We start from the raw sequence: 42,244 nt of genomic DNA, 5'->3' as shown, positions 1-42,244 counted from the left end.
CCGGGGCTTCGTCGTGACTGGGGCGGCCGGCCTGCGGGCCGGCGCGCTCACTGCTGGGTCTTGAAGTACTTGTCGTAGATCTCGTCGTAGGTGCCGTCGTCCTTGAGCGTGGCCAGGGCGTCGTTGAAGCGCTCGGCGAGGTCCTCGTCACGCTGGCGGAAGGCGATGCCGAAACCTTCGCCGAAGTACTCCTTCGGTTCGCTGATCATCTCGCCCACGGTCTCGTAGTCGCCTTCTTCGCTGTCGAGCAGCGTCGACTTGCCGATCGGGAAGTCGAGGAAGGCGATATCGACGCGGCCGGCATCCATGTCCAGCACCAGATCGTCGGCGGTGGTATAGCGGCTGATGTCGGCCACGTCGCCGTAGTTGTCGGTCACGTAGTTGTCCTGCAGCGTGCCGCGCTGGACGCCGATGGTCTTGCCTTCCAGCGACTGCGGATAGATGGTTTCGATACCGCTGTCGGTGGCGGCGAACCAGGCCGACGGCGGCTGGATGTAGGGATCGGAGAAGAGAACGGTCTCGCGGCGCTCGTCGTTGATGGTCATCGACGACATGATGGCGTCGTACTTGCGCGCCATCAGCCCCGGGATGATGCCGTCCCACGCCTGTACGACCCACTCGCACTCGGCGTTGATCTGCTCGCAGAGCGCGTTGCCGAGATCGATGTCGAAACCGGTCAGATCGCCTTCCGGGGTGCGGTACTCCATCGGCTCGTAGGGAACGTCGACCCCAATGCGCAGTTGCTCGGTATCCTGCGCCTGGGCGGCGCCGGCAATCAGGGCGGCGCCGAGAAGGCCGGTAGTCAGCAGATTTTTCATGGATCGCATCTCTCTCAAACGTTGGAAATGTTGTTGTGGGATGATTTCGAGCTTCGAGCTTCGAGCTTCGAGCCGCGGTCAGCGTCGTCGCGAATCTGACCGGTGCCGACCGGGCTGTGCGACGACACGAGCATAACGAATGCTTACACGATTGAATATCGCCGCTTCACCCGGCTTTCGCCAGCCACCCCGTGCCATCACGGCGCCAGCAGGTAGCCGCTGCGGTGGCTCTGGTGACCGGCAACGTCGGCCACGATCATCCCCGCCGTCGCCATCCGACGGTGGCTTCTGGCGTAGAACATGCCTTTCTGCGTCGCTCGCACCGGCTCGACCCGGTCACTCAGCGGATCGATGATCTCGGCGATCAGCGTCCCGGGTTCGACCACGACGCCCGGCGCGAGGTGGAACACCAGCAGCCCGCCGATGGGCGCGTGGAGAAAATCCATCGCCGCGAGTTCGGTCGCCGGGTAGGGCAGTTCGGGCAGCGCCGGTGCCGTGCCGGCGATCAGTCCGAGATAGGTCATCCAGTCGAGGATCGCCTGGCCGTCGCGCTCGGCGAGTTCCCGCGAGACGTCCTGCTGGCCGCGCAGCTCGAGCGTGATCGACTGCGCTCCTTCGTCGATCGGGAAGCGCTCGCCGAAGCGCTGACGCAGCCCCTCCCACACCAGCGTGAAGCACTCGTCGAAGGACTGACCGCCCGAATCGGTGGCGAGCATGCTCGCTTTCGAGCCGAAATAGCGCGCCAGCGGCTCGAAAGCGGGCCACGCCGCGGGGGTGGTGTAGAGATGCTCGACGGCGTTGAAATCGCAGTGCAGGTCGAGCACGAAGTCCGCGTCGCAGGCCAGGCGCATCAGCGTGAGCTGCAGTGACGCCAGGCTGGTGGTCGGCGTGATTGCTGCCAGCGCCGCGGCAAAGCGCGCCCGAATGCAGCGGCGATTGGCGGCAACGTCGCCGTCGAGCTCGCTCTCCAATCCTTCTGCGACCGTCTCGAGCACGCTGACGTAGCGCCGGTTGAAGTTGGTCAGGCTCTCGAAGTCGTAGCGGCCCAGCGGCGTGTCCATCAGCTGCTGGTCGAGCCCGATCGGGTTGGCGACCGGCACCACCGTGACGCGGCAGGCGAGCCGGCCTTCGCGCTCGAGTTCGGTCAGGCGCTGCTTGAGCGTCCAGGCGACCATCATCCCCGGCAGCTCGTCGGCGTGAAGCGAGCCCTGGACGTAGACGTGACGCTCGGCGTCCGGCGGGCCGAAGTGGAAGCTCTCGACATAGCGCTGGGTACCCGGTACCGGGGCGATCAGAGGGTGCTGCTGGTGTTCCACGGCGCTTCCTCGGGTGAACGGTTGGGACAGGGACCGGCCAGCCTTGGCGGCCGGTCTTGGCGGCTGATGACAGGGGGCCGCCGAGGCGACGAACGCCGGCGGGAAGGCGCGTTAGCGGTACTCGGCGCAGTCGGCGTCGCTCGGTCGCACCGAAAGGTCATAGTCGAAGTACTCCTCCATAAGCGCATCGAAGGTGCCGTCGGCATAGACCTCGCAGATCGCCGCGTTGAACTGCTCGGCCAGATCCTCGTCGCGCTGACGAAAGGCGATCGCCGCGCCTTCGCCAAAGATCGATGTGGGTGTCTTGATGGTATCGCCGAGCTGCTTGTAGGGGCTGTCGTCGTCGCGGAAGTCGATCCCCTCGACCGCCAGCGGGAAGTCCTCGAAGGTGAGATCCAGCCGGCCGGCCTGCAGGTCGTTGACCACGTCCTGCGACGAGCCGTAGCGCTGGATGTCGAGCACGTCGCTGTACTTCTCGGTGACGTAGACGTCGCGAATGGTGCCGCGCTGAACGCCAACGGTGAGCCCGTCGAGGGATTCGCGATCACTGATGTCGATGTCCCGATCGCGCGCGGTGATCCAGACGCTCGGCGTGTTGTAGTAGGGCAGCGAGAAGAGCACCTGGCGCTCGCGCTCCGGCGTGATCGCCATCGACGACAGAATGGCGTCGTACTTGCGCGCCAGCAGTCCCGGAATGATGCCGTCCCAGCCCTGCTCGACCCAGCTGCATTCGAGCTCGGCGCGCTGGCAGAGCTCGTTGCCCAGATCGATCTCGAAGCCGCTGAGTTCGCCGTCGGCGCCGCGAACGACGAACGGCTCGTAGGGAACGTCGATACCGAAACGCACGTCCTCCTGCGCCGAGACCGGGGCGGAAACGAGAACGCCGCCAAGCAGGGCGCCGGCCAGCATGGCGCTGTTAAGCATGGCGCTGTTGAGCAGGGCACCGGTGGGTCGAAGGGAAGTCGGTCGCTGGTTCATTGTCGTTTTCCTTTTGCGGTGTCGAGCCGCCGGAGCGGCGAGGTCATGTCGAGGCGAGCGCTCAGCTTTCCCGCGGGCGCAGATGCGCCAGCAGGCGGCGTTCGAGCTGCCGGAACGCGAACATGATGGTGAAGGTCAGGCAGAGATAGACCAGCGCGACGAAGATGAACGCCTGAAAGGGGGCGTAGAAGCGGGCGTAGACGTAGTACGCCGCACCGGTGAGATCCATGATCGTCACCACGCTCGCCACGGCGCTGGCGTGAAGCATGAAGATCACCTCGTTGCCGTAGGCCGGCAGCGCCCGCCGAAACGCGCTTGGCAGCACGATGCGCCGCAGCATCAGGCGTTTCGACATGCCGTAGGCGCGGGCCGCCTCGATCTCGCCTTTGGCGGTGTTCTTGATCGCCCCGTGGAAGATCTCGGTGGTATAGGCCGCGGTATTGAGCGTGAACGCCATCAGCGCAGGGTAGAAAGCGTCGCGGAAGATCGGCCAGAACATCGACTCCTGGATGCCTTCGAAGAAGACCACGCCGTAGTAGACCAGATAGAGCTGGATCAGCAGCGGCGTGCCGCGAAAGACGTACGTATAGGCGTAGATCGGCAGCTTGATCCAGCGCCGCTTCGAGCCGCGGCCGATCGCCAGCGGTACGGCGAGCAGGAGGCCGATCACCAGCGAGAGAAAGACCAGCTGGACCGTGGTCGTCAGGCCGTTCCAGTAGAACTCCAGCGTATTGGCGGTAAAGATCGCGTTGCCGGAGAGCAGATCCGTCCACCAGAGGTTGAGTGATTCCATCAATCGGCCTCCCCGAATCCGGCATTGTAGCGTTGGGTCAGCCGGGAAAAGATCCACTCGGACAGCGTGGCGATCAGCAGGTAGGTGATCGCCACCGGCACCATGAACAAGAAGGGCTCGTGGGTCGCCTTGGTCGCTTCGGCGGCAACCCGAACCATGTCGGTGAGACCGATGATCGACACCAGTGCCGTGGTCTTGAGCAGCACCATCCAGTTGTTGCCGATGCCCGGCAGGGCGTGGCGCATCATCAGCGGGAAACGCACGCGGCGAAACGCCAGCCAGTCGCTCATGCCGTAGGCGCGAGCGGCCTCCATCTGGCCCTCCTCGACGGCCTGGAAGGCGCCACGAAAGGTTTCGCCCATGTAGGCCCCGAAGATCAGGCCGATGGTGACGACACCGGCCACGAACGCGTTGACGTTGATGAAGATATCGATATCGAAGGCGTCGTAGAGCTGATCGGTGAGCATGTTGATACCGATCTGGCCGCCGTAGAAGAGCAGCATCATCAGCACCAGATCCGGCACGCCGCGAATCAGCGTGGTGTAGAGCGTACCGATGCCGTGGACGAACCGGTTGCGCGAGAGCTTGGCGCTGGCGGTGAGCAGGCCGAGAAAGAGCGCCACGATCAGCGACAGCACCGCCAGTTCGAACGTGACCCAGGCGCCCTCGAGCAGCCGTGGGCCGTAACCTTGCAGGTCGATCATGTCATTGGCTCCGAGTCGCGCGGCTCAATGCTTGGGTGCCAGGAACTGACGAAGGCGCTCGGAGCGCGGGTCGTCGAGCACCTGCGCCGGCGGGCCGGACTCCTCGATCACGCCCTGGTGCAGATAGATCACCTGGCTCGAGACGTCCCGCGCGAAGGCGATCTCGTGCGTGACCAGGATCATCGTGCGTCCCTCGTCCGCCAGCCCGCGCATGACCTTGAGCACGTCGCCGACCAGCTCCGGGTCGAGTGCCGAGGTGGGCTCGTCGAAGAGCATCACTTCCGGGTCCATCGCCAGGGCGCGAGCGATCGCGCCACGCTGCTGCTGACCGCCGGACATCTGGGTGGGGAGTAGTCGGCGCGGTCGAGCAGGCCGACCCGATCGAGCAGTGAGCGTGCTTCGTCGATCGCCTGCTTCTTGGGCTTGCCGAGCACGTGGACCGGCGCCTCGATCACGTTCTCCAGCAGCGTCATGTGGGTCCAGAGATTGAAGTTCTGGAACACCATCGAGAGTCGGGCGCGCATGCGCTCGACCTGCTTCCAGTCCATTGGCTCGCGGCCGCGCTTGGTGTTGCGAAAATGGATCGGCTCGTCGTGGACGATCAGTTCGCCTTCGTCGGGCTGTTCGAGCAGATTCATGCAGCGCAGAAACGTGCTCTTGCCCGAGCCGGAGGCGCCGATCAGTGTGATGACGTCGCCCTGATGCGCCTCGAGAGAGAGCCCCTTGAGCACTTCGTGCGTGCCGAAGCGCTTCTTGATGCCTCGCGCTTGGAGCGGGGTTGAGGTCGTGGCCATGAGTGTCCACCGAGTGGGGTTGGCTGGCGAAAAGCGGCGCTCGATCGTCGGTGAAAGTCGCAATGAGAATAACGACGACGATGAGCGCGGCTGTCCGGCGAAAAATCCGGCGATTCTAGCAGTTTCGTCGCTAGGTTCCAGACGACCGGGCTCGGCGTGAGAGTGACCGGGTCCGCTCGAGCGGCGGACGAGGACGGTACTGGGGGACCATGGAGGACTCCTCGCGGTTGTTGTCGTTATATCGGATGCGTTGCCGTCGAGCTGCGATTTCGATTCAAGTCGTTGTTCTGTGGCGATATTTCGATTTCCTTGCGCTCTCTTCGGGGCGCTTCGCCGGCTCAGCGAGCCACTGAGGCGGGCGGCTCGCAACGGCGCACCAGCAGTGCAGCACGCGCGCCGAGTTCGACGCGGGCGTTGGGGAACACCACGGCGAGCGGCGCATCGTCGACCACGAAATCCTCACCGCCCGGCGCCTCGGTCAGCCGTTCGCCGGGGGCGAACTCGGTGAAGTTGGCGACGTCGTCGGCGAAGGTGAAGCGAAATGCCTCGACGTCTCGAACGAGTTCGACGGCGACGCGGTAGAAGGGCAGCGCCGCGTAGGGCGTCTCGACCTCGGCCAGCCCCTGCGCGAGTCGCGCGAGCAGCTCGCGCATGCCGGCGAGCGCCGCCAGGTCGTTGTCGCCGAAGGGACGGACCCGACCGAGCTCCAGCGTGTAGGCCTCCACGCCGTGGTAGTGGCGCGAATAGTGCGAAAAGGTCCAGCTGTGCTGGTGCTGCAGCAGTACCGCCTGCATGTCGGCCTCGGCGAGCAGCGGCCACGTCGACGGCGTGGCAGCGTCGGTGTAGGGCACCACGGCGAAGCGCGGGTAGCGGCTCTCGCGGATCGCGGTGTGCAGATCCAGATGCAGGGGGTGCTCTTGATGCGCCGCGACGAAGTCATCCACCGCCTGCATCAGTTCGCGGGCGCGGTCGGGCTCGTCGCCGCGGGCGTCGAGATCGCGGCGGAAGAGTCGATTCAGGTTGGTCTCGATAAAGCGCGTGCCGGCGCGGATGGCGGGCACGTTGCCGAGGATCATCAGCAGTGGCGCGCCGAGCGTCAGTCGGCCGGCCTCGAGGGCGGCGAGCAGCTCGCCGACGAGCTCGATCGGGGCGGTCTCGTTGCCGTGAATGCCCGCGGAGATCACCACCGGGCGCGCGTCGGGCCGCGGCGAGGCCGGCGTGAGCTCGAGCACGCCGTGACCGCGAAAGCGGTAGCGGCCGCCGGGCACGGTGCCCTGGCGGGAGGATGCCTTGGCATCGTCGGCAAGCGTCTGCGTCAGCCAGTCATCGAGCATGTCGGCTCCTAGGTCGGGAAGGCGGGCCAGCAAAGTTCGCCGTCGAGCATTGCCCGGCCCCTGCAAGACGACAACCCGCAGTGTGCCGCGTTTGAAAACCGGCGGCGCGAACCTGAAAGCGGCGAGCGTCGAATGCCGGTCGCCTGCCAGCTGTCGTCTCGCGCCAGCGGATGCGGCCTCACAGGCCGCGGGTGCCGGTGTGGATCGTGTAGACCGAGCGGCTGGCGGTCATCAGCAGCCGGTTTCGCTTCTCGCCGACGAAGCAGAGATTGGCACACACCTCCGGCAGCAGGATTCGACCGATACGATCGCCGTCGGGGGCGAAGACCGAGACACCGTCATGGCCCTTGCCGCCGGAAACGCTCGACCAGAGGTTGCCGTCGACGTCGAGTTTGATGCCGTCATAGGTCTCGTCGTGGCTCGAGACGACGATCTCGCGGTTCTCCAGTCGGCGACCGTTGTCGGAGAGCGTGAAGCGCGAGATCGTGGCGGGTTCGTCCGGGCGATGCGACGGTGCGGTGTCGCTGGCATAGAGCGTGCGAGCGTCGGCGGCGAGTGCCACCCCGTTGGGTTTGACCAGCTCGTCGGTCACCCGTACTGGCTCCTCCAGGGTGTCGTCGACGTAGTAGATGGCGGGCGGGAGCTCGAGATCGCGCTTTTCGCCCTCATAGTCGGCGTGGGCACCGTAGCCGGGGTCGGTGAAGAGAATACCGTCGTCGGCCAGCACGACCAGATCGTTGGGGGCGTTGAGTCGTTTGCCCTGATAGTGGCTTGCCAGCACCGTCAGGCTGCCGTCCCACTCGTAGCGCACCACGCGAGCCGGGGAGTGCTCGCAGGCGACCAGCCGACCGTGGTGATCGAAGGCGTTGCCGTTGGAGTGCCCCACCCCCTCACGCAGCACGCTCACTTCACCGGTCACCTCGTCCCAGCGCATCTGGCGCGCGTTGGGAATATCGCTGAAGACCGCGTAGCGGCCGACGGCGTTGTAGGCCGGGCCTTCGACCCAGAGCCCTTCGGACCAGTGACGTTCGAGCGGCGAATTGAAGACGTAGTACGCATCGAAGCGATCATCGAGCACCTGCCAGGCATCGTCGGGATAGCGGCTGGGGACCTTGTCGCTGGGCTTGGCGAAAGCCCGAGAGGAGAGCGCGAGGGCGGCGCCCGCGGCGGCGGCGCTCAGAAACTGTCGGCGGTGTAGCGTCATGAGGGTCTCCCGTTCGAACGAGTGTAATGGCCGGCGAGCCATCGTCTTTCACGCATCGCCAGGGCTTGGCTGGCGAACAGCGCCCCCGCTCACTATAGCCCCTCGGTGAGTTTGGCCACCGCCGTCGAACCAAGGTCGAGGGCGCTTGGCCCACAGGGGAAGGCACGCACGGGATATCGACAGGGAAAACATGAGCGCCGCCGTCGACGAGAGCCATTCGGCGGCGGCGCTATGCCCGGGGCATGACCGGCGCGAGGGCTAGGGCGTGCCGACGGCGTCGGGGGTGTCGGTATCGGCGGGGAACGAGCAGTGGGAAGGACGCTGCTCGACTCGGATCAGCTCGTCGACGGGAAAATCGAGTTCGCGGGCGCGCTCGACCAGCGACTGGTAGGTGGCAGGCGCAAGTGTCGGCGTCCGCGACAGGATCCACAGGTAGTCCCGGTCGGGCCCGGCCACCAGCGCGTGGCGGTAGTCGTCGTCGAGTTCGAGCACGTTGTAGCCGGCGTAGAACGGGCCGAAGAAGCTCACCTTGAGGTGGCCGACGTCGTCGTCGCCGACGAAACTCGCGCGACCCTCGGCCTGCTCCCACGCCTGCGTCTCGGGGTCGAAGCCGCTATTGATCACGCGGATGCCGCCATCTTCCCGGCGGCTGTAGTCGGCGCGCACGCACTCCAGCCCCTCTTCGAAGCCGTGGTCGAGTCGCGCGATCTCGTACCACTGGCCGAGGTAGTGGTCGAGGCGAAAGTCGCCGACCGGCTGGGTGCCTTCCGGCACGCCGGTGCAGCCGGCCAGAAAGGTGAAGGGCGCAAGCCAGGTCAGTCGCGGGTAGCGGGGCAGGCGGGTGGGCAACAGCATGAGGGTCCATCCTTGACGAAACTGCCCGGTAAGACCGCGGCGATGAGAAAAAGTTGCATTCGTCACCGCCGCGGCCCCGGGGAGGCTCACTCGATCGGCGGCGTGGGACGGATCAGGATCTCGTTGACGTCGACGTGCGCCGGCTGTTCGAGCGCATAGATCACCGCGTTGGCGATGTCCTCGTCCTTCATCGATTGCGCCGGCGGCTCGTCGAAGAACGGCGTGTCGACCATGCCGGGCTCGATCAGCGTCACCCGCATGCCGGAGCCTCTGAGCTCCTCGCGCAGGTTGTAGCCGATGCCGGTGACGGCCCACTTGGTCGCGCCGTACATCGAACCGGGAATGGTCGCGCGGCCCGCGGCGGAGCCGGTCAGCAGGATGTGGCCGCGACTGTCGCGCAGCGCCGGCAGCGCCGCCTGCACGGAGAGCCCCAACCCGTAGACGTTGGTGAGGATCATCTGCTGCCAGACGTCGGCATCGGCACCGCTGAAGCCGCCCGGCGTGCCGCCCATGCCGGCGTTGGCGAAGAGCGCGTCCAGCCGGCCGAAACGCGAAAGCGTCTGCTCGACCATGCGCTTTTGATCGTCTTGCGAGGTGACGTCGCATTCGATGGCGAGCGCAGTGTCTTCGCCGAGCTCGGTGACCAGGGCATCGAGCTTCTCCAGCGAACGCGCTGCCAGTGCCACGCGATAGCCCGCCTTCGCCGCGTGGCGGGCGGTGGCGGCGCCGATGCCGCTGGAGGCTCCGGTGATCAGAACGACCTTGGATTGAGATTGGGACATCGTCGACTCCTTTCGACGCGGGATTCGTGCCGCGTGACGTCGGTAAAAAGATCGGGGGCGCGTACCGATGTGGCCGTCGCCCCCGCTGCGTCAATGACGCGTATCGGCCTGTACCGCTCAGCTCGCTTCGCGGGCTTCCATCTCTTCGCGATAGGTCGTCGCCAGCGCCTTCTTGGTGTCGTCGTCAAGCGCCCGCCCGGCGGCCTGGAACATCTCGTGCTCTTCTTCGTCGAGGTGGTGCGTCACCGTGTCCTGCAGTTTCTTGGCGGTGGCGACCCAGCTCGGCGAGCTGTAATCGGTGGCTTCCAGCGTCTCCAGCAGCTCGTCGATCTCGTGGTGCTCGGCGACACTGTGGCGCGCTTTCTCCTGCGTCGTGTCGATCTCCATCATCGGCACGTAGAGCGCCCGTTCCTCGGCGGCGGCGTGATTCTCGAGCTCCGCCTTGACGCGCTGGAAGAGCTCATCGCGGCCGTCGCTGTCGCCGTGGGTCTTGACCAGCAGGTCCAGCAGGCGGCGCTGCTTGTCGTGGCTTTCGCGCAGGGCTTCGAACAGGGTCATGGTCATCCTCGTCATGTGGCGCACGTCCGGAGCGGCGTGGCCTTGGTTGGAGAGATCGATCCGCCATCCCGACTCGGACGAGCGCGTCATGCCCCCGCATCGGGTGATCGATTCACGGTCGTGGTGCCATCGGCACGGTGACGTTGCCGACAAGAAGAAAGATTAGGCGATAGCGCGAAGCGCCGCGACCCAGGTGATTGTGCGCTTGGGTCGACCACCCCTCTTAGGTCGCATATCGCCGAACCGTCAGGCTGTGGTGTCATGGCGTCAATAATATTATTGATAATTCAGGAGGCGGCATGCACCACGACGATTCACGAGACGCCAATGCCCCGGCGGGGCCAGAGGACGACGCGCCCAAGACCGGGCTCAACCAGGGGCTGGCGAACTACGGCGACGAGGGCTTCTCGCTGTTTCTGCGCAAGGCGTTCATCAAGGGCGCGGGCTACAGCGACGACGCGCTGAATCGCACCATCGTGGGTATCGTCAATACCGGTAGCGGCTACAACCCGTGTCACGGCAATGCGCCGCAGCTGATCGAGGCGGTCAAGCGCGGCGTGATGCTGGAAGGGGGGCTGCCGATCGACTTTCCCACCATCTCCGTCGCCGAGAGCTTCTCCACGCCGACCAGCATGTACCTGCGCAATCTCATGGCGATGGATACCGAAGAGATGATCCGCGCCCAGCCGATGGATTCGGTAGTGCTGATCGGCGGCTGCGACAAGACCGTGCCGGCGCAGCTGATGGGCGCGGCCTCGGCCAATCTGCCGATGATCGAGCTGGTCACCGGGGCGATGCTCACCAGCGGCCATCGCGGCGTGCGCGTCGGCGCCTGTACCGACTGCCGGCGCTACTGGGGCATGTACCGCGGTCAGGAGATCGACGACGCCGAGATCGAGGAGGTCAACGCCAAGCTGGTGGGCAGCGTGGGCACCTGCTCGGTGATGGGGACCGCCAGCACCATGGCGTGTCTCAGCGAGGCGCTGGGGATCGCGCTACCGGGCAGCGCCTCGCCGCCGGCGGTGACCGCGGACCGGCTGCGCATCGCCGAGTGGAGCGGCCGTCAGGCGGTGATCAACGCTCGCGCCCGAGTGACGCCGGATCGCATCCTCACCGAAAAGGCGTTCGAGAACGCGCTACGGGTGCTGCTGGCGATCGGCGGCTCCACCAACGGCATCATCCACCTCACCGCCATCGCCGGGCGCATGGGTCTGGACATCGATCTGGAAGCCTTCGACCGCATGGGTCGCGAGACGCCGGTGCTGGTCGATCTCAAACCCTCCGGGCAGCACTACATGGAGGACCTGCACCGGGCCGGCGGGCTGATGACGGTGCTGCGTGAGTTGAAGCCGCTACTGCACCTCGATGCCCTGACCGTCAGCGGGCGCACCCTCGGCGAGGAGATCGATGCGGTGCCGGCGTTCGAGCAGAAGGTGGTGCATCGCTTCGACGACCCGCTCTACCCGAGCGGCGGCATCGCCTTTCTGCGCGGCAATCTCGCCCCGGGCGGGGCGATCATCAAGCAGTCCGCCGCCGATCCGGCGCTGATGGAGCACGAGGCGCGCGCGGTGGTGTTCGAAAGCGCCGAGGACATGGCGGCGCGAATCGACGACCCCGAGCTCGACGTCAACGTCGACGACATTCTGGTGCTCAAGCGAATCGGCCCGGTCGGCGCGCCGGGGATGCCGGAGGCGGGCTACATGCCGATCCCGCGCAAGCTGGCGCGACAGGGCGTCCGCGACATGGTGCGGATCTCCGACGGGCGCATGAGCGGCACCGCCGCCGGCACCATCGTGCTCCACGTCACGCCGGAGTCGGCGCTGGGCGGGCCGCTGGCGCTGGTGGAGAACGGCGACCGCATCCGCCTGAGCGTCAGCGAGCGATCCCTGGAGCTGTTGGTCGACGACGCCGAACTCGAGCGCCGCCGGCAGGGGTGGAAGCCGCTGCCCATCGTCGCCGAGCGCGGCTATCGCAAGCTCTTCTTCGAGCAGATCACCCAGGCGGACAAGGGCTGCGACTTCGAATTCCTGCGTCCGCCCCGCATGCGCGGACAAGTCCCGCGTTGACCGATGGGGGCGCCGAGCCGGGGGCGCCTAGCCGCGAGGTGAACGTCAGCCGCCCTCGCGCTGCCGGTAGAGGCGCAGATAGCGCTCCTTGGAGGGCTGCAGGTGCCGATGGCAGAGCCGGGAGAACGCCTCGCGATCCTCGCGCTCGAGGGCGTCGATCATGCCGCGGTGCTCGTCCCGGGCCAGCTCGATGCTCTCGCGGTCGGTGGTGCCGATGAAGCGAATGGCGTGCGCTTTCTGGGCGAAGTCGTTGATCGTCTCGGAGAGGTAGGGATTGCCGCAGGCGGCGAACAGCGTGCGGTGGAAGTCGATGTTGTGGCGAAACACCGCCCGCCAGTCGCTGCGTTCGATGGCCTCGCTGTGGGCGTGCTGGATGCGATTCAGCGCCTCGAGCAGGGAAGAGGGCGCCGGTAGCGGGATCTGTGCTGCGGCACTGCCTTCCAAGAGCTCGCGCATGGCGTAGATCGCCTCGACCTCGTCGGGTGTGTAGGCGCGCACGAAGGCGCCGCGATTCTTGATGCGCTCGACCAGCCCCGCGTTCTCGAGCTGGAAGAGTGCCTGTCGCACGATGTGGCGCTTGCCGTCGAAGCGGCGCATCAGATCCTCCTCGACCAGCCGCTCCCGAGGGTGAAGGCGGCTGAGCACGATCTCCTCCTCGATCGCCGAGACGATGGCCGGCACGGTGATGCCGTCGGCGTTCGGGGCGTCGTCGGTGCCGGTCGTTTCGCGATCGATGACGGTCTGGGAGGCGTCGCGGTTGGGCATGAGGTCTCCTCGAATGATGCCGGTGATGAGGGTTGTCGAGCGGTGTCCGAAGGCGGCCAAAGCGCTTGCGGTCTTCATGATCTCGTCGCGGTCTTCATGAGTTCATTGCGGTCTTCATGAGTTCGGCGCGGTCGCCACGAGCGCTCACGCAAGCATCATCAGAGCCTGCGCGAGTCGTCGTGTAAACGACGACGATCGCGTTCGCTCGCCTACCCGTTTTACCCCGGATGCGCGGCAAGGCAAGACTTTCGTTCGAGAGTCGCCGGGCGGCGATGCTGCTTTAGTCGCGATTGTCGTCAATATTATTGACAATTTAATCGACAAATCCATACGTTGCCATGGCAAGGCAACGACAACGGTCTCCATCGACGAGGTACCCGTCATGCACGCCAACACGCTTTCGAACGCCATCACGACGTCCCATCTCGCCCGCCGGGCCAGCCTATCCAGCGCCGTTCTACGCCTGGGCGGCACCCGTCTCGGCGGCGCGCTCGCACTCGGCGCCCTGGCACTGGCCGTCGCCCCGCTGTCCCAGGCCCAGGAGTATGCCGGCGGCGACGAGATCACGGTGCTGCAGGGCTTCAAGCCCGGCGGCGGTAGCGACGCCCTGGCGCAGATCGTACAGCCAAGGCTTGCCGAGATACTCGGCGTCAACATCGTCAACGAGTACATGCCGGGAGCGACCGGCGCGGTGGCGTGGACGCGTCTGGCCAAGCAGTCGCCGGACGACGGCAGCGTCGTCAGCATCACCAACACGCCGATGCTGATGACCAACTACATCATGAACGACGCCATCAGCTACACCACCGAGGAGATGACGCCGATCGCCAACGTGGTCACCGATCCCGGCATCGTGGTGGTCAGCGCCGACAGTCCCTTCGAGACGATCGAGGACCTGATGGACGCCGCGGAGGAGAATCCGGGCACCGTCACCATCGGCAACTCCGGCGTCGGCGGCGACGATTTCTTCACTACCATCCTGCTCGAGCAGGCGACGGGGCTGTCGTTCAAGCGCGTCCCGTTCCAGGGCGACGGCCCCTCCGCCACGGCGGCGATGGGCGGCAAGATCGACGCCAGCTTCAACAACGTCGGCAACGTCTTCGGTCAGGTCGACTCGAGCAACCTGCGGGCGCTGGCCGTGTTCTCGGGCGAGCGGCTGTCGAGCCTGCCGGACGTTCCCACCATGAAAGAGAAGGGCGTCGACGTCGTCGCCGGCTCCTCGCGGGGCTACAGCGCGCCGGCGGACATCCCCGACGAGGTGCGGGAGCAGCTGATCGCGGCGTTCGAGACGCTGGCGGACGACCCGGACTTCCAGTCCCAGGCCGAGCAGCGGGCGATGAATCTCGACGTGGTCACCGGTGACGATTACGGCGAGATGATCGCCGACATGGAAGCCGAGTACCGCGAGATCTGGGAGACGGTCAAGGACGACGTCGCCCAGTAGATCGCCTTCACGCACCGCCTGCCGACCCGGAGAACGCCATGAACGTCAGCCGCCTGCTGCTGGGACTTTTCGGAATCATCGTGGCCGCCACGTTCTACGTCGCGGCCAGTGACTATCCGCGAGCCGCGGCCGAAATGCCGGTCATCTACGCGGTGGCGGTGGCGCTCTTGTCGCTGGCCATGGTGCTCGACGAGGCGGTCTTCAAGCGCCGTCGCCTGGCGGCGCGGCAGGCAATGAGTGCGTCTGCCGAGCCGCCGACCCGCGACGCCTCGCCGCAGACCACGACGGCGGACGACGAAGACGCCGCTGCGCCCGTCGGTGGCAAGCGCTGGCTGGCGGTGGTGGCGATCTTCGCGCTGGCCGTGGCCTACGTGATGTCGCTGGAAACGCTGGGCTACGTGGTGGGAACGGCGCTGTTCATGGCGCTGTCGCTGGCGGTTCTGGGGACCGTGCGCTGGCCGTTCGCCGTCATCGGCAGTGTCGTGCTGATCGCGGTGATCTGCGTGGTCTTCGTGTGGTTTCTGGGACTGCCGATTCCTCTGTTGCCGGCCTTCGTCTGAACGCCCCTGGCGTATGACACGAACCCGCTAGCGTCTCGACGAAAGGAGAGTCAACGCGCATGGATTCCTCTCTGGTGATGATCGGGCTGACCAACGTCCTGAGCGTCAACAATATCGCCTGCATCCTGGGCGGCACGGCGCTGGGCCTGTTCGTCGGCGCCATGCCGGGGCTCTCGGCCACCATGGCGCTGGCGCTACTGCTGCCGCTGACGTTCAGTTTCGACCCGGCGACGGGCTTGAGCATGCTCGCCGCGCTCTACGTCGGCGCCTCCTACGGCGGCTCCATCGCCGCCATCCTGTTGCGCACGCCGGGGACGCCCTCGGCGGCGGCCACCGTGCTCGACGGCTTTCCGCTCTCGCAGCAGGGCAAGGCGGGGCACGCCCTCGGGGTGTCGCTGTTCGCCTCGTTCTTCGGCGGGCTGATGAGCGGTATCGCGCTGCTCACGGCGGCCCCGCTGCTGGGCACGCTGGTGCTGGAGTTCGGCCCGGTCGAGCTCTTCGCCATCGCCGTGCTGGGGATCACCATCATCGGCTCGCTGGCGCAGGGCTCGGTGATCAGCGGTCTGCTCTCCGGCGGGCTGGGGCTTCTGATCAGTACGGTAGGGATGGATCTGACCACCGGCACGCCGCGCATGACCTTCGACCAGATCAATCTCTTCGCGGGGATCGATTTCACGGTGGCGCTGATCGGGCTCTTCTCGGTGCCGCAGGCGCTGACGCTGATCGAGAACTCTCACCAGGGCAACAAGGTCGCCAGCCGCATCACCGACCGACTGGTGCCGCAGTGGAAGACGATCAAGCGCCTGATGCCCAACATTCTGCGCTCCAGCGGTATCGGCATCGTTGTGGGGCTGATCCCCGGCACCGGCGGGGATACCGCGAGCTGGTTCGCCTACAACGAGGCCAAGCGCTTCGCCAAGGACAAAAGCGGCTTCGGCAAGGGCGAGATCGCCGGCGTCGCCGCGCCGGAGGCGGCCAACAACGCGGTCGTCGGCGGGGCGCTGATCCCCACCATTGCGCTGGGCATTCCCGGCAGCTCGTCGACCGCGATTCTGCTCGGCGCGCTGATGGTCCAGGGCATTCTGCCCGGGCCCAACCTGCTCACCGACTACGGCGACGTCACCTACACCCTGATCTGGGCAGTCATCTTCGCCAACATCGCGCTGCTGGTGGTGGGGTTGGCGTTCACCAAGATGAGCGTCTCGGTGACCAAGGTGCCCGACGGCTTCATCGCCTGCGCGATTCTCGCGCTCTGCATCATCGGCTCGTTCGCCATCAACAACAGCCTGTTCGACGTCGGGCTGATGCTCGGCTTCGGGCTCTTCGGCTACTGGCTCAGCAAGGCCGGCGTCTCGCCGGCGCCCATGGTCATTGGCCTGATCCTCGGGCCGGTGATGGAGATCAGCTTTCAGCAGTCGATGCTGATCGGCAACGACAGCTTCGGCGTCTTTCTCGAAAGCCCCATCGCCACGGTGCTGCTGATCATGGCGCTGCTGTCGATCCTGCAGGCCACGCCGCTGTTCCGCTGGCTGCGCCGACCGTTCAAGCGCCGCCTCGAAAAGCCCTGAGTCTCGCCTGAGCCTGGCGATGCCCGGCTCGATCCCCGGCATCTCGACCCATCGCCGGCCCGATCCATCGCCGGCCCGATTGACCGATAGGAGTGTGACATGACCCGAATCACCGACGTTCAGGCCCGAACCGTCAGCATTGCGCTGGACGACCCCACCAGCTTTTCCAACCGCCAGGTGCTCAAGCGCGACTACTCGCTGGTGCGGGTCACCGGTGACGACGGCATCAGCGGCATCGGCTTCTGCTACGCCGGCAGCAACGCCGGCGAGGTGGTGACCCGGGCGGTGCGCGATCTGCTCAAGCCCGTGCTGCTCGGCCAGGACACCCACCGCGTCGAGGGGCTGTGGCAGGAGATGTATCAGGAAGGCTTGCTCCACGGGCGCACCGGCTCGGTGATGCGTGCGCTGAGCATCCTCGACGTCGCGCTGTGGGAGCGCAACGCTCGCGCCGCCAACCTACCGCTGCATCGCTTTCTCGGCGCCACCGACGAAGAGAGCGTGGCGGCGTATGCCAGCGGTGGCTACTACCTCGACGGCAAGACGCCCCAGAAGCTCGCCGACGAGATGACAGGCTACGTCGATCAGGGCTTCAAGGCGGTGAAGATGAAGGTCGGCCGCGAGGATCTCGCCGGCGAGGAGGCACGGCTGGCTGCGGTGCGCGAGGCGATCGGCCCCGATGTGCTGCTGATGATGGACGCCAACAACGCCTGGCGCGATCTGCCCACGGCGCTGGCGTTCATGCGCATGGCCGAGCCCTATTCGCCCTACTGGATCGAGGAGCCGTTCAGCCCGGACGATATCGACAATCACCGCCGGCTGGCCGAGCGCACGCCGATTCCCGTCGCCACCGGCGAGATCGAGGCGGGGCGCTGGCGCTTCAAGGAGTTGCTCGACAAGGAAGCGGCGATGATTCTGCAGACGGACGCCGCGGTCTGCGGCGGGATCACCGAGTTCCGCCGTATCGCGGCCACGGCGGCGAGCTACGGCGTCGATATCTGTCCGCACTGGTTTCACGACCTCCACGTGCATCTGGTCGGCTCCACGCCCAACGCGCCCTACGTCGAGTTCTTCGCCGACGACAAGGTGCTCAATTTTCGCAAGCTGATCGATACGCAGTTGAGCTTTCGCGACGGACGTCTGATGCTGCCACAGACGCCGGGGCTGGGCTTCGGCTTCGACGAGGCGGCGCTGGATCGCTACGCCACCGGCCCCTGGGGCTGATCACCGCCGGGTTCGCGTCGACAGACGCACCGTGCAAGGCCTCTGTAGGGGCGACTCGTACACTCTGGAGATCACCATGTCCGCCAAGGCTCCCTGTGGCACCGTTCTCTCGCCGGTCATCACCCCCTTCGACGACGCGCTCGCCCCGGACGCCGAGCGCTTCGTCGCCCACTGTCGCTGGCTGCTCGGCAACGACGTGGGGCTGGCGATCTTCGGCACCAACTCCGAGGCCAACTCGCTGTCGCTGGCCGAGCGACAGTTCCTGCTCGAGCGGCTGGTCGAGGCGGACGTCGACCCGAGCCGGCTGATGCCGGGCACCGGCTGCTGCTCGATTCCCGAAAGCGTCGCGCTGACGCGTCACGCCGTCGAGCAGGGCGTCGGCGGGGTGCTGATGCTGCCGCCGTTCTACTACAAGGGGGTCTCGGAAGAGGGCGTCTTTCGCTACTACGCCGAGGTGATCGAGCGGGTCGGCGACGACCGGCTCAAGCTCTATCTCTATCACATCCCGCCGGTGGCCCAGGTGCCGCTCGGCCTGGATCTGATCGAGCGGCTGATCGCGCGCTATCCCGGCGTGGTGGCAGGGATCAAGGACAGCGGCGGCGACTGGGAGAACACCCAGGCGGTGATTTCGGCGTTCGCCAGCGACGACTTTCACGTCTACGCCGGCAGCGAGCGATTTCTGCTGCCGACGCTGCGCGCTGGCGGTGCGGGCTGCATCAGCGCGACGGCCAACGTCAACGCCCCGGCGATCGCGGCACTCGGTGCCGACTGGCAAGGCAGCGAGGCGGATGCGCGCCAGCGGGCGCTCGACGAGGTTCGTGACATCTTCGAGAGCGTACCCATGATTCCGGCGCTGAAGGCCGCCACCGCGCACTTTGCCGGCGCGCCACAGTGGGCGCGGCTGCGTCCGCCGCTGGTCGAGCTGGACGAGACCCAGCGCCGGACGCTGCTCGGCGCGCTGGCGCGCGTCGGTTTCGATATGCCCGGACTCGGGGCATAGTCGTTGACGACCCGGCGTGAGCGGGCGAGCGCCGGGCCCTGCCCATCGAGTTTCGACCATCGAGGAGTCGATTTGAATCATCCATCCCCAGCCATGGCGCGCCGACTGGCGCGGATTCGCAACTTCGCGGACCTGGAGTGGGCGGGGCGGCGCAGCCTGCCGCGGCCGATTCACGGCTACGTTGCCAACGTCGCCGAAGACGGCCGCACCCACGCCGCCAATCGGGCGGCCTTCGACGACTACGGCTTCGTGCCGCGCACGCTGCGCGACGTCTCTGGCATCTCGCTTGCGACCGAACTGCTGGGCCGACGCTATGCGGCGCCGTTCGGCATCGCGCCGATGGGCATCAGCGCGCTGTCGGGCTATCGCGGCGACATGGCGCTGGCAAAGGCGGCGTCAGCGGCGGACGTGGCGATGATCATGAGCGGCTCGTCGCTGGTGCCGATGGAGGAGGTCGCGACCGTCCCCGGCAGCGACTGGTTCCAGGCCTACCTGCCGGGGGATCGCGAGGGGATCGAGGCGCTGCTCGAACGCGTCGAGCGCGCCGGCTTCCAGCATCTGGTCATCACCGTCGACTACGCGGTGCCGCCCAACCCGGACAACAATCGCCGCAGCGGCTTCTCGTCGCCGATTCGCCCCAGTCTGCGTCTCGCCGTCGACGGCCTGCTGCGCCCGCGCTGGCTCTATCACACCTTCTACAAGACGCTGCGCCATCACGGCATTCCGCACTTCGAGAACAACTTCGCCCAGCGCGGTATCCCTGTCATCTCGCGTCACGTCAATCGCGACTTCTCCGGGCGGATGCACCTGGACTGGGACTATCTGGCGCTGGTACGCGAGCGCTGGCAGGGCAAGCTGATCGTCAAGGGCATTCTGCACCCCGACGACGCCAGACACGCCCAGGCGCTCGGCGCCGATGCGCTGATCGTCTCCAACCACGGCGGCCGCCAGCTCGACGGCACCATCGCCTCGCTGCGGGCGCTGCCGGCCATCGTCGAGGCGGTCGGGGCGCTGCCGGTGATGGTCGACAGCGGCTTTCGCCGCGGCACCGACGTGCTCAAGGCGCTCGCCCTCGGCGCGCGCTTCGTGTTCTTCGGCCGGCCCTTCAACTACGCCCTCGCGTATGCCGGTCAGGCCGGCGTCGCCCACGCCATCGATCTGATGACCGCGGAAATCGCCCGCGACATGGCACTGCTGGGTATCACTCATCCCTCCCAGATGACCACCGAACTGCTTCGCCCGCTGCGCCCGTGACCCAGCGGCGAGGGCTAAACCGCTGACGTTAAATTAGAATTAACTGTTGTTCGAATGTCTCGAGCACGTATCGTAGGTTGGCTTCGATACCGTAACGGTCGAGCGGGTATGAATGAATATGACCGCGCAGCTCTGCGCTATTTGCCCTATCGGTTTGCGGGAAACCTGCAAAGCTGACGCTATGAACTCTTCCGCGTCGCGGAGCCTTCATTTCTCATCAGGCAGTGGAACTCTCTTCCTATGGCGGTGGTTCATTCGATGTCCAGACGCTGTGCATCCCTGCGACAAGGTCGCAATGGATGCTGAGAACGCTGATCGTCACATTGCTGTTGAGCCTCTCGCTGCCGTTCACGACGGCGGTGCAGGCCGACGACGCGAACGTCGTGGTCATCGCCAATCCCGCCATCGCCCAGACATCGATCCCTCTCGAGACGCTGCGTGCCGTCTTTGCCATGCGTCAGCGTTCGCTGGCGGGCGGCCAGGCGCTGCACGTCTTCGTGCTCGACGACGACGCACCGCTTCACGAAACGTTTTCCAAACGCATCCTCGGCGTCTATCCGCATCAGCTGAGGCTAGCCTGGGAGCGGGCCGTCTTCTCGGGCACGGGGCAGGCGCCCAATCAGGTCGCAAGCGAAGCGGCGATGATCGACGCCGTGGCATCCACGCCGGGCGGGATCGGTTACGCCCGGCAATTCAACGTCACCGATCGAATCCGGGTACTCGCCGTTGACTAGCCACATTCGAATCACCTCGACGGCGCTGGCGATGGTGTTCGCCACGGCCGGTGCGATCGTCGCCGACACCGCCCGCGCGCAGGACAGCGACGATCGCGGCACGCTGCAGCTGCACGGTTTCATGAGCCAGGCGCTGGTGGTGACCGATCGCAACGCCTTTTTCGGCTCCAGCGACGACGGCCTGGGCAGCCTCGAGTACACCGAGATCGGACTCAACGCCTCGATGCGACTCGGCGACCGGTTTCTGGTGGCCGGTCAGGCGCTCAGCCGCGTCGCCGGCAACTACGGCGATGCCTGGGAGCCCACGCTCGACTACGGCATCGTCGACTACCAGGCGCTGACGAGCGAGGCGCTGGTGCTGGGCGTGCAGGTCGGGCGCTTCAAGAACCCGTTCGGCTTCTACAACCAGACGCGCGACGTGCCCTCGACTCGCCCCGGCGTCCTGCTGCCGCAGTCGATCTACTACGATCGCAGCCGCTCGCTGGGCATGGCGTCCGACGGCGTGAGCCTCTACGGCGAACGCCATCTGGCCAACGGCACGCTCTACTGGCAGGGCGGCATCGGCGTGCCGCAGATCGGCGAGGACGCGGAGATATCGCTCTCCGCTCGTCGCCCCGATCTCGATGCCAAGCTCTCTACCGTCGGCCAACTGCTCTATGCTCATGATGGAGGACGGATCAATGCCGCGCTGAGTACGGCCAGGGTTCGCGCCGACTATCGCTCTCGTGTCACGCCGTCGAGCGAGGGTGAGTTCCTGTTTCAGCCCGTCATCGTGTCGTTGCAGTACAACGCCGAGCGCTGGAGCGTGACGTCGGAGTACGAATACCAGACCCGAGAGCTCAGCGGCTTCGGCGATTCGCGCGCCAATCGTTCGACCGACGGCGAGAGCTTCTATGTTCAGTACCAGTATCGTTTCAACTCGCGGTGGCAGTGGCTGCTGCGCTACGACTACACCCTCAGCGATCGTCGTGATCGAAACGGTCGCCTCTATGCCGCGACGGGGCAGGGACCGAGCTATTCGCGTTTCGCCAAGGACGCCACCACCGGTCTGCAGTGGCAGATCAATCCTCACTGGAGCCTTCAGGCCGAGTGGCACTACGTCGATGGCACGGCGTGGCTGCCGCGTCAGGACAACCCGGACGACGACAAGACCGAGCGCTACTGGAATCTGCTGCTGTTTCAAACCGCCTACAGCTTCTGATTCATGACGGCGCGCGAGAAGCCCTACCGGCTCAGCCTGAAGTGGCGCGCCTTTGCGCTGACCAGTCTGGTACTGCTGGCGCTCGCCGCCTCCATCGCCTGGATCAGCTACGCCAATCTGATGAATCAGTTCGAGGCCCGCCAGCGTGCCGCGCAGCAGGATCAGCGTCAGCTGATGGCCAGCGCGCTGGACAGCTCCGCCAGCGAACTCGGTCAGCTCGCCGCCATCATCGCCGCTTCGGAAAGCCTGGAGGAGGCGCTTCGCCTGGATGAGCCGGACGCCGTCGCGCAGGCGCTGCGGACCCAGTGGCCCACGCTGCAGCTCAATGCCGGCATCGAAGAGATGCTGATCTTCGACGTCGACGGTCGACGTCTCGCGCGCTACGGCGGCGAGCAGATCGAGCCCGGTCACGCCGGCTGGCAGCGCTGGGTGAGGAGCATCATCGAACGCGAGCGCCCGGATGCGCGCACGGTCTGTCTCCAGAGCTGCCGGCAGTACGTCGCGGTGCCGATTCTGGTCGCCGGCGGCAATGCCGGGGTGCTCGTCGCCTCCCGCTCGCTGGTCGACGTGCTGGACTACTTCCAGCGAAGCTCGGGTAACGACATCGCGCTCTTGACCCGCGCGCCGCGCGATGGGGCGGTGGACGACGACGCGACGCCAGCGGTCGACGCCGACGGGGTCAGCCGGACACTGGCCGCCTGGAACGCGCGCGCGCTGGCGCTGACGCACCAGGGGAACGTGCTGCCGCTTCTCGCCCGGATCGCCGAGCGCCAGCCGCTCGAGGCGCTGGTCGATTCGCCGGGGCGCGTCGAGTACGGCGGGCGCGATTTCGAGGTCATCGCCATGCCGCTCGAGGGCAATCGCCGCGAGAACCTGAATCGGCAGGGCTTCTTCGTCGCCATCGAAGACGTGACGCTGCAGCTCGGTGCCATCGAGCGCACCACGCGCATGATGCTGCTGGCGAGCCTGATCGGCTGGCTCGTCGCGGAGATGTTCCTGCTGTTCATCCTCTGGCGACCGGTACGGCGCATTCGACTGCTGAGCCGCTATCTCCCCGGCCTTGCCAGCGGCGACTTCGAACGGTTCCGCGAGCGGATCGCCCGGCGCTCGCGCCAGCCCGCGCGGGACGAAATCGATGTGCTCGCGGATACCACCGTCGAACTCTCCTATCAGCTCGAGGCGCTGGAGAGCGAGGTCACCGCCCGCGGCCAGATGCTCGAACGCCAGGTCAGCGAACTCGAGCGCGAGCGCGATCTGGTCAGCGCGCTGATGGACTCCGCCGAGGCGCTGGTGGTCGTCCACGACGCCGAGGATCGCATTCTGCTCGCCAACCATCATGCGCTGCGCATGATCGGCATCAACGAACGCAGTCTTCAGGGGGAGTCGTTCCAGCAGCGCTTTCTGTCGCTGGAGACGACCGACCCGGCATCACCCACCTTCGACGGACAGCAGGAGAGCGACCTGCTCACCGGCGACGGCCAGCGTCGCGCCATCGCCTGGTACCACTCGGGGCTGAAGGCGTGGTCTCACGACTCGCCGGCCATCGTTTCGGTCGGGCTCGACATCACCGAGCGCAAGACGGCGGAGATGCGTCTGGCCTGGCTTGCTCACCGCGACCCGCTCACCGAGCTCTACAACCGGCGCTACTTCGAAGAGACGCTGGCCGCGGCGGTGGTCGAGGGCGCGCACGGGGCGATGCTCTATCTCGATCTCGATCGGTTCCGGGAGGTCAACGAACTCGGCGGCCACCAGGCGGGCGATCAACTGCTGATGCGGGTCGCCGAGGTGTTCCGTCGCCAGCTCGGGCACGTCGGTACCGTCGCGCGTCTCGGCGGCGACGAGTTCGCGGTGCTGATGGAGCGGGCGGAGGCGGACCAGGCGCTCGTGATGGCACACAAGATCATCGAGGCGCTGACCTCGGTCACGCTCGAGGTGGAAGGGCAGTGCCACCGCGCCATGGCGAGCATCGGCATCGCGCTCTACCCCGATCACGGCGCGACCCCCAAGGAGCTGATGGCGAGCGCGGACTTCGCCATGTACCGCGCCAAGGCCAACCCCGAACAGCGCTGGCATCTGCTGACCTCGCGCGCCGACCGGCACGCGCTGCAGGAGCGCATCCTCTGGGAAGAGAAGATCCGCCGGGCGCTCGCCGAGGACGGCTTCCAGCTCTGGCAGCAGCCGATCATGCGGCTGGCGGACCACGCCGTGACGCATCACGAAGTCCTGCTGCGGCTGCCGGACCCGGTCACCGGGGAGATCGCCTCGCCCGGGTGGTTCATTTCGATCGCCGAGAGCAGCGGGCAGATCGTCGCGCTGGATCGCTGGGTGCTGAGTCAGACGCTGCGTCACATGCGTCAGGCGGGGAGCGACGCCCGGTTTGCGGTCAACCTCTCCGGCCAGTCGCTGCGCGATGGCAAGCTCATCGAGTTCCTGCGGGGCGAGCTCGATACCAACGGCATCGACCCGCGGCGTCTGATCGTCGAGGTGACGGAGACCGCGGCCGTCACCGATTTTTCAACGGCGCGCTATATCCTGCAGGGCCTGCGCAGCCTGGGCTGTCGCGTGGCGCTCGATGACTTCGGGGTCGGCTTCAGCAGTTTCTACTACCTCGACCAGCTGCCGGCGGACTACATCAAGATCGACGGCTCGTTCATTCAGGATCTGCCCGAGAATCGTCGCAGCCAGATGATCGTCAAGGCGATCGTCGAGATCGCCCGCGGGCTCGGCAAGTCCACCGTGGCGGAGTTCGTCGATCGTGCCGAGATCGTGGAGATGCTGCGGGCCTATGGCGTCAACTATGCACAGGGATACTGGATCGGGCGACCGGCGCCGATCAACGCGACGCTGTAGACAGCGCTCCCCCACTCGACGGCCCTCGGCGACACTCACGTGCATCGACGGCCGTGGTCGACGAGATGTCACCGACGGTTCATCACCCGCGGTTCACTATCGACGCTCGATCATTCACGAATCACGATCGACGATCGATCACTCATGACTCACTAACAACGATCGATCACTCACGACCCTTTACCCACGATTCAAGACCAGCGGTTCATTACCCACGACGCATCACTATCAACAACAATCGTCGATGACGACCCAGGGAACGACAATGCCCATTCATGAGAGGTTCTGGGACCATTTCGAATTCGTGCTGGCGCTGACGCCGGCGCAGAAACGCGAGGTCTATGCGCTTCGCTACAACGTCTATACCGGCGAGTTCGGCCACCAGATGCCCGGTGCGCCGGCGCAGGCCCTCGAGTTCGATGCCTTCGATGCCTGCGCGCTGCACTGCCTGGTGCGGGATCGACACACCGGCGAGACGGTCGCCTGCATTCGTGTCGTCTCACCGGGGAGTGCCGAGGCCGGGCTTGCCACGCTGCCGGTCGAAACGCACGCCGAGGGCTATTTCTCCCATGCCGATCTCATCCCCACCAAGCTGCCCCGCGAGACCATCTGCGAGGTATCCCGCGCAGCGATTCTGGGGCGATACCGCAAGCGCCTCGGCGGCGAACGCGTCGAGGCGGACGGGTGCGGCGAACCGGGCGCGATCCCGCACGCGGAGGCGATCCGAGTCGCCTCGCTGCTCGGCGGTGCGGTCTATTGCGCCTCGACCGTGATGATCGAACTCGTCGAGCGCCGCCACGCCTTCGCCCTGATGGAGCCTCGGCTCGCGCGGCTTCTCGGCCGCTTCGGGCTGCGTTTCGAGCGCGTGGGCGAGCTTCAGCCCTTCAACGGCGTGCGCGCGGCGTACTACATCGATCAGCACCGGGCACGCGAGACCCTCAAACCCTCACTGCAGGGCTTCTATCAGCGAATCGCGGATACCCTCAGCGCGCAGTTCGCCGCATCGAACCGACACGCGACTGCCACGCGGCCCGATTTCGCCTGAGGCCGCTTCATCGGCCCGAGGCTCATGGGCGAGGGTTGAGGGCGCGGGGTGGGTGGCGATGAACCGGCGGCGATAGGGCGAGCGGACGATGTCCTCTCCTCACGGGAGTGCCGTTATCGGCCGTCTTGGCGTTGCCGCCTCGATGGGCATGACTCAAGCCGGCGCCGCCAGGCGCCGGCTCTGGCTCAGCGGCTCGGCGTCTCCAGCGCCTCGACGATGGCCCGGCCGAGGGTGTCCGTGGTGCCCTGGCCCTTGAGATCCGGCGTCAGGATCGAGGCGTCGTTCGACGCGAGTACCGATTCGATCGCCGTGACCATCGCCGCGCCCGCCTCGTTGTAGCCCAGGTGCTCGAGCATCATCGCACCGCACCAGATCTGGCCGATGGGGTTGGCGATCCCCTTGCCGGCGATGTCCGGGGCGCTGCCGTGGACCGGTTCGAACAGGCTGGGGAACTTGCCCTCGGGGTTGATGTTGGCCGACGGCGCCACGCCGATGGTGCCGGTACACGCCGGACCCAGGTCGGAAAGAATGTCGCCGAAGAGATTGCTGGCGACGACGACGTCGAACCAGTCCGGGTGCAGCACGAAGTTGGCGGTGAGAATGTCGATATGGAACTGATCGACGCTGACCTCGGGGTAGTGCTTGGCCATCGCTTTCACCCGCTCGTCCCAGTACGGCATGGTGATGGAGATGCCGTTGGACTTGGTCGCCGAGGTGAGCTTTTGGCGCGGCCGGGTCTGAGCGAGGTCGAAGGCATACTTCAGCACGCGATCGACCCCGGTGCGGGTCATCACCGTCTCCTGCATCACGGTTTCCCGCTCAGTACCCTCGAAGATCTTGCCGCCGATGCTCGAGTACTCGCCCTCGGTGTTCTCGCGTACCACGTAGAAGTCGATGTCGCCGGGCTCACGGTCGGCCAACGGGCTCTTGATGCCCGGCATCAGCCGGCAGGGGCGCAGATTGACGTACTGATCGAAGTGGCGGCGGAACTGCAGTAGCGACCCCCAGAGCGAGACGTGATCCGGCACTTTCTCCGGCCAGCCCACCGCCCCGTAAAAGATCGCGTCGAACCGGGAGAGCGTCTCGAACCAATCGTCCGGCAGCATCTTGCCGTGCTCGAGATAATAGTCGCAGCTGCCGAACTCGAAGGTCTCGAATTCGAGCGAGATGTCGAAACGCTTGGCGGCGGCCTCGAGCGCGCGCAGACCTTCGGGAACGACTTCGGTGCCGATGCCGTCGCCGGCGATGACGGCGATTCTGTGGGTGGTGTTCTGTGCCATGGTTGGCTTACCTCATGAAGTCGAGCAGTGTGGCTGGAAGACCGCATCCGGTGCTTCCTCGGGAAGAGAGTGGCCGCAGTGCAGGGCGTCGCCCTGAACGCCGGCAAGGGAAACCGCCCGCCACTCGGCGAGCGCGTCGAAGCAACGTTCGCTCGTGCCGGATTCCCCTCCCTCAAGCCGGCCAGCGGGACGCCGACGCCGATAGCGAAGTCGCGAAATCCATCGAACATACGCAGGCTCCCGCGCCGAGGTCGGTCGTCTCAGTGTAGTGCCTGACCCGTCGAGGATAATCCGGGTAATATCGAACCGACTGTTGCGCCAGAGTGGAGAATTCAATGACGGCGATGGACGATCTGGCGTTCTTTCAGCATATCGCTCAGGCCGGCAGCCTCACCGGTGCTGCCCGCGAACTCGGGCTATCGCTGTCGGCCGTGAGCAAGCGACTGCAGCAGCTCGAGGCGCGGCTGGGGGTTTCCCTGGCGGCACGGACGACGCGGCGCCTGGCGCTGACCGCCGAAGGCGAGCACTACCTGCAACGGGGCGCGCTGATCCTCGACGAGCTGGGCGACCTGGAGAACGCCTTGCGCGATCAGGGCCGTGCGCTCACGGGGCGGCTGCGAATCAACGCCACGTTCGGCTTCGGCCGGCGTCACGTCGCGCCGCTGATCTCGCGCTTTGCCGACCGTCATCCGCAGCTGGAGCTGCTGCTGGAGCTGACCAGCTTTCCGGTGGGGCTCGACGCGCAGGGGTTCGACGTCAACATTCGCGTCGGCGACCCGCCGGATGCGCGTTGGATCGCCAAACGACTGCTCGCCAACCGGCGCATCCTCTGCGCGGCACCGGCCTATCTCGCGGCGGCGCCGGCACTCGAGCAGCTGGAGGATCTGGCGGATCATCGCTGCCTGATCGTGCGCGAGAACGATACCGACTATTCGCTGTGGCGGTTCGAGGCGACCGACGCCCCGTCAGTTCAGCGTAACGTCCGGGTCCAGGGCCGACTGGCCAGTAACGACGCCGAAGCGATGACGCGTATGGCGCTGGACGGACACGGCGTGCTGCTGCGCTCCTGGTGGGACGTTCACGATCACCTGGCGAGTGGCGATCTGGTCAGGCTGCTGCCGCAGTGGCAGGGCGTCCGGGCAGACTTCCATCTGCTCTACAGCGAGCGGGCGCGCAACAGTGCCCGGGTGCGTCATTTCGTCGATTTCATGGTGACGGAGATGGCCGGGCGGGTGCCCGAACTGCCCGATACCCAAATTTCGGACAAAAAAATGCCCACTAGGGGATAGTGGGCAAGTAAGGGATCATTCAAGGGAACACTGACTCAGAGTCGTCGCCGAGCGGTTAGTTCCCCGTGACGGCAAAAAAATGCCGGTCATTTTGTAACAAAATTTTGTTAATTCGCCGGGCTCGCCGGACGGCTCGTGACGTCAGAGCGACAGCGCCTCGCGCACCGCCGGCCAGGCGGGCTCGCCGTCCCGCGTCGTCACGCCTTCCAGCATCGCTTCGATGCGCTCGGGGTGTGCCGCAATCCAGTCGCTCGCGACCTGATCGAATGCGCGCTCTTCCTGGCCGTACTGCTGAATCATCCAGCTCTGCTCTTCGGCGGAGAAGCTGAACCGATCGAACAGGCTCACCAGGTTGGGGTTCGCCTCGGCGTAGTCGCTCGCCATCAGCGTGCGCACGTCGCTCTCGCCATTGCCCTCGCCGAAGAGGTTCTTGTCGTCCTCGAGATAGCGCATCGGCAGCTCGAGGTTCATCCAGTGCGGCGTCCAGCCGACCCAGACGATGGGCTCTTCGTTGTTGATCGCGCTTTTCGCTGCACTCAGCATGCCCACGGTACTGGTATCCACCAGCGTCCAGTCGCCGAGCCCCCAGGTGTCGGCGTCGATCGCCTCGTTGAGGATCTCGCTGGCCGCCGAGCCGGCGCCGAAGCCGTAGATCTCGCCGTCGAAGGCCTCTCGGTTGGGGTCGAGATCGGCAAACGAGGTGACGCCGTCCTCGAACACGTAGTCCGGCACCGCCAGGGTCATCTGCGCCCCGGTGACGTTGGTCGCCAGACGCTGGATGCTGCCGTCAGCCTCGAGCGGCTCGAGCATCGGGTTCTGTGCCGGCAGCCAGGCACCGAGGAAGACGTCCACGTCGCCGGTCGTCAGCCCCTGATAGATCACCTGCAGGCCGATCTCGCGGCTCTGAGTCGTGTAGCCCAGCGGTTCCAGCAGCTGGCTGGCGATCTCGGTCTTGACGGTGATCCCGGGCCAGGCCGGCACGCCGAAGATCACCTCGTCGTCGGCGGCGTGCGCCAGGGAGGCGACGAGAAGCCCGGCGCCCAATCCGGCACTGAGGGCGACGGCGAGGCGACGCGCGTGGGGGCGATGGCGCGGCGTGTTCGATGTACTGGAAAGCGTTTTTGGTCGTATTGGCATTGTTGTGATATCCCGTTCCCGTGGTGGGTCGTTATTGGAATGACGTCATTGTCGAATCGGCGTCGCCCGAAGCTGTCGACTGGCGACGCCTAGCGGGAGAGCACCCGTAGGTGAGACTCCAGCATGTCCCGATCCAGATAGAGCCCTTGGAGATGGCGCTTGCCCGTGTTGGGGTCGAAGGCGTTGCGGCCGTGCAGGACACGGCGATTGTCGAACGCCACCATCTGCCCCGGCGCCAGGCTCAGCTCGACGCGGCGCGCCGGGTCGCGAAGCTCCTGCCAGAATTCGCGATAGGCCGCATACCACGCTTCCATCTGATCGGCGGGCAGGCTCAGCGTGTCACGAATCCAGTTGTTGAAGCGAATCTCCCGCGGATGGCCGTCGGCATCCAGATCGATGATCGGCTCGTGGACCGCGATGTCGTGCCCTTCGTCCTGAAAGCGAAAGTCGATGGGTGTGTGAGCGAGGATCTCGAACGCTTTGGGCGCCCGCTCTCGCAGCGCCTCGGCGGCGGCGAAACCGTCGGTAAAGCTGGATTCACCTCCCTCGGCGGCGTTCTCCAGGCAGTAGAGCAGCTGAATGTCCGGCGGCTGACGCCAGTTGGGCAGATCGGTGTGCAGTTCGAGCCCGATCGCGGTGAAGGCAGCGTTGTTGGGGTTGGGCTTGGACTGCACGTCGAAGCGCCCGCCGAAGTTGGTCGAGCGCATTGGCCCGATGCGCTCGGCAATGCGCGACACCGTCTCGAGCTCCCGCGGGCCGTCGTCGAGCAGCGCCAGACCGTCGCGCAGTACCGCCGTCACCCACTGGGCGCGCCCTGCATCGCTCTCGGTGAATTCGGTGTAGTCGACGCGCTCGGGCTGGAAGCGTTCACGCCAGGCACGCGCCGGCGGCAGCAGCGAGGCCAGCGCCTGTCCCGGGCGGCGCTGGTGCAGCCAGCCCGCGTCGAAACGCGAGACATGCCCGTCGGCCCAGACGAGCACGAGGCGATCGGCCTCGATGTCGATCCGCGTCAGGCCGTCCTGCTCGGCCAGACGCGCCCACAGCGGATCGTCCATCAGCTTGTAGAGGCGTTCTCGCGTCATCGGATGGCGGCACTCGGCGCAGGCGCAGTGATCGCGAAGCCACATCTGCGGGAACTCGCCGGTGTCGCCGTTGGCCCAGCGCACTACGACGCGCTGCCCCTGGCGCTCGGCGGCGAGCAGATCGGTATCCGGCGAGGCATCGCCACGGCGATAGCGCCGCAGCTCCGCCATCTCGAGCGGTGAATCGTCGTGCGGACCCTGGCCGAGCGTGGATGGTTCTTCGAGCGTATCGATCGCTGACATGAAGACTTCTCCTCGATGGTCGAGCCATCGGATGACGGGTTGTTGAATACCCGTTCAGGATGCGCGTCCCTGATTTGCTTCACAAACGATAGATTTGGCCGCTTAGGCCAAGCTCAGCTAATGTCTCACTTTTCTTTATGATTCCCAGTGGGTCGGCGTAGTGGGTCGACATAGTGGGTCGGCGCAGTGGGGCGACATAATGGGCCGGCGTAGTGGCTCGACAATGTAGGTCGGCATCGCGCATCGGCTTGCGAGGCCACGCGGACGGCTCGATTCCAACGTGATGAGGCGCAACCCCGATGAACACCCCTCCGATTCTCTGGCTGCAGGCGTTCGAATCCGCCGCGCGCACGCTCAGCTTCACCGAAGCCGGGCGCGAACTCGGCGTGACCCAGTCGGCAATCAGTCAGCGCATTCGGCTGCTGGAGGATCGGGTGGGGCAGCCGCTGTTCGTGCGCTACCCGCGCAGTCTCGCGCTGACGCCGGCCGGGCAGGCGTGGCTGCCCAGCGTGCAGGAGGCGTTCCGCCGGCTCGCCGAAGGCACCGCGGAAGTCTTCGGCCCCAGCCCCGATGCGCCGATCACGCTACGCGCGACCCCCGCGATGCAGCAGACCTGGCTGGCCCCGCGGCTGATGCGCTTTCAGCAGATTCGTCCGGACATCACGCTGCGCCTGGTCAGCGCCATCTGGGCGGAGGATTTCGGCATCGAGGGGGCGGATCTGGAAGTGCGCTACGGCCGCGGCGAGTGGAGCGATCTGGTCGTCCACCACCTGGGCGAGGAGCGGCTGCTGCCGGTCTGCTGCGCGGCGATGGCGAAGACGCTGCAGGCGCCGGAGGATCTCGCCGGGCAGACGCTGCTGCACGCCGCCGGGTTCGACGCCGGCTGGCCGCGCTGGCTCGCCGAGGCGGGCGTTGCCGGGCTGGAGACCCGCTGCCGGGCGATGATCTGCGACACCCACGTCACCACGCTCTCCATGGCCGCCTACGGCGGCGGCGTGGCGCTCTCGCACCGGCGGCTGCTGGAAGCCAGCCGCGACCTGGTGGCGCCGTTCGCATTCGACATGGGCACCGACGAGGCGTTCTGGCTGGTGCGCCCGGCCAACCGCCAGATGCGCGAGCCCGCCGCGGCGCTATGGGAGTGGCTCGCCAATGCCGGATGAGCGTGAGCGTGAGCACGGACACGGGCGCAATCGTGGAGAGAGCGTGTCAATCTCGGCGCGGCATCGGCCGATAGGACGGTATGCACTAGTCTAAAGGCAGCGGCGAAGATCGATGCCACCGAGAGGAGAACACGCCATGACAAATTCGACGAGGCGAGGCGCGCGCCCCGGCACCACCGGCCGGTATCTGAGGGTTGGCCGCGCGGCGCTGGCCGCCATCGCGCTGGCGCTGAGCGGGACGATGCTGGCGGCGCCGGCACTGGCCGACGGCGTCTCGGTGGTCAATCCGCATACCGGCAAGCGCCACTACCTGCCGGATCGCAACCGCGACGGCCGCGCCGACTACGTGCCGCGGCATCTGGAGCTCAACGTCAATCCGGGGCTGGTGCAGCGCGAGTACCGGGAGCGCGACCGCGAACGATCGAGCGGCGGTACCATCTGCCATGGCAACGACGGCGGCACCACCGTCTCGACGGCCAGGCGGGCCTGCGACCCTAGCGCCCCCGCCGGTGATGCGATCCAGTCCAACACGACCTCTACCACCGGCGGCGGCCCGACACGGCCGTCGCGCGCCTCCAACACCCAGCTCGATTGAAGCGGGGCTGGCTCAGGCCGTCTGGGCGAAGTAGTCGCGCATCGCTTCGATCACCCGCTCGATCTGCGCCTCGGAGACGTCGCGGTGGGTGACGAAGCGCGGGGCGTAGAGCGCGCCCACCAGAATGTCCCGCTCGCGCAGCCAGGCGTGAAGATGCGCCGGATCGAAGCCCTCACGTTCGAAGCGCACGAACACCATGTTGGTGGCCCGGCGCGTCACCGTGATGCCGTCGATGCCATCCAGCCCCTCGGCGAGTCGCGCCGCCTTGGCGTGGTCCTGCGTCAGTGTGGGCAGGTGGTGCTCGAGGGCGTACTCGCACGCCGCGGCGAGCATCCCCACCTGGCGCATCCCGCCGCCGACCACCTTGCGCCAGCGCCGCGCGGTGTCGATGAACGCCTCAGGCCCCACCAGCACCGTGCCCGCCGGCGCCCCCAATCCCTTCGAGCAGCAGATCGAGACCGTATCGAAGGGCGCGCAGAGCGAGGCCAGGCTCGCGCCGCTGGCGGCTGCGGCATTGCCGATGCGCGCGCCGTCGAGGTGCGTCGCCAGCCCGTGGCGGCGGGCCAGCGCCGTCGCTTCGGCAACGTAGTCGGCGTCCAGCACCTCACCGTGGAAGGTGTTCTCCAGCGCCAGCAGCCGGGTGCGGGCGAAGTGCGGGTCGATCGGCTTGACCGCCGCCTCGATCTTCGCAAGCGGCAGGCGGCCATCGGCCTCGTTGTCGATCGGCTGGGGCTGAATCCCCCCGAGCACCGCCGCGCCGCCGCCCTCCATACGGTAGGTGTGCGCCTGCTGGCCGACGATGTATTCGTCGCCGCGCTGACAGTGGCTGATCAGCGCCACCAGATTGCTCTGCGTGCCGGTGGGGAAGAACAGCGCCGCCGCCTTACCCGTGCGCTCGGCGACGTATTGCTGCAGGCGGATGACGCTCGGGTCGTCGCCCCAGACATCGTCACCCAGCGGGGCATCGGCCATCACGCGCTGCATCTCGGCGCTGGGGCGGGTCACGGTGTCACTGCGTAGATCGATCATGAAAGAACCTTTGAAATTGTTAGGGAAGTCGCCAGGCATGCCGCTGATTCCGCCTTCAACGGACTGTGGCTAGCGAGATGTCAGGCGTGGGGCGACACGGCAGGGCACGCCATCAGCAACGGCCCGCCGGCGAGCGCCTGCTGCAAGCGCGTGGCGAGAATCTCGACGATGGCGTCGTTTTCCCCCACCAGCCGCGTCGTGTCGACGTTGAGCCCGGGGGTGTGAGCCATCGCCTGGGTGCAGATCTCGGCGATATCGCCGCCTTCGCCTGCATGTCGGCCCGGCGAGAGAAACAGCATCGAGAGAATCACGTGGCTCTCGGCCAGGGCGGGGGAGGCCAGCAGGTTTTCCAGCAGCGGCTCGTTGAAGCGGTACGCCTCGCCCTCGCGGCGCTCCATCGAGGCGAAGGTCACGCACTCGGCTTCATCCGCGAGCAGCGCGCTCAACTGCCCAGCGAGATAGTTGCGCACCGCCGTCACCTCGGGGATCGGGCTGCCGTGGTCCACCAGCACGACCTTCGGTCGCGTCTGGCCGGTAATGCGCTCGCGCACGTTGTCGGCCAGTAGCTGCGCCAGACGCAGGTCCGGCGCCAGGTGCGTGTCGACCAGCGGCGGGGCGACCGTGATCGAAAGCTGCGGGTAGTGGGCCTGCACTTCGGCCAGACGCTCCGGCAGGTAACCGGTCAGCGCTTTGCTGGGGCCGAAGAAGAACGGCAGGATCAGCAGCTCGGTCATGCCCGCGGCGGCGTAGCGCTCGGCCAGCGGCCCCACCGATACGGCTTTCTGGCCGCCCAGTTCCTCTGGCGGAATCTTGAACGAGTGCAGTAATGAGGCGGCCTCGACCGTCTCACCGCTGGCCTGACTCAAGGCCTCGGCGAGCCGGCGCAGGTTGAGCGTCGCGGCAGGGCGCAGGGAGCCGTTGTCGACGAGCAGAATCTTTCGCATGGGACCTCGCAATGGGCGCGGTAGCGGGCGTGGAAAAATGGGCGCGGCAGGAGCGTAGGTAGAGGGCGTGCGGAAAAGAGCAGCATTTGACGATTCGCCAAGGCACGAACCCAACGCCGCCCAGCATACCCGAGCGCGAGCGGCCGGCAGAAGCGACGCGCCGGGCCGTCGCATGCAGAATGTCGGTTTGTTCCCGCCGCGCGGTTGCCGCATGATGCCGACTTCCACCGCTGGCGAAAGAACGACCGGAGCCTGGCATGAGACAGTACGCATTAGTGGCTTACGACTATACCGATGACGACGCTCTCGGGCGCCGGCTCGCCCACCGCGACGCGCACTTGGAAGGCATTCGTGTGCTGGCAAGCGAAGGGGAGTTTGTCAGCGGCGGGGCGATTCTCGACGACGAGGGCCGGATGATCGGCTCCAGCGTGCATCTCTGCTTCGAAGACCGCAGCGCACTCGACGCCTGGCTTGCCGCCGAGCCCTACATGACCGGCCACGTCTGGGAGCATGTGGAGATTCGCGAAGTGAAACTGTTCGACCCGACGGCCTGAGCCCGATGACCCCCGATCCCGCACTACCGCCTCGCGTCCGCCAGATTCTCGAAACCGCACCCCGCGAAGCGCTGCCGATCACCTATCAGCAGCTCGCCGAGGCGCTGGGCCTACAGCCGCCGCGCACCATTCAGCGCGTCGCCCAGGCGCTGGAAACCCTGATGCGTGAAGACGCCGAGCAACATCGCCCCTTCATCGCCGCGCTGGTCGTCAGCCGGCGCGGGGAAGGGCTCCCCGCGCAGGGCTTTTTCGACCTCGCGGTAGCGCTGGGGCGGTTTCCTGCCGATCCGGCGCTGCAGGCCGAGGCGTGGCGGGAGGCATTCGAGAGAGCGCTGGCGGCACGGCCAGATTAGAGCCTATGTCACCGTGGTTTCGCGAAACGCCCGCTTCCGGTCGAAGGCGGGCGTTTCGTTGTCGATAGCATCGTAGACGGGGGAAATGTGGCTTCCCATGGGGCGCTGGCGCTATTCCGTCGAGCGGACGTGCTCTTCTTTTATCAGCTCGCCGTCCTTGTAGATTTCGATCCAGCCCGGGAACGAGTCGGGATGACCGATGACAGTGACTTGGCAAACATAGCGATAATCGCCCTGCTCGAACGCGTAGTCATGATTGCCACCGCTGCCTTCATAATTGACATCGCCATCGGTTATCACGACCTCGGGCTTTTCACTGGTCGGTGTACCCACGGGCCAGGCAGCGTATCGGTAGGTCTGTTCGCCCAGATCGTCGACGCGAATGTGGTAGCTATCCGTCGTCCAGTTCAGCTTGGGTTCCTCGAATTCACTGACGCTCGGATGTAGCTCACGCTTCTGCCGGTCGAGGATCGCGTTACCGAGTTCATGTTCGGCCTCTGATACATAATTCACGGCCAGGATATCGCCCTCGCTATCCAGCCACAGTGCCCCTCGATGCAGCATGATTCCTTTCTGGCCCATTTTGACCCAGTCTTCCTCCGGGTCCGAGGAGACGATGGCTTCGACGAACGGTGCATCGAAGAGCGTATCGAACCGGTCGAGGAACTCATCTCGGTTGCTGATGGGCGGGATCGGTTTGCGACGCTCGATGGGATAGTCGACGCGCTGGGAGAGCGCTTCTCGATCATCGTTCGCAAACAGCTGGATAAGAGACGTGACGAGTTCGTCTTTCGTCTTCTCTTGCGCCTGACTCGGCACTGCGCCAACCGCCAGTGTCACGAAAAGAAGTAGTGAGAAAAGGTGTTTCATACCGCCGAGTGCTCCTTAAGCCTAGTGATCGATGTGTGGCAGTAACCCGCTGTCTGTCTAGACGACCGGCCCGTGACCACGCCTTGTTTCCACGGGCTACGTCTTCAACGGTTGGCTGTATTTAGCCCCAGCACCGAATTGCCTGCCATGTAACATACGAGTGCCGATTGCCGGCTTAATGTAGCTCGCCGCTGAGGCGACGTGGCGTCAGTTAGCCCAACTCTTTAGACGAAGCCAGGCATCGAAAGCCGGTCCCCGCGCCACCCTGTCGCTGGAAACCCTGATGCATGAAGACGCCGAGCAGAATTGCCCCTTCATCGCCGCGCTGATCGTCAGCTGGCGCGGGAAAGGGCTCCCCGCGCAGGGCTTCTTCGATCTTGCCGTGGCGCTGGGGCGGTTTCCTGCCGACCCGGTGCTGCAGGCCGAGGCGGGGGAGTTTGAGGAAGTGTTGGCGGTTATAGGGTAGGTATCTTTGAATAGCGTCATGGCAAGCGAAATATTCATTTATCAAGTCCGCTTTCGGCCAAAAGCGGAATTTAAATCAGCGTTGATATGACGCCGCAGCCAGCATTCTAGCGACTGCATATTTTTATTACAGGATATTCCCTCTAATATAGATATGAGCATGCACACAATTATTACCAAAATCCTTTTTCTATTTCATGATAATTCGGTTTTAACCAATTTTCTAGCTTATAGGGTTCGTTATTTTTCGAGTCGCATGAAGGGGTGTTTTTTTATATGGTTTGCAATACCCATAAAGGTGCCCAGCCATCATCACCAAATGCCGATGTTATAATAAATTTTAGGTCAACTTTATCCGGCTCATCTGCCCCTTCAATCCTCTATATGCTCCATTGACCCTTGCTACACCAAGTTCTGAGATCTCCGCCAGTAACTCAGTAAAAATAGATGCCTACGCATTATCCGAATCAGTTAGCACCGACAGTCCAGCGTTTATATTTTCTGCTATTCAACCTCCCAACGTCCATGGATATCAATTTTAAAATCGAGCTCATTAAATCGTATAATGTCAGAGCTTTAAGTTGAAGAATGAGAAGGCTTTCCTTTTGGCCATAAGCGGATAATCAAGCCTGCTGTGCCAGCACCGACTTACGCGCCGAGGCGGTTATCAGCTAAGCTTGGTGCTGGTGGTAGACAATCGCCACGTCTTCACAGGTAATCCCGTCGGGCATTCTAATTAGCTTGACCTTGAGTAGCTCCACATTGATAGTGTCGAATCCTTCCACATCAGGCACGTCTCCATCACCAAAATGTGGATGGCATAGTACCCAGAGGGTTTGAGAATCTGCTTCAGGCTTGCTGCCGTTTCTGATCTGCCAGAGTATGGCGCCCGTCCGTGCGGAATATATTCAAAGGGGTCATAAAATATGAAGTCGTACTGTTCCTCGATATGCGCTTTTTGCCAGCAACCAAAAAACGGGCGCGCATTGGCGTGTGGAACGGCGAACATCTTTAGGTCCATGTAGCCTTTCCGCTCAATCTCGAAGATGTCCTGCTGAATTGGCATCAGGCGTTTTTGGTTTAGAGCCGCAGAGATGCCTAACCCAAAGCCTATTTCTAACACCTTTGATGGGCTGAGATAGCTAAGGCGAGTGAATGGCGTCTCAAAGTATTCCTCTTCGGCCCGAGATATGACGACTTGACCGCTCCAGATCAAAACATCTGGGTTTCTTATCAAATTGCAGATTAATCGTTTTCAAGCTCTTTTCTCTCGGTTGCCTAAGATGTTGCCTTATTACGTACTATGAAACGAAGGCTTGCGAAATCCGCGAATCGAGATGCCACCCTGAGTCTAATGGTGCCGATGCCAGATGGCGCACTTAAATCAATTAGCCTATGATGCAAATTACAGCTGCCCTTTCCTGTAGCTGGCCGTCAGGAGTCGCTGATCTCTAGGGCCGTCTTATTACTGGGGTGCGGCGGCTGGCGATGCCATACCAAAACAAGTTGAGTATCTTCTGGAGCCGTTGCACTGGTGAAGCCTGCATGAAAGGCTGCGTTACGTGATGCGATGTTTGACTTCCGCATGTGTGCATAGATGACCTCGTGCTGGCTGTTAGTGCAACCGAGCTGATAAACTCTGCGGCCGATCTGCCTTCCCTGGCTCGGTCGATTCAGAAATACGTGGAATGAAGCATGTCGCCCTCTGATTGCATCCTCGATAACGTTGATGTAAGCGGTACCTGCCCGCTTGCCTTCCGCCATAACGATCCATGCTTCTCCCTCTGGCCCTCCTCCCCGAAGCAAAGTTCCAGCGGTACGAACGAGTTCAATATTGCTTGATGCTACCGGCCCCAATCTGGACTTGGCTCTTACGGATGGTGGCTTCGACGTCTTCGCTCGCTGGGCCCGCTTCCTGCTAGCTTTAATTAATCGTGCCACGGTGCTTCTCCTAGACCGATCAACAAGCGATCACAGGTTGAAGCCCAGAACTCTGCTGGGAAGAAGCCCGGCGAGAAGGCAACAGTGATATCGACAAGGCGTTTAATTAACTGATGTCGCCGCAATGCACCTGATAACTCATCAATATGGGTCAAGACACGCTCAAGAGGCGTACTAAGGGGGCCAGGGTTCTCAATGAAATCGCTGTCCCCGTCATATCTATTACAGAAATAATCCATATCGATGTGAAGTAAGATGTCTTTACCGCAGTGAGCAACACCTTCAAGCCAAGCTTCTAAGTCATTAGTGAAGCGATAACGCCCCGAGCCTACGCCGGCTGCATCTTGTACCAACCTGATTGCCGGACGCTGCATCGACGGAACCAGTAGCGTGTCGTTTATGTGAATAGGCTGAATAACCGAATCCACCGTAGTAACACATTTAGGGGCTTGGCACAGATGCCTTACATCGGCGGTCGGGGCGAAATGCAGAAAAGGAGTTAGGAAACTACCCATTCCCAGAGCGCCGCTCTCAATCGCGCACGTCACGGAATCAGGCTGATCCAGTCCCATCATTTTTCCAGTAATTGGGTCATACCATCCTTTTTCCTGTTGGAACAGCCGTGGCGATCCAACATCTCTGTGGTCATCAACATGCAGTACCACAACATCCATATGCGATCGTCCGGGGTGCTTCTGAATCCATTGACTCCAGCCTTCCAACGTCCATGTGTCGTTGAGTGTTAATAGCAATCGCCCCCGGCGCTTTCGGGCGACAGCCATTTCCGTATATTCGATAGGTCCCCACCACGCCAAACCTTCATCGAGACGAGGATCCACATATCGGTCGGCTTCGTTTGACCAATACAGCTCTAACAACCATCGATTATCTTGGACATACGCTACTGCATCTTTATCACAAAAGTAATCTCGCAGCTGTGCGTGCCGTTTATAGGGATCAGTGGGTAACCGTGAGATCGGAAGCGAGATTGGTAGCATGCTCATTTAATGGTTTCCCTTCCACAGCGGCACGCCTCAGTGACATTACAATCGCTTGGCCAACGTCTGTTAGAGGACAATCTTTAAGTGTGGCAAACGCCTGCTCTAAATTGCTGTCGGTATCGGCGATCTGGTTGACGGCACGTGAGTTCATATTGGTAGGGCCTCGGTCACGGATATGCATCCAAAATCGTCTCAGTTCTACAAAGACAAAAACTGCATGAAGTAATCCAGACGGTGGGCGTAAATCCTCCCTCCAGGGTGAGACGACGAGAGCCTGAGCGGCTGTTCTCTCTACTGTAGGCGTATGGCGCTCCAGCAGATACAACTTCTGATGTCGATGCTCATGGATAAGCGAGTCTGCGAGGTCATAGGGGTCGATTAGACGATTGCCTTGCGAGATCGATACATACAAGGCGCCTGGTACCGAGTTGTCGCTGAACGATACGATTTTGTAGGGATTGGCGTTCGGGTCACGAACGAACTGGACGGCACCGCATACGTCCATCATTTCTTCGGCAAGTGCTGGCCGCCAGTCTCGTATAATTTTCATGGCACTATTAACCAGCGCCTGGCCTTCGACAGTCAGTTCTGCTTCCTCGAAAAATATGGCCTCTCCAAAGGGGGTTCTAAGCCACTGATCATCGCGTCCCACATCTAAGAATTGACCACCATCAAATGAATCGGCCAGCTCGACTAGAAGATGAAGATAAGCAGGGCTGGCGTCTACAGTGCTGCCGTCTACTGCAAATAGAACTTGTCCGCGGTGCTGAGAAATCATGGCACTTGACCATGCGATCGTACCGGGATGTAGGGCTACCCGGCTGAACACCTCTTCAGGCAGTGACGCCAGTCGCAGTGCCTGTTTGTTGTCAGGAAGCAAGCTTAATGCACTGCGCAGGCTGGTGACCGCATCAGCTTCCGCGACGGTAGTTAACCAAGCCATTGATGCTGTAGCCGTCTCGGCTCGCTCATAGCAGGTAAGGTCGAATCCCTCCGGCAGAGGCTCTACGTCGGCTTCCTCTGCTACCCCAGTCAGATGTTCTTGCAAACGGACGCCGATATGACCGATCAATCGCTTCATTTCGTTGCAGTAAACGGTCGGGTTGATGAAGCCATTTTCTCCGTATCTATGGGGAAGTGAACCTCCTCCGCAGATATCAACAATTTCACAAGATTGGCAAATAACCGACAAACCATCCTTGCGCAGATAACCTCTGTGCTTTTGAATTGGAGCTGAACACGCTACATCTGCAATCGGGGTATCCAGGACATTACCAAACAAACGAGTGGCGCCATCATGCGTGACTTTTAAAACATCAAGATCATGGTAGCTCCCGTCCGTTTCTATCGATAACAGACTTACGTCACCGAAGCCGAACGCATCAGTTGTCGACGGTAATCCAGCACACACATCTAGCAACGCCTCAAACGTGCGCAGTGGGATATGGGCGTAATGATCGAGCCAAACGTCAAAGGCTTTAACCAGCCACTGCTCATAAAGCCCGGGATCTTGATTACGCCCTGGGGGTTTACGAAGCCAATGCGCATCGGGCAGGAGGAAATCTAGGCGAGGTATCTGAAATCTATCGAAGTACTCGAAAAGCTTATCCGGGCTGGTCGAGGCGTCAATGACGGCAATAACACCGGCGAACACCTCCGGATGATTCTGCAGGCGCTTGAGCGCCTGCTCCGTCTCCTCGAAGCTGGATCGTCCTTTACGGGTTAGCCGATGCTTGTCGTTGGCAGATTTCGGACCGTCGAGGCTCAATGAGATACCTATACCAGCATTGGCAAGAACTGCCAATGCCCGGTCATCGAGCAGCAAACCGTTGGTTTGCATACTGACATCAACTGGGACACCGCAGGCGCCACGCAGAACCCCTGCGAAATCCGCTAGCGTCTGGGCTCCGGCCAGCAGTGGCTCACCACCGTGGAGAACCACAGTACAATGTTTTAAGCCACTTTCACTGACATAGTCCGCCAGTCGCCTAGCGAAAGCTTCACGATACTCTACAGACAGAAATTTGGGCATGGAACGCCAGCTTTGATCCGCATGCTGGTAGATATAGCAGTAATCGCAATCTAGGTTGCATCGCGATGCTACCTTCACGAGAAAGGAAGTAAATTTAGCAGCGTCCATGCGAGTCACTCAGGAGCGGTTGTGGCGGTGGTGCATGCGATCATAGCTGGTGATGACTTGGCTTGTCTCGGACTCAGCTAGAGCACGTGAACGCAAGCGCTGAATAGCGGCGTTGGTGCTCTGACCCTTGGCGAGGCTGGATCGGATCGCCGACGGCGTCGAATCTTTAATTTTATGTGCTGCGGAAGACATCACTTACTCCTTACATGTTGAATTACGGTATAATCGCTTAGCCCCCACGCAAAATTCAAGCCCCCGATCTCAAACCAATCAGATATGCCCTCGGCGCAGCGTGGCGATTTACCGGTAGATCCACA

38 protein-coding genes and 2 pseudogenes are annotated in these 42,244 nt (G+C 64.1%); 17 read left to right on the top strand and 23 right to left on the bottom strand.

What is annotated here, in order from left to right:
• Positions 1 to 47: 47 nt before the first annotated feature.
• The 12 genes and pseudogenes from DOM33_RS07770 to DOM33_RS07720 form a co-directional block, all read right to left on the bottom strand.
• Complete coding sequence (locus DOM33_RS07770) at positions 48 to 818, bottom strand: ABC transporter substrate-binding protein (RefSeq protein ID WP_110667370.1); 771 nt, start codon at positions 816 to 818, stop codon at positions 48 to 50.
• Between the two features lie 197 nt (positions 819 to 1,015).
• Positions 1,016 to 2,134: a succinylglutamate desuccinylase/aspartoacylase family protein gene (locus tag DOM33_RS07765; protein WP_110667368.1), complete on the bottom strand. Its 1,119-nt coding sequence runs from the start codon at positions 2,132 to 2,134 to the stop codon at positions 1,016 to 1,018.
• Between the two features lie 111 nt (positions 2,135 to 2,245).
• The gene (locus DOM33_RS07760; RefSeq protein WP_239495288.1) at positions 2,246 to 3,112 is read right to left on the bottom strand and encodes a transporter substrate-binding domain-containing protein; all 867 of its coding nucleotides are present in this window, start codon (positions 3,110 to 3,112) and stop codon (positions 2,246 to 2,248) included.
• A gap of 61 nt (positions 3,113 to 3,173) precedes the next feature.
• A complete protein-coding gene (locus DOM33_RS07755; RefSeq protein WP_110667365.1) occupies positions 3,174 to 3,905 on the bottom strand; it encodes an ABC transporter permease in 732 nt (243 codons plus the stop codon).
• Positions 3,905 to 4,609 carry an ABC transporter permease gene (locus DOM33_RS07750; RefSeq protein WP_110667363.1) on the bottom strand — a complete coding sequence of 235 codons (705 nt, stop codon included), beginning with the start codon at positions 4,607 to 4,609 and terminating at the stop codon, positions 3,905 to 3,907. The genes DOM33_RS07755 and DOM33_RS07750 overlap by 1 nt, the downstream gene beginning before the upstream one ends.
• A 24-nt stretch (positions 4,610 to 4,633) precedes the next feature.
• Positions 4,634 to 5,260, bottom strand: a pseudogene (locus tag DOM33_RS16490) (ATP-binding cassette domain-containing protein); the annotation flags it as partial.
• Positions 5,254 to 5,403 (bottom strand): annotated as a pseudogene (locus tag DOM33_RS16460) (ATP-binding cassette domain-containing protein); the annotation flags it as partial. The pseudogenes DOM33_RS16490 and DOM33_RS16460, both read right to left, overlap by 7 nt.
• Before the next feature lie 338 nt (positions 5,404 to 5,741).
• Positions 5,742 to 6,737 carry a succinylglutamate desuccinylase gene (locus DOM33_RS07740; RefSeq protein WP_110667361.1) on the bottom strand — a complete coding sequence of 332 codons (996 nt, stop codon included), beginning with the start codon at positions 6,735 to 6,737 and terminating at the stop codon, positions 5,742 to 5,744.
• Positions 6,738 to 6,915: 178 nt separating this feature from the next.
• Positions 6,916 to 7,941: an SMP-30/gluconolactonase/LRE family protein gene (locus DOM33_RS07735; protein ID WP_110667359.1), complete on the bottom strand. Its 1,026-nt coding sequence runs from the start codon at positions 7,939 to 7,941 to the stop codon at positions 6,916 to 6,918.
• A 258-nt stretch (positions 7,942 to 8,199) separates the two neighbouring features.
• A complete protein-coding gene (locus tag DOM33_RS07730; protein WP_110667356.1) occupies positions 8,200 to 8,796 on the bottom strand; it encodes a lipocalin family protein in 597 nt (198 codons plus the stop codon).
• An 86-nt stretch (positions 8,797 to 8,882) separates the two neighbouring features.
• Entirely contained in the window at positions 8,883 to 9,578 is a 696-nt protein-coding gene (locus DOM33_RS07725; RefSeq protein WP_110667354.1) for an SDR family oxidoreductase, read from the bottom strand.
• A gap of 117 nt (positions 9,579 to 9,695) precedes the next feature.
• On the bottom strand, positions 9,696 to 10,226 hold the full coding sequence (locus tag DOM33_RS07720) for a hemerythrin domain-containing protein (protein ID WP_420820182.1): 531 nt from the start codon (positions 10,224 to 10,226) through the stop codon (positions 9,696 to 9,698).
• A 209-nt stretch (positions 10,227 to 10,435) separates the two neighbouring features.
• On the opposite strand from DOM33_RS07720, the gene DOM33_RS07715 reads away from it, so the two are divergent.
• The gene (locus DOM33_RS07715) at positions 10,436 to 12,202 is read left to right on the top strand and encodes an IlvD/Edd family dehydratase (RefSeq protein WP_110667352.1); all 1,767 of its coding nucleotides are present in this window, start codon (positions 10,436 to 10,438) and stop codon (positions 12,200 to 12,202) included.
• Between the two features lie 45 nt (positions 12,203 to 12,247).
• Here DOM33_RS07715 and DOM33_RS07710 read toward each other — a convergent pair whose 3' ends face one another.
• Positions 12,248 to 12,967, bottom strand: coding sequence for a GntR family transcriptional regulator (locus DOM33_RS07710; protein WP_204352621.1), 720 nt, complete (start codon positions 12,965 to 12,967; stop codon positions 12,248 to 12,250).
• A 382-nt stretch (positions 12,968 to 13,349) separates the two neighbouring features.
• Here DOM33_RS07710 and DOM33_RS07705 point away from each other — a divergent pair, with 382 nt between their 5' ends.
• From DOM33_RS07705 to DOM33_RS07660, 10 genes are all read left to right on the top strand, one after another.
• Positions 13,350 to 14,411 carry a tripartite tricarboxylate transporter substrate binding protein gene (locus DOM33_RS07705; RefSeq protein ID WP_110667350.1) on the top strand — a complete coding sequence of 354 codons (1,062 nt, stop codon included), beginning with the start codon at positions 13,350 to 13,352 and terminating at the stop codon, positions 14,409 to 14,411.
• Between the two features lie 38 nt (positions 14,412 to 14,449).
• Entirely contained in the window at positions 14,450 to 14,971 is a 522-nt protein-coding gene (locus DOM33_RS07700) for a tripartite tricarboxylate transporter TctB family protein (protein ID WP_110667347.1), read from the top strand.
• 59 nt (positions 14,972 to 15,030) lie between these two features.
• The gene (locus tag DOM33_RS07695) at positions 15,031 to 16,539 is read left to right on the top strand and encodes a tripartite tricarboxylate transporter permease (RefSeq protein WP_110667345.1); all 1,509 of its coding nucleotides are present in this window, start codon (positions 15,031 to 15,033) and stop codon (positions 16,537 to 16,539) included.
• 99 nt (positions 16,540 to 16,638) lie between these two features.
• Positions 16,639 to 17,760, top strand: a complete 1,122-nt coding sequence (locus DOM33_RS07690) for a mandelate racemase/muconate lactonizing enzyme family protein (protein ID WP_110667343.1) — start codon at positions 16,639 to 16,641, stop codon at positions 17,758 to 17,760.
• A 76-nt stretch (positions 17,761 to 17,836) separates the two neighbouring features.
• The gene (locus DOM33_RS07685) at positions 17,837 to 18,760 is read left to right on the top strand and encodes a dihydrodipicolinate synthase family protein (RefSeq protein ID WP_110667340.1); all 924 of its coding nucleotides are present in this window, start codon (positions 17,837 to 17,839) and stop codon (positions 18,758 to 18,760) included.
• 72 nt (positions 18,761 to 18,832) lie between these two features.
• The gene (locus tag DOM33_RS07680; RefSeq protein WP_239495287.1) at positions 18,833 to 20,014 is read left to right on the top strand and encodes an alpha-hydroxy acid oxidase; all 1,182 of its coding nucleotides are present in this window, start codon (positions 18,833 to 18,835) and stop codon (positions 20,012 to 20,014) included.
• A gap of 299 nt (positions 20,015 to 20,313) precedes the next feature.
• On the top strand, positions 20,314 to 20,748 hold the full coding sequence (locus DOM33_RS07675; protein ID WP_204352620.1) for a type 2 periplasmic-binding domain-containing protein: 435 nt from the start codon (positions 20,314 to 20,316) through the stop codon (positions 20,746 to 20,748).
• On the top strand, positions 20,741 to 21,949 hold the full coding sequence (locus tag DOM33_RS07670; RefSeq protein ID WP_239495286.1) for a hypothetical protein: 1,209 nt from the start codon (positions 20,741 to 20,743) through the stop codon (positions 21,947 to 21,949). The genes DOM33_RS07675 and DOM33_RS07670 overlap by 8 nt, the downstream gene beginning before the upstream one ends.
• A 3-nt stretch (positions 21,950 to 21,952) precedes the next feature.
• Entirely contained in the window at positions 21,953 to 24,799 is a 2,847-nt protein-coding gene (locus DOM33_RS07665) for a bifunctional diguanylate cyclase/phosphodiesterase (protein WP_110667335.1), read from the top strand.
• 265 nt (positions 24,800 to 25,064) lie between these two features.
• Positions 25,065 to 25,844: a PEP-CTERM/exosortase system-associated acyltransferase gene (locus DOM33_RS07660; protein ID WP_162617928.1), complete on the top strand. Its 780-nt coding sequence runs from the start codon at positions 25,065 to 25,067 to the stop codon at positions 25,842 to 25,844.
• Positions 25,845 to 26,029: 185 nt separating this feature from the next.
• Here the strand turns inward: DOM33_RS07660 and DOM33_RS07655 are convergent, their stop codons facing one another.
• Positions 26,030 to 27,124: a tartrate dehydrogenase gene (locus DOM33_RS07655; RefSeq protein ID WP_110667330.1), complete on the bottom strand. Its 1,095-nt coding sequence runs from the start codon at positions 27,122 to 27,124 to the stop codon at positions 26,030 to 26,032.
• 335 nt (positions 27,125 to 27,459) lie between these two features.
• Here DOM33_RS07655 and DOM33_RS07645 point away from each other — a divergent pair, with 335 nt between their 5' ends.
• Positions 27,460 to 28,413, top strand: coding sequence for a LysR family transcriptional regulator (locus DOM33_RS07645; RefSeq protein WP_110667326.1), 954 nt, complete (start codon positions 27,460 to 27,462; stop codon positions 28,411 to 28,413).
• A 141-nt stretch (positions 28,414 to 28,554) separates the two neighbouring features.
• Here the strand turns inward: DOM33_RS07645 and DOM33_RS07640 are convergent, their stop codons facing one another.
• Entirely contained in the window at positions 28,555 to 29,550 is a 996-nt protein-coding gene (locus DOM33_RS07640; protein WP_110667323.1) for an ABC transporter substrate-binding protein, read from the bottom strand.
• 89 nt (positions 29,551 to 29,639) lie between these two features.
• Positions 29,640 to 30,875 carry a TauD/TfdA family dioxygenase gene (locus tag DOM33_RS07635; RefSeq protein ID WP_239495285.1) on the bottom strand — a complete coding sequence of 412 codons (1,236 nt, stop codon included), beginning with the start codon at positions 30,873 to 30,875 and terminating at the stop codon, positions 29,640 to 29,642.
• 299 nt (positions 30,876 to 31,174) lie between these two features.
• Between DOM33_RS07635 and DOM33_RS07630 the strand changes: the two genes are divergently transcribed.
• Both DOM33_RS07630 and DOM33_RS07625 read left to right on the top strand, forming a co-directional pair.
• Positions 31,175 to 32,035 (top strand): LysR substrate-binding domain-containing protein, encoded by an 861-nt coding sequence (locus tag DOM33_RS07630; protein ID WP_110667321.1) that lies wholly within the window; start codon positions 31,175 to 31,177, stop codon positions 32,033 to 32,035.
• A 136-nt stretch (positions 32,036 to 32,171) separates the two neighbouring features.
• Positions 32,172 to 32,630, top strand: a complete 459-nt coding sequence (locus DOM33_RS07625; RefSeq protein ID WP_110667319.1) for a hypothetical protein — start codon at positions 32,172 to 32,174, stop codon at positions 32,628 to 32,630.
• Positions 32,631 to 32,642: 12 nt separating this feature from the next.
• Here the strand turns inward: DOM33_RS07625 and ltaE are convergent, their stop codons facing one another.
• Both ltaE and DOM33_RS07615 read right to left on the bottom strand, forming a co-directional pair.
• Positions 32,643 to 33,659, bottom strand: a complete 1,017-nt coding sequence (gene ltaE / locus DOM33_RS07620) for a low-specificity L-threonine aldolase (protein ID WP_110667630.1) — start codon at positions 33,657 to 33,659, stop codon at positions 32,643 to 32,645.
• Positions 33,660 to 33,739: 80 nt separating this feature from the next.
• Positions 33,740 to 34,603, bottom strand: a complete 864-nt coding sequence (locus DOM33_RS07615) for a sirohydrochlorin chelatase (protein WP_110667317.1) — start codon at positions 34,601 to 34,603, stop codon at positions 33,740 to 33,742.
• 257 nt (positions 34,604 to 34,860) lie between these two features.
• Here DOM33_RS07615 and DOM33_RS07610 point away from each other — a divergent pair, with 257 nt between their 5' ends.
• Positions 34,861 to 35,157 carry a YciI family protein gene (locus DOM33_RS07610; RefSeq protein ID WP_110667314.1) on the top strand — a complete coding sequence of 99 codons (297 nt, stop codon included), beginning with the start codon at positions 34,861 to 34,863 and terminating at the stop codon, positions 35,155 to 35,157.
• Positions 35,158 to 35,162: 5 nt separating this feature from the next.
• Positions 35,163 to 35,510 (top strand): hypothetical protein, encoded by a 348-nt coding sequence (locus DOM33_RS07605; RefSeq protein WP_110667312.1) that lies wholly within the window; start codon positions 35,163 to 35,165, stop codon positions 35,508 to 35,510.
• Positions 35,511 to 35,621: 111 nt separating this feature from the next.
• Here the strand turns inward: DOM33_RS07605 and DOM33_RS07600 are convergent, their stop codons facing one another.
• Positions 35,622 to 36,380, bottom strand: coding sequence for a hypothetical protein (locus tag DOM33_RS07600; RefSeq protein ID WP_110667310.1), 759 nt, complete (start codon positions 36,378 to 36,380; stop codon positions 35,622 to 35,624).
• Positions 36,381 to 36,663: 283 nt separating this feature from the next.
• Between DOM33_RS07600 and DOM33_RS07595 the strand changes: the two genes are divergently transcribed.
• Positions 36,664 to 36,846: a hypothetical protein gene (locus DOM33_RS07595; protein WP_338053836.1), complete on the top strand. Its 183-nt coding sequence runs from the start codon at positions 36,664 to 36,666 to the stop codon at positions 36,844 to 36,846.
• A 735-nt stretch (positions 36,847 to 37,581) separates the two neighbouring features.
• Here DOM33_RS07595 and DOM33_RS07590 read toward each other — a convergent pair.
• The 4 genes from DOM33_RS07590 to yhhA form a co-directional block, all read right to left on the bottom strand.
• Entirely contained in the window at positions 37,582 to 38,061 is a 480-nt protein-coding gene (locus tag DOM33_RS07590) for a hypothetical protein (protein WP_110667308.1), read from the bottom strand.
• A 712-nt stretch (positions 38,062 to 38,773) separates the two neighbouring features.
• The gene (locus tag DOM33_RS07580) at positions 38,774 to 39,790 is read right to left on the bottom strand and encodes a hypothetical protein (RefSeq protein ID WP_162617927.1); all 1,017 of its coding nucleotides are present in this window, start codon (positions 39,788 to 39,790) and stop codon (positions 38,774 to 38,776) included.
• Positions 39,744 to 41,927 (bottom strand): cyclophane-forming radical SAM/SPASM peptide maturase YhhB, encoded by a 2,184-nt coding sequence (yhhB, locus tag DOM33_RS07575; RefSeq protein ID WP_110667306.1) that lies wholly within the window; start codon positions 41,925 to 41,927, stop codon positions 39,744 to 39,746. The genes DOM33_RS07580 and yhhB overlap by 47 nt, the downstream gene beginning before the upstream one ends.
• A gap of 9 nt (positions 41,928 to 41,936) precedes the next feature.
• Positions 41,937 to 42,119 (bottom strand): YhhA family cyclophane-containing RiPP, encoded by a 183-nt coding sequence (gene yhhA / locus DOM33_RS16160; RefSeq protein WP_162617926.1) that lies wholly within the window; start codon positions 42,117 to 42,119, stop codon positions 41,937 to 41,939.
• Positions 42,120 to 42,244 lie beyond the last annotated feature (125 nt).

The organism is Salinicola halophilus (genome assembly GCF_003206155.1).
Classification (GTDB): domain Bacteria; phylum Pseudomonadota; class Gammaproteobacteria; order Pseudomonadales; family Halomonadaceae; genus Salinicola; species Salinicola halophilus.
Note: the sequence above shows the minus strand (reverse complement) of the source record. Positions and strands in the feature narration are given on the sequence as shown.

Coding starts and splice junctions, on each gene's coding strand:
- DOM33_RS07600 (WP_110667310.1), bottom strand. CDS start 36,380: ATGAAACACCTTTTCTCACTACTTCTTTTCGTGACACTGGCGGTTGGC.
- DOM33_RS07755 (WP_110667365.1), bottom strand. CDS start 3,905: ATGGAATCACTCAACCTCTGGTGGACGGATCTGCTCTCCGGCAACGCG.
- DOM33_RS07725 (WP_110667354.1), bottom strand. CDS start 9,578: ATGTCCCAATCTCAATCCAAGGTCGTTCTGATCACCGGAGCCTCCAGC.
- DOM33_RS07605 (WP_110667312.1), top strand. CDS start 35,163: ATGACCCCCGATCCCGCACTACCGCCTCGCGTCCGCCAGATTCTCGAA.
- DOM33_RS07645 (WP_110667326.1), top strand. CDS start 27,460: ATGACGGCGATGGACGATCTGGCGTTCTTTCAGCATATCGCTCAGGCC.
- DOM33_RS07695 (WP_110667345.1), top strand. CDS start 15,031: ATGGATTCCTCTCTGGTGATGATCGGGCTGACCAACGTCCTGAGCGTC.
- DOM33_RS07635 (WP_239495285.1), bottom strand. CDS start 30,875: ATGTCAGCGATCGATACGCTCGAAGAACCATCCACGCTCGGCCAGGGT.
- DOM33_RS07740 (WP_110667361.1), bottom strand. CDS start 6,737: ATGCTCGATGACTGGCTGACGCAGACGCTTGCCGACGATGCCAAGGCA.
- DOM33_RS07715 (WP_110667352.1), top strand. CDS start 10,436: ATGCACCACGACGATTCACGAGACGCCAATGCCCCGGCGGGGCCAGAG.
- DOM33_RS07595 (WP_338053836.1), top strand. CDS start 36,664: ATGCATGAAGACGCCGAGCAGAATTGCCCCTTCATCGCCGCGCTGATC.
- DOM33_RS07665 (WP_110667335.1), top strand. CDS start 21,953: ATGACGGCGCGCGAGAAGCCCTACCGGCTCAGCCTGAAGTGGCGCGCC.
- DOM33_RS07760 (WP_239495288.1), bottom strand. CDS start 3,112: ATGAACCAGCGACCGACTTCCCTTCGACCCACCGGTGCCCTGCTCAAC.
- DOM33_RS07580 (WP_162617927.1), bottom strand. CDS start 39,790: ATGAGCATGCTACCAATCTCGCTTCCGATCTCACGGTTACCCACTGAT.
- DOM33_RS07720 (WP_420820182.1), bottom strand. CDS start 10,226: ATGACGCGCTCGTCCGAGTCGGGATGGCGGATCGATCTCTCCAACCAA.
- DOM33_RS07735 (WP_110667359.1), bottom strand. CDS start 7,941: ATGACGCTACACCGCCGACAGTTTCTGAGCGCCGCCGCCGCGGGCGCC.
- DOM33_RS07660 (WP_162617928.1), top strand. CDS start 25,065: ATGCCCATTCATGAGAGGTTCTGGGACCATTTCGAATTCGTGCTGGCG.
- DOM33_RS07610 (WP_110667314.1), top strand. CDS start 34,861: ATGAGACAGTACGCATTAGTGGCTTACGACTATACCGATGACGACGCT.
- DOM33_RS07625 (WP_110667319.1), top strand. CDS start 32,172: ATGACAAATTCGACGAGGCGAGGCGCGCGCCCCGGCACCACCGGCCGG.
- DOM33_RS07730 (WP_110667356.1), bottom strand. CDS start 8,796: ATGCTGTTGCCCACCCGCCTGCCCCGCTACCCGCGACTGACCTGGCTT.
- DOM33_RS07685 (WP_110667340.1), top strand. CDS start 17,837: ATGTCCGCCAAGGCTCCCTGTGGCACCGTTCTCTCGCCGGTCATCACC.
- DOM33_RS07770 (WP_110667370.1), bottom strand. CDS start 818: ATGAAAAATCTGCTGACTACCGGCCTTCTCGGCGCCGCCCTGATTGCC.
- DOM33_RS07630 (WP_110667321.1), top strand. CDS start 31,175: ATGAACACCCCTCCGATTCTCTGGCTGCAGGCGTTCGAATCCGCCGCG.
- DOM33_RS07675 (WP_204352620.1), top strand. CDS start 20,314: ATGCTGAGAACGCTGATCGTCACATTGCTGTTGAGCCTCTCGCTGCCG.
- DOM33_RS07640 (WP_110667323.1), bottom strand. CDS start 29,550: ATGCCAATACGACCAAAAACGCTTTCCAGTACATCGAACACGCCGCGC.
- DOM33_RS07750 (WP_110667363.1), bottom strand. CDS start 4,609: ATGATCGACCTGCAAGGTTACGGCCCACGGCTGCTCGAGGGCGCCTGG.
- ltaE (WP_110667630.1), bottom strand. CDS start 33,659: ATGATCGATCTACGCAGTGACACCGTGACCCGCCCCAGCGCCGAGATG.
- yhhA (WP_162617926.1), bottom strand. CDS start 42,119: ATGTCTTCCGCAGCACATAAAATTAAAGATTCGACGCCGTCGGCGATC.
- DOM33_RS07615 (WP_110667317.1), bottom strand. CDS start 34,603: ATGCGAAAGATTCTGCTCGTCGACAACGGCTCCCTGCGCCCTGCCGCG.
- yhhB (WP_110667306.1), bottom strand. CDS start 41,927: ATGGACGCTGCTAAATTTACTTCCTTTCTCGTGAAGGTAGCATCGCGA.
- DOM33_RS07705 (WP_110667350.1), top strand. CDS start 13,350: ATGCACGCCAACACGCTTTCGAACGCCATCACGACGTCCCATCTCGCC.
- DOM33_RS07690 (WP_110667343.1), top strand. CDS start 16,639: ATGACCCGAATCACCGACGTTCAGGCCCGAACCGTCAGCATTGCGCTG.
- DOM33_RS07710 (WP_204352621.1), bottom strand. CDS start 12,967: ATGCCCAACCGCGACGCCTCCCAGACCGTCATCGATCGCGAAACGACC.
- DOM33_RS07655 (WP_110667330.1), bottom strand. CDS start 27,124: ATGGCACAGAACACCACCCACAGAATCGCCGTCATCGCCGGCGACGGC.
- DOM33_RS07700 (WP_110667347.1), top strand. CDS start 14,450: ATGAACGTCAGCCGCCTGCTGCTGGGACTTTTCGGAATCATCGTGGCC.